Origin of the sequence: Apibacter muscae (assembly GCF_007845635.1) — a bacterium.
GTDB lineage: Bacteria > Bacteroidota > Bacteroidia > Flavobacteriales > Weeksellaceae > Apibacter > Apibacter muscae.
Window position 1 is genome coordinate 1 of sequence record NZ_SELG01000035.1, and the last position, 57,671, is coordinate 57,671.

Consider the following 57,671-nt stretch of genomic DNA (forward strand, 5'->3'; position numbering starts at 1 on the left):
ATGTGAATATGATGGTGTATGCGGTAGAGATAATCCTGGTCCTGATCCTAGGGATCCTAAGTATAAAAATTCTTTTTTAGAAAGGAAATAAAAATTTTAAAATTTATTTAAATATGAATTGGGTATACTTTTTATTTTTATTTAATATTATTTTTATTTCTGCTCAGGAGGGGATAGAAAACATTTTAAAATCTCAATTAGAAGATGGAAATAGTGTTCCATTAGGAGACGAATATGAATCTCATGAATATTCTGAAAAAGATTTAGATGCTACCATTCCTATAATTGAAAATATTTTAAAAACACAAGGCTATAAAACTCTAACATCATCAGAATTCAAAGAAAAAATTAAATCAAAATTCAACAGGATAATAGATGAAAAATCTGAAAAAAGATATTTATATGTAGATTTATATGATAAATGTAGTAGAGATATAATTTATACCAGAAATCCTATCTATAATGGTTTTTTTATAATAAAGAATAAAAATTTTATAACAAGTTTATATGCAATCCCAGAATTAATAGATTATCAAAAAGAATATCCTGAAATAGCTAAAGTAGAAAATAAAATATTAATAAAGACTGATTCTTATTGGACAGATAATTTAGAAGTTCCTCATTGGAGAGATACTAAGAATTTATCGTCACAAAGGAGGTTTATAAAAAAATTATTAATTGCAAGGAATAAATATTTATTTAATGAAGATCAAAATCAATTTGCTTGGTTAATTACTAACGATGCACAATTTATGCGTAGTTTAGTAACTACCTTTGGCTATACCGAGGATAAAAAACTTTATAAATGGTTTTTTGATAATACTCCGTTTGATGAGAAGAATCTGGATGAATTTGGTGAGTTAATTTGGACTAAATATTGTAATAATTCTATTTCAATTCATAATAATTTTTTTAATGTTATTGATAATCTTCTTTCTGTTGATAAGGAAAAATATCTTAATTATTTATTAAAATACTTACAATATGTTTTGGATTATGATGTGAAAAATCCTAATGCTTTGATTAAGCAGATAAGTCTTGCTCAAAAATGTGAATTGATTGGTAGAATAATTAGTTTCGGGGAAAAATTTAGGTATGCGGAAAATATTAATATTGAAGATCCTTATAAATTCATGGGATGGACTTTTATGATGGATTATAAAGAGCTCTATAAAAAAGAGTTTGAAAGAAATAATTATTATAATTTACCTGAATTTAAGGAAAGATATAAAATGGCTGAGGATTATTGGGTTAGTGAGGTTCTTCCTTTTAATGAATAGTTGCTCTATTGATTTACATTTTTTGAGTGATTTGGGGGGAAAGTAGTCATAAAAAAGATTGTTATTGTAATAAGCCTTTAACAATCGATTTTTTTAAGGATATGCTTTTTCAATTATGGTCTTCTGAAATTAAAAATTTCTCTATTGAGGATGTTGAAAATAATCTTTGGGCGAGACAAGCTGGATTGGATGATAAATCTCTGGCTAGATCTGTAAATGAATTTAACTTGGCTTTTACCAAATATGGTATTAATTCTTGTATGCAAAAAATTGTTTTTTGGCTGAAACTATTGTTAAAACTGTTTTCTTTACTACCGCTAGGAATTATTGAGTAATAATGCTTCTAGTAATGATCGATTTAAAGGTAGAGGCATTCTCCAGTTAACTTGATCTGCATATCTAAATACTCTATAATAAAATCTCTAAATTTAAATTAAACTAAAAAAAATGGATATAATATTAATAATGAAAATAATCACTTTATAGCAATTTATATTTTTTTAAGATTCATTCCTCAAAAATATTACTAACATTAAATTTAAATAATTACTCTTTTTTAATTTGATTCATTAAAAATAACTTTTATTTTATTATTATTAAGCCTTTTATTTATCCAACTCTCTATCTTTTCTTGATCAATAATAGAAAATTTCTGATTAGATGAAATCATTAATATACTTGATTTAAGTTCTTGGATTGAATCATCTTTAGAATATATGTTAGCATTTGTATACATGCAATTTTCTATTTGTGGATAAATTGGAGATAATTCAGAAAGTAGTTGTTTACCTATTAATGGCAGAGATTTAATACTATCAACTTTTTGTTTATATTTAGATATTTCTAAATTTAACCGTGCAATTTGTTGCATCAATCTTTCTTCTTCTGATTGTGCATTAGTAGCTTCTTTATCTAAATTTTGATCTATTGCTAAACCTTGTTCAATAACAATTTTAGCATCCGCTAATGAATAGGCTATAGCTTTATTAATAATAGCTTTCTTATCCGCCTCACTTAATAAAGATCCTCCATAAACTAAGTTTATTTCTCTTTTGTTTGGATTTATCTTTTTATTCAGTAAATAATTACCTTTATAGATCTCAATATTACGGGTATATTTATCCGCATTCGATCTAAATTTTTCATTTTGAGACATTTGATAACCTAAATAAATACTTGGCAAAATAATAATCAGAAGGATTAGCGACAATCCATGGTGAATTCTTTTCTTTCTTTTCTCACTTATCTGGCTATCTCTAATTGGAAATTTTAACATTTGAGAAATTAATACTGAGGCATAAGCAATACAAACCGTATTAATAGTAAATAAATACATGGCGCCGTAAAAAAAAGAAAATTGAAATGTTGCCAATCCATATCCAGCAGTACATAACGGAGGCATTAAAGCAGTTGCAATAGCTACCCCTGGTATAACATTCCCTTTCTGCTTACTGCTGATGGCGATAATGCCAGCAAAACCACCAAAAAGAGCAATCAATACATCATAAATAGTAGGATTCGTTCTTGCCAACAATTCAGAATGAGCTGTATGAACGGGTGTAATTGCAAAGTAAATGGTGGATGCAACAATACTTGCCAACACAGCAAAACAGAAGTTCTTTATAGATTGATTAAGAAGTTTAAAGTCGTGAATGGCTATGCTATATCCCATACCATTAATAGGTCCCATCAAAGGTGAGATTAACATAGCTCCTATAATTACAGCCGTTGAGTTGGTATTTAAACCTACTGAGGCAATTAAAATAGCACAAACCAATATCCAAAGGTTAGTACCCTTAAAGGATATTCCTTGCACAATAGAGTCGTGAATTTCATCAAAATCTTCCGTCTGCTTTTTTAAACTTATATAAATGATAGCTTTACGTAATAAATGATACATATTTAATATAATTTTATATTCAAATTTAATTATAATAAATATATTATTCTTAAATTATATTATTTTATTATTTTTCAGAACTCACCTATTATTATCTATTATCAGAAATAAATTTCTTTATATCTCTGTTAGCTCCATATACAACTAATATATCATCCTTCTCTAAAATAGTTTCTGGCTTTGGTATTCCTTGCACTTCAGATACTATTTTTGTTTTTCCGATAATACTTTTTCTTTCTATATTCTTTACTACAGTTAAAACCAAAATATTGAATTCTCTACGAAATCCTATTTCTTCAATAGATTTCCCTATAAAAATTTCAGGAACTAAAACTTCTACAATACTATAATTTTCATTTAATTCAAAAGAATCCACCATCCCTCTAAGGGTCAGTTTTTTTGCCCATCTTTCAGCTGTTTCTTCCTCCGGCCGTACAATTTCATGAACACCAATGGCTTGTAATACGTTTTCATGCAAAGGATTTAATGACCTACCAATTAAACGCTTCACATTTAAATTTTTAAATAGTGCAGTGACCATTATATTTGCGCCTTGATCTTCTCCTATACAAACAATGACAACATCCGTATTTTTTAGGGGTAAGGTTTCCACTGCTGCTGCATCTGTAACATTTAAACACACCACATGTGTAATTTTATCCTTTAACTCGTTTACCCTCTGCATTTTCATATCTACACCAATGACCTCATTGCCTTGTGAAACTAGTTTTTCCGCAAGAGAAGAACCAAAAACCCCCAAACCTACAATTATATATTTCATCTGATTTTTTTTATTTAATTAATCAATACGTCTTCCGATGGATAAGTATAATCGCATTTTTTTACTTGTTTAAAAAATGCAATAAGAAGGGTTAGTGCTGTAACTCTTCCTATAAACATAAGTACAATTAATACTATTTTGCTCCCCATGCTAAGTGAAGATGTAATCCCTAATGTTAAACCCACTGTGCTATAAGCTGAAACAGATTCAAAAATGATTTCATACAATTGCAAATCCTTATCAAAATAAGAAATGACTAACGAACCTATTCCCAAAAAAATTAAAGAAAGTGAAATAACAGCAAAGGCTCTTCTTATGGAAAGATCGTTAATTTCACGACCGTAAACCTCAATTTTTTTTTGTCCTTTTCCTAAACTTAGAAAATTTAGAACTGCAATGGCAAACGTGCTCGTTTTAATTCCTCCCCCTGTAGATGCTGGTGATGCACCTATCCACATAAGAATAATTATTACTATTATAGAAGAAAGATGCAATTGACTAAAATCAATAGTATTGAAACCTGCCGTTCTAGGAGTGGTAGCTGTGAACAAAGCAGTAATAAATTTCCCTATTCCCTTATGAGAAGCTAATATGTTACAATATTCATTCACATATATGAATGTAGTACCTAAAATAACTAAAAACAAAGTGGTTAGTATATTAATTTTACTCCCTAGCTTCATTACTCTAGGTTTGTACACATCTTTTCGTTTACTAAATGCAAGGAAGAAATTTTTTATAATTACATGGCTTAAATACTTCAATACATTGATAACAATTGGAAAACCTAATCCACCTAAAATAAATAGAAAAATTAAACTCAATTGAAATAAATAGTTATGAACGTACCCATTTTCCATAATTCCATAAGGTAGTGTAGAAAACCCAGCATTACAAAAGGCTGATATAGAATGAAATACTGAAAAATAAATTCGTTGTGAAAATGAAGGAATTAAGTTAGGATCTAAGCTAGCAAAAATAAAAATAGCTCCTACCATTTCAATACCCAATGTAATGATTAATATTCTTTTTAAAGTTTTGAAAATTTCATCGATTTTTTCAATGTTTGAAATGGTCCCCATAGCTAATTGATCTTCGTACGAGGCTCCTCCTTTAAAAAAATAACTAAAATAACTAGCAAAGGTTAAGATTCCTAATCCACCTGCTTGAATTAGACTAATAATAACAATTTGCCCAAATAAAGTAAAGTCTTTCCCTGTATCTAATACCACTAAGCCGGTTACACAAACAGCACTAGTTGTAGTAAATAATGCATTTATAATACTAATTCCTCTGGTAGTAGCAAAAGGAAGCATAAGTAAAATTGTGCCGATAAGAATTAATCCTAAAAAACTAAAAATAAATAAACGAGCTGGATTTAATCCAATATATTTAATTTCGGTTAACATGGTTTACTATTCGTAGAGCGACTAAGTACTATATACCCTAGAATGCCTCCAATAATAGAAGCTACAAAAATCCCAATCTTTGCTTGGACAACATATTCTGGATTGGTAAAGGCTAAAGAGGTTATAAATAAAGACATGGTAAATCCTATGGAAGCTAGAAGACCGATCCCCAATAAATTTTTAATATTCATTCCCTCGGGAAAAGGAGCTACTTTTAATTTTACTAATAAAAGAGTAAATCCTACCACCCCTAGTACCTTTCCTAAAAGTAAACCTAAAGCAACCCCAAGAGCTACGTGCGTACTAAAAAGCTCATCTATATTAATGTCTAAGGAAACCCCTGCATTGGCTAATGCGAATATAGGTATAATTATAAAAGTTACGAAAGGATGCATGGCATGCTCAAGTATTTGTAGAGGAGGAATTGCCTTATTGGTATCTATTTTTATTTTTTCTAAGATATGTAACTGATCATTGGTTAAAGTCGGTATTTTACTGTTAGGATCTTTAGACTTAAATTTATCTAAATATTTCCTAATTCGTTCAAAAAAAAGATTCTCTTTTATTTTAACATCTGCAGGAATCATAAAAGCAGCAATTACAGATGCAATGGTTGCATGTACCCCGGAAAGTAGGAAGGACGTCCATACGCCTAATATACCTAAAACGGCATAGAATAAAATACTTCTTACGCCCATTCTGTTTCCTAAATACATTAACAATACAAAAACAAAACCGATGGCTAAGTTATAATAGGAAATATCTGAAGTATAAAAAAAAGCAATTACCAGTACAGCTCCTAAATCATCCACAATAGCTAAAGCAGTAAGAAATATTTTGATCGTTAATGGAATTCTACTTCCTAGTAAGAATAATACGCCTAAGGCAAAAGCAATATCTGTCGCCATAGGAATTCCCCAACCGTGATGAACTTCTCCAGAATTATTAAATGCAATATAAATAAGTGCGGGAACCACCATACCTCCAATGGCTGCTGCAATTGGCAATAATGCTTTTCGCGGATTAGACAACTCTCCTCCTACAATTTCTCTTTTAAGTTCTAATCCTACTACAAAGAAAAATATTGCCATTAATCCATCATTGATCCAGTGATGGATACTATACTCAAAAAAAGAATTTCCGTTAAATACAAACCCAAATTTACGCTCTAAAAAGTGAAAGTATTCGTTAGACCATGGACCATTGGCTAAAAACATGGCTATAACCACACTTAAACCTAAAACTATTCCTCCAGATTTTTCTTCTAAAATAAATCTTTGAATAGGTTTTAAAACAATATCAATAGGTACTTTTTTTTCTTCTGGCATAAAATGTAAATTTTAGGGTTAATCAATGGCTTAATTCAATAAAGATTTTAATGTTGATCCTTATTGAATTTCAAAAATAAATATATTTTTCTATATAGATAAATTATGCTATTAACAAAGTTACAATTTGAGATAAAAAACAGATTTAAACATAAGAGAATGTTGTTATATTCATTCAATTACAATATTAACAATATCAAAATCCGAATCAAAGGCTACATTATATATTTTTAAATTAGGAAAGCAACCTTAATGGATATTAGATTTCAAAAAATTAGAGGTTTCTACCTATAGGGAGGTTTATATATTCATCACTATTTCTTAATCCGTTCTTTCAATTCTTTGATCTCATCTCTAATTTTAGCAGCAGTTAAAAAATCCAATTCTTTTGCGGCCTTTTCCATCTCCTTCTGCTTTTTACTGATGAGTTTATTTACATCCGTTTTAGAATAGTTTGCAGATTCTTCCGCAACTTTAAGCACCTCTGAATTTTCAGCATAAGTTTTTATCACCGGAGTTTCCATATTACCAATGGTTATACTGGTAATCTTTTTCTTTAATGGCTGTGGAGTTATATTATGTTCTATATTGTATTGATTCTGAATCTCTCTCCGCCTAGCAGTTTCTTCAATCGTTTTATTCATGCTATCTGTCATTTTATCCGCATACATAATCACCTTACCATGAATATTACGTGCCGCTCTCCCAGCCGTTTGGGTTAAAGAACGATGAGACCTAAGAAAACCCTCTTTATCCGCATCAAGAATGGCAACTAAAGAAACTTCCGGTAAATCTAGACCCTCTCTAAGCAAATTCACACCCACTAAAACATCAAATTTCCCAATTCTTAAATCTTGCATTATTTCAACCCTCTCAAGAGTATCAATATCTGAATGAATAAAGCGCGTGCGAATCCCAAACTTATTTAAATATTTGGTGAGTTCTTCTGCCATTCGCTTGGTTAGGGTTGTAACTAAAACTCTTTCATCCTCCTCTACCCTCTTTTGTATTTCAGCCATTAAATCGTCAATCTGATTTAATGAAGGTTTTACTTCTATAACTGGATCTAGTAATCCGGTAGGTCTTATAATTTGTTCTACATAAACACCTTCAGACTTTTGCAGTTCATAATCGGCAGGTGTTGCACTTACATAAACCACTTGATTTTGCATCCCTTCAAATTCTTCAAATTTTAAAGGTCGATTGTCCAAGGCAGCCGGCAATCTAAAGCCATATTCAACCAAGGTTTCTTTTCTACTTCTATCTCCACCATACATAGCATGTACTTGGGGGAGTGTTACATGGCTTTCATCTATAACCATTAAATAATCTTGGGGAAAATAATCCAGCAAACAAAAGGGCCTTGAACCAGGCATACGCCCATCTAAATAACGGGAATAGTTTTCAATCCCCGAGCAATAGCCCAATTCTTTAATCATTTCCAAATCAAACTCGGTACGCTCCTTTAATCTGTGAGCCTCTAAATGTTTCCCAATTTCGTTGTAATAATCTACCTGCTTTCCTAAATCAATCTGAATATTTCTTATAGCTCCGTTTAAAGTTTCTGGGGAAGTAACAAATAAATTGGCCGGATAAATATGAATGCTTTCTACTGAATCTATAACATTGTTAGAAGCATAATCCACATTTTCAATCCTTTCAATTTCATGACCAAAAAATTGTATCCGTATCCCGGTATCGGAATAAGCCGGGAATACATCAACTACATCACCTTTAACTCTAAAATTACCACGGGCAAAATTTATTTCAGATCTGGAATAAAGAGCATTAACCAAGAGTTTTAAAACTTGAGTTTTGGTAATCTTTTTACCCACCTGTAAAGAAAGCATATTATTTTTAAACTCTTGAGGGTTTCCTATACCATATAAACAGGAGACTGACGAAACTACCAATACATCTCTCCGACCCGATAGTAAGGCAGAGGTTGCACTTAATCGCAACTTCTCTAAATTTTCATTGATGGATAAATCTTTTTCAATGTATGTATTGGTGGTAGGCATGAATGCCTCCGGTTGATAATAATCGTAATAAGAAACAAAATATTCTACCGCATTGTCTGGAAAAAATTCTTTAAACTCCATATAAAGCTGTGCAGCTAAAGTCTTATTATGAGCCAATATAATTGTAGGGCGTTGGATTTTCTCCACTACATTGGCAATGGTAAATGTTTTACCAGAACCGGTTACTCCCAACAGTGTTTGGTATTTCTCCTGATTAAAAATCCCTTGAGCAAGGGTTTGTATAGCTTTGGGTTGATCTCCTGTTGGCTGGAAGGATGAATTAACTTTAAATTTCATTCGTGAATATAGATGTATAGAATATTAGCCTATACAATTTTAATGCTAGGTTTTCTTTTTGATAAAACTCATAATTTTAAGAAATTTGATATAAGAAAACTAAAAAAATTAACCTCTTCTTGCCAACTCATCCCTAAGTTTTGCAGCGGTTTCATAATCTTCACTTTCCAAAGATTTTTCCATTAATTCCTTAATTTCCAAATCTGACAAATGATGAAATGAATCTTCCTCCTCATAATTTTCTAACTGGTTATCGATGTCATCAATGACATTTCCGTAATTAACCTCATCACTGGACTGCTGCTTCATTTCCATATATACACCAGCCTTGTCCATAATTTCTTTATTGGTATATATAGGAGCATTAAATCTTACGGCTAGGGCTATGGCATCAGAAGTTCTAGAATCTATTTCCTTTTCTTCATCTGTTTCAGAATTTTGGAATAATATATTGGAATAGAAAACCCCATCTACCAATTTGTAAATAAATACAGCCTTTACGGTTATGTAGAAACTTCTGGCAAATGTTGCAAATAGATCGTGAGTAATCGGACGTGGAGGATCAATATTGGTTTCTAAAGCCAATGCTATGGATTGAGCTTCAAAACTTCCTATAATGATAGGGATTTTCCTCTTACCAAAATCTTCTTCCAAAATCAAAGCATAAGCTCCGGTTTGTGTTTGGCTGTAAGAAATCCCTCTAATGTTTAATCGTATTAATTCCATAAAATAATCCAATGCTTTCCTATAAATTTCTAGCTTGCAATTTACAAATTATTTTTATAAAGCATTTTCAACTTTTCACCCATTCATTCTTTCAATTTTAAGGAATATGAAACATTTAACCTTAAAAAGCAGTTACATTGATAATACTTATAAAAAATTTTATTCAATAATTGAATTATTTGAAAAAATTTTAATTTATTAAAATAAATATTTACTAATTTATTTTATTTACATATATTTATATCGATTTTTATATAATTATAAATTGTTTTAAATTATGAGTAAATCTAAACCTAACCCAGATAAAAATTCCGCTTTAAATTTATCTGATGCTTCCCGAGAAATTTCTAAGACTAAAAAAGTAAATCTGCTTGATGAATTTGATTCAAATGAAGTACCTCCTATAAAAAATATTATCCCTGGAGATATTTACTCCCTGCCTAACGGACTACTTACCGAAGAGCAATATGCGCAGTACAAAGGTTTGAATTCTTTAATTGCTACCTATGGTGGAGATCCGGAAAAAAATTTAGCGAATTCTCATATTGTCTTTAGTAAAATATTCATCGGCGGTGAAAGAGTTTTGGCAGACAGCCATTTTGAAGTTAAAATTGAACAAAAAGTGGCTGAACATGATACTTTTATAATTCGTTGTTTTTCCGATGCTATAGAAGATCCCAAGGCTTATCCTTTAGAAAAAGCCCGAAATTTCTTAGGAAAAAGAGCCACCATACAATTCATGCAGTTTGGTTCTGCGACTTTGGTTTATACCGGTATTATTACAGACATTGCTAACGTTCGTGAGAATGGAGAATCTCAATTAGTATTCACCGGTAAATCTCCCACTATTTTATTGGAAAACGGTTTAGATTGTCAAAGTTTTGAAAATCTGGATTTAAAAGAGATAGTCACCAAGGCTACCACCGAGTACCCTACGGATTTAGTTCAGTTAGATCTTCAACCCTTACTCACTGACAGACTTCTTTATACCGTACAATATCGAGAATCAGATTGGAATTTCATAAAACGGTTAGCTACTCGCTACGGAGAATGGCTCTACTATAACGGTCAACAGATTGTTTTAGGACCTTACAGAGGTAAAACTTGGGAACTGGTGGAAGAACAAGACGTTTACGATTGCACACTTAGAATGAAACTTATGCCACAAAAGTTTAGTTATACCGCTTACGATGCTAAACAAGCCGAAACCTATACCATAAACTCACAATCGGTACGACTCAGTAGGCGTTTAGTAAACCCATTTCAACAACATGCAATGGATGCTTCTGAGGGAATTTATTCCAAAGTTGCCTCTTCTTTGTACAACCATAGTTTGTTAGAAGGTGGACCAAGTGAATTGGAACGAGCCGTAAAGAAACAAAAACAAAGAAGACAGAATGTCTTTTATATGGAAGCTAAGACCAACAATCCTAACTTGAAGGTAGGTGACAATGTAAAGCTGAAAGCATGGATGCCGGGACATAGCATTTTTAAAAATGGAGAAGTTCCATTAGAAACTTATCGGATTATAGAAATTAAGCATTACCAAGACATAACAGAAGGATATTACAACCATATCGTTGCCATACCTAAGGACAACGAAGTTCCACCCTATATGGATGAAGATGCCTTTCCGGCTTGTGAAGAGCAATCTGCCATAGTTACCGATAACAATGACCCACAGGGCATGAGTAGAATACGGGTACAATTTCCTTGGCAGAGAGCCTTCAACGGACAAACTCCTTGGATCCGTTCCATCACCCCTTATGCAGGAGAAGGCAAAGGGATGCATGTGATACCGGAGATTGGTGAAGAAGTCATTGTTAGTTTTGAGAACGGCAACGCCGAAAAGCCGGTCAGCTTAGGAGCCATGTTTAACGGCAAAGGAAAATCCGGACACGGAGGGGCCGGGAATTATATCAAAGGTTTGCAAACTCCCACTGGAAATAAGATTCAGTTTAATGATAAGGAAGGGAGTGCCTTGCTAACGGATAACGGAGGTGCAAGCATGAAATTTGATGGTGCGGGAAATGCAACTACGATTGCCAATCTTATTCATTCAGTGAATGCAGGGTCTAATGCGAATACTTCCGTAGGAGATGATGCCAGTACTTTAAAAATGGATGCTTCCGGAAATATTACGCTGAAAGGGAATACCAATATCACACTAAAAGTAGGTGGAAATACGATAGTTATTGACGGAAGCGGAATTACCATGACTTCCAATAGTGGGAATATTCAAACAATATCTAATACTGGTTCAATTACAGCATTGGCTGCCAATAGTATTATGATGTCTTCCAATAAAACTATAATACAAGGAAATCGAGCCGCATTAAAAGGAAACCAAATTTTATTAGAAGGAGCTAGTAGCATTAAATGCGTTTCACCAGATACAGATATTTTTTAATTTATAATATTTATATTATGCCAAATCCGTTAGAATACATCGTAAGTAAGGCTCTAATCTATTGTACTGAAGGCACTGCTATTGATCAATTTCAACCCACAAGTAATACTCATTATAGAATTGATGGAATAGTTGGAGTAGAAAATGACTTAAAACTAGGGGTTAATTTACCTAGTGATTTTGCATTTTGCGAAGCTAAAGGAAGAAAAAAATGTGTTCCAGATATTTCTGGAAAATGGCAGGATACTTATGGTCCTCTTAAAGGAGAACATAAAGATACCCTTGTATTTAGATGTAGTCTTAAATGTAATAATGGGGGAATAATTAAATTTTCGACTTCAGGACAAAAAGGGGGAGGAAAACTTGATAAATGGGATAAACTCCCCTCTATTCCTAAAATGTCAGATTTTAATAAAAGTTCAGTTGTAGTTCCAAAAAATAATGAAGAAGAAAGTATGAAAAATTATGAAGACTTAATAAAACAACAGAGGAATTCTGAACGAAGTACAGGTGAAATTAGTTCTTTTTATGAAGAAAAAATTGCTGGTTCTATTGATAATTTTAATTCTTTTTTAGCTTCTGGAGATCAAGCTAAAATAAATAGATTAGAGTTTATAGAAGGATTTATACCTTTTTATGGTCTGATTGATGCATTTATGAAATCCAACAACAATTTTATGCAAGGGAATGGAGAGGATGGCTTAATTAATATGGCTAGTGCAATTCCTATAAGTAAGTTAGTAGGAAAAGTATCCAAGTTATCAAAATTAGATGAACTTGGAGAATTGATGGATAATCTTGGAGATGTTTATGATTTTGGATACGGTAAAGGACTTGATGCTATTCAAACTTATACTGATAATTTGAACATTGAAAACTCTGAGAATAATGAATTATTAAAACTTATAAATGATAAAACTTTAGATGCAAGTGTTTTAAAAAGTGATCCTAGTTTTTTTATTAGAAACGATTATGGCTCTAAAGGGGCATGTAAAGTTATGGCTAAGTATCTTGGTGCTCAGTCGGATGCTATGAAAGGAAAGAAAGTATTGGCTTGTTTTCCTGCAGGAACATTAATATCTACAGAAAAAGGACATAAAGTTATTCAAAATATAACCCCCGGAGATTTAGTTTGGGCAAAAAATGAGCTTAACAATGAAGTTTCTCTAAAGAAAGTATTGAAAACTTTCATAAGAGAAACCAATAAACTAATTGTACTAATATTAGAAGATGATAAAATAAAAACAACAGAAGAGCATCCTTTTTATACAAAAAAGGGTTGGAAAGAGGCGAATGAATTAAGTACAGAAGATTATTTATTAGCTCAGGATAATCAATGGCATCGTATAAAGAATAAACAATTTTTATATAGTTATGAAAAGGTATATAACTTTGAAGTAGAAGAATTTCATACCTATTTTGTAGGAATAGAAAAAGTTTTAGTTCATAATGCATGCGAAAAACCAGTGGAAGGTCCTTTACCTCAAAAATAAACTTAAATATGGAAAAGAATATAGAAAAAGAAAATTTAAATAAAATCTATTTTTATATGAGAGAAGGTTATGACGATTATGAATTTTACAATTTTAAAGGAGCTATCTCCAATTTTGAAAAGGCTATAAAATTAATACCTGAACCTAAAAATTCGCATGAATTTTCCAAGAGATTATTTACTTGTCTAGCAATGTCTCTTTTACCTTCAAAAGAATATGATAAAGCTATAGAAAATTATAAGTTGGCTTTAAATTGTGTTGAAGATAGAAAAGATCCTCAACTTCAATTTATGATTGGGAAATATCTTTATGAAAGTAATAAAAAAGATGATGCATTTTTTTATTTTTATAAAAGTTATGAATTAGCAGAAGAAAAATATTTTAAAAATCATGATAACAAATATTTACTTTTTTTTCTTAAATGTAAAAATAAAAATAACTTAAAAGAAGAACATATAAATAAAACTATCAATTACAAAGGCAAGACCTATACCCAAGAAGAATGGGAAGAATTTGAGAAAAAACAATTTAAGGATTATGCTCAAAAACATAATATTCCTTTAGATGATGGAAAACCTAAAAAATCCTTTGGATTCTTTTTGGATGAGAAAGATTGTAAATACTAACCTTTATTCTTTAATTAAGAGAGTTAGATTTATTAATGTAAAATACAAAAGCTTGTTAATAAACAAGCTTTTGTTATCCTACTCTGTAACGGTATTTATATTTTAATTATCTTCTTTACGGTTGTTTTTCCTTCTTGTTTTATTTTTATAAAGTATACTCCGGGTGCTAAGCTTTGGATATTCATCGTTGTGATTCCTTCTTGTTTATGTAATAATCGTCCGTTCGTATCTATGATTTCAATAGTTATTTTCTTCCCTTCTTTGGTGCCTTTTATATGGATATAGCTAGTGGCTGGATTGGGGGTAATGGTTACTTCTTGTTCATAGTTTTCTGGTTGATTTTCTAGAATATTTATTTTTTTTATTTCTATGGTTTGTTCTGTTTTTTGTTCTGTTCCGTCTGAATAGGTAGCAAATAGAGTGATGGTGTAGATTCCTTCTTTTTCTAGGGTTAGATTGAGTTCTGGGTCTGTGTAGGTTCTTTTTTCTGTGCCTATTTTTACTTCCCAGTAGTATGTTTCGGGTTGTTCTTGGAATTTGGGCGTGAAATGTAGGGGCTCGTGGGGTTCTGTTTTGGTTTTTGGGGCTTCTATGCTTTGGTTTTTATTGGTTTGTTGTTGGTTTTCTTGCTTTTTAAGTCTTAGTACGGCCATGTATTCTTCTCCGTCTAGGGTTTTAGTTCCGCCTATTAGTATTTTACTATCTGGCTGTACTTGTACAATTTGGGCATCTAGAGATGGATCTATGGTATAGATGCCTTGGTTGGCGAAATTGCTGTCTAGTTTGCCTTCTGGGGTTAATTGTAGGAGTTGATTTTCTCCTTGGGTGGTTTTAGCGTGTATTAGAACTTTGTCGTCAGGCAATATTTGGTAGGTAAATGTACTGATTTCTAATATCGAATTTAAGTCTACTTTTCCGTTGGTTCCATAGCTTAGATCTAGGTCTCCATCGGGTAAATATCTTTCTAGATAGGTTCCATCTTTAAGTATTATTTTTTTATCAGATTGTAATTTTATAGGTCTCGGTTTTAGGGGGGTAAAGGTATAGTCATAGGATCCGTCGGAGTTAAAACGCCTAATGCTTTTCTGAGTTTGCATTGGGTTTGGAGGTCCAACCATAATAAAATTCCCTTCTACTAATAATTGATCGCCTTGCAATGCTATACTTTGGATTTGATTAGCATCTGAGGAATATGTTAAAAAATCTTTATCAAAGGTAAAGGTATTATCTAAGGTTCCGTCCGGGTTATTTCTATATATATTCTGTTCTGCTGGTGCTCCTACCCCGTTAGAACTATATTTATTTCTCATAAATATATATTTTCCATCCGGTTGAATTGCTAATACATCCGAATGATTGCTACCTCTATCCATCGAAGAAGTACGATGTAATAGTATTCCATTATTAGTATAACTATTGATATCCTTTCCAACAGTTTTGATACTTCCATCCATAGAATTAATCTTTAAATAACCATTGAAATAATAATCAGCTCCTCCTGTGCCCGATACTGAATACTCATTCTTTATAGGATTAAATTCTGAATCAAAACTACCATTTTCTAACAACCTCCATATGGTTGATGAGCCTAGCAATAATTTATTATCTGGTTGAACTCCCATAGTGAAGATGCTTTGTTTTTCAGAAGGTATAGAATAAATCATTTTTCCGCCTTTACCAAAAGTTAAAATAGGGTTTCCTCTTTGATCAAATTTATACAGTGTTATTCCATAATTTTCTTCACCTGAAAAGCTGTACAATAGATAAGAACCTATGGTTAGTAAACTACCGTCTTTTAGTTCTAAAGTTCCTATGGCATTACTAGCAAAACCTGTTTTAGAATCTGTTATATAAAAAGCGCCATTATTTCCAAAATTAGCATCAAAAGTCCCATCAGGCTTTATTAATGCTAATGCTCCTTGATCATAATAAAATTTTTTAGGGGCTTGACTACTGTTACAATATGCTGTTACTACATAATTGTTTTCTGAAAGTTCTAAAATATTTTTATATACCAAAGTAGAAGACCCTATCGTTGGAGGATAAGAAGGATTAGTAAATCCGGAGTGAAGTACATTTTCATTAAGTTTATTTTTGCCGTCGTAAGAAATTTTACTAAAAATCATACTCGGTTCATAATTACTGTCATTACTCTGTACCTCTGTTAGAGCTAGAATAGTTCTATTATGGCCCATTTGTATTTTATGTAGACGTGCAGTTAATGGATAGACAATTGAACCATTTAAATATTTTATAATATAGCTACCATCTTTATTCTCCCCAAAAGTCGTTTCTAATATTCCCTCTGATGAATATTTTAATATATAAGCAATATGATTTTCTGATAATCCTTGCTTAGGAAAAACATTTGTTCCAAATATTAATCTCCCGTCAGATTCAACTATTATATCAACAACTAATCTTATATCATTATTTGAACTTACTATTCCCTCAACTTTTTTTGGTAATGGAATATTAATTACTCCTTGATTTCCAAAAGTAGTATCTAAATTCCCATTAGAAGTTAATCTTATAACTTTTCCAGAGTACAATGCTAGCAACAATTGATCTCCTTGAATAGCCATTCCTAAGGAATTATTGCTAAAATCTATTGAATCATTATCCTCTAAATCTACTTCTAAAGTTCCTTGGTTTCCAAAAGACCTATCATAACTTCCGTCAGCCAAAAAACAATGAATGGTAAGAAGATTAGGATTTATACTCTTTTTTATTCCTATTATTTTATGATCTGCTCTTTCAAAAATTCGATCTAGTGGTACTCGTATTCTTCCTTTTTTTCCAAAACTGAAATCTTGCGTATAATCTTCATTTATTCGTATAACTCCTGTAGTTCCTGAAATAAGTATTTTCCCATTGTGTAGTTGAACATAATCGGTGGCAAACTGTTTATCTCCTTTTAGTTGATGTAGGGCCATGCCTTGGGTACCATAATTGGTATCTACCTCATATTGTTGTGCTTGGAGTAAGCTATACAAAAATATACAAACGAACAGAGTAAATTTTTTTTTCATAAGTTAATTTTAATTGAGTTACAAAGGTATTAAAAATCTATTTTAAGCTATTAAAATACATTAAAATACAAAAGCTTGTTTTTCAACAAGCTTTTGTATTTCTATTCTGTAACCGTATTTATATTTTAATTATCTTCTTTACGGTTGTTTTTCCTTCTTGTTTTATTTTTATAAAGTATACTCCGGGTGCTAAGCTTTGGATATTCATGGTTGTGATTCCTTCTTGTTTTTGAAGTATTCGTCCGTTCGTATCAATGATTTCTATGATTATTTTCTTCCCTTCTTTGGTGCCTTTTATATGGATATAGCTAGTGGCTGGATTGGGGGTAATGGTTACTTCTTGTTCATAGTTTTCTAGTTGATTTTCTAGAATATTTATTTTTTTTATTTCTATGGTTTGTTCTGTTTTTTGTTCTGTTCCGTCTGAATAGGTGGCAAATAGGGTGATGGTGTAGATTCCTTCTTTTTCTAGGGTTAGGTTGAGTTCTGGGTCTGTGTAGGTTCTTTTTTCTGTGCCTATTTTTACTTCCCAGTAGTATGTTTCGGGTTGTTCTTGGAATTTGGGCGTGAAATGTAGGGGCTCGTGGGGTTCTGCTTTAGTTTTTGGGGCTTCTATGCTTTGGTTTTTCTTGGTTTGTTGTTGGTTTTCTTGCTTTTTAAGTCTTAATACGGCCATGTATTCTTCTCCGTCTAGGGTTTTAGTTCCACCTATTAGTATTTTATCGTCTGACTGTACTTGTACAATTTGGGCATCTAGGGATGGATCTATGATATAGATGCCTTGGTTGGCGAAATTGATATCTAGTTTGCCTTCTGGAGTTAATTGTAGGAGTTGATTTTCTCCTTGGGTGGTTTTGGCGTGTATTAGCACTTTGTCGTCAGGCAATATTTGATAGGTAAATGTACTGATTTCTAATATCGAATTTAAGTCTACTTTTCCGTGGGTTCCATAGCTTAGATCTGGATCTCCATCCGGTAAATATCTTTCTAGTTGGGTCATACTTTTGGACAATATTTTATGGTCTGACTGTACTTTTATAGTACCACCTTTAAAGGGGATAAATGTTTGGTCAATAGATCCATTGGAGTTAAAACGTCTAATATAATCTGGAATTAGCATGCTATTAAGAGATCCATCTGAAAAAAATTTTCCTTCTACTAACAATTGATCGCCTTGCAATGCTATACTCTGGATTTGATTTTCGTCTTGTGCATTTATTAAAAAATCTTTGTCAAAGGTAAAGGTATTATCTAAGGTCCCGTCCGGGTTATTTCTATATATATTCTGTTCTGCTACTAACAACCCTACCGCGCTAGGAAAATATTTTTTTCTTATAAATATATATTTTCCATCCGGTTGAATTGCTAATACATCCGAATGATTGCTACCTCTATCCATGGAAGGCGTGCTATTTAATAGTAATCCATTATTAGTATAACTATTGATATAAGTTCCAACAGTTTTAATACTTCCATCCATGGAATTAATTTTTAAAAAACCATTAGAATAAAAAATGTTTTGCCCTAGACTTAATGGTGAATACTCATTTTTTATAGGATTAAATCCTGAATCAAAGCTACCGTTTTCTAACAACCTCCATATGGTTGATGAGCCTAGCAATAATTTATTATCCGGTTGAACTCCCATAGTGAAGATGCTTTGCTTTTCAGAAGGTATAGGATAAATCATTTTTCCGCCTTTACCAAAAGTTAAAATAGGGTTTCCTCTTTGATCAAATTTATATAATGTTAATCCATATGTTTCCTCTCCATTGTATCCACCTATGGCAAGTATATTACCATCTTTAAGTTGTATGGTTCCAATAACATTACTTTCTGAAAGTGTTTCTTGAAAATTAGTTAAATTTATTTTACCCTGATTTCCAAAATCAGTATCTACTGTACCGTCTGATTTCAGAAGAGATAATGCGCCTTTGTACATAACTTGATTAGGAAAATTTAATTTTATCCCTCCCAAAGAACTTGCAGATATTAAAAATCCTCCACCTGAAAGCTCTAAAACACGATTATAGTTCATATAAACAGAGCCAATTTCTGGTTCTGTCAAACTACCGGTAGATCCATCTGTATTAGGATAAAAAATAGTATCTATATATTTTAATTTACCATCCGAAGAAGTTTTGGTAAAAATCATACTTGGAAAAGTTAAACCATCATCAAATTCATTTAACCCCAGTATTGAGCCGTCTTTACAAATTTGTATTTTTTGTAAATGAGCATTTATATTAGATCCTGGTACAACACTTACATATTTTATTACGGAAATGCCTTGACTACTCTCTCCAAAATTTGTATCTAATATTCCTTCTGAAGTATATTTTATGAGATAAGAAGCCGCTTGATTTAAATTATCATATCCAGATACTGTAGCTCCTATGATTATTTTCCCATCGGGTAAGACTAAAATATCTTCTATAGTTCGATAAACTATATCATAATCAGGTGTATATTTTACTTCTTGGGGTAATGGAATATTAATTGCTCCATTATTTCCAAAAGATTGGTCTATCTTCCCTTCGGAAGTAATCCTAACAACTTTCCCTCCGTTTAAGGCTAATATCAATTGATTCCCCTGCATGGAAGCTCCTATATAGTTAGCATCAATTTCTTTGGAAAAATTATAATCATTAGAAACGGATAAGATTCCTTGATTTCCAAAAGACGTATCATAACTTCCGTCAGCCAAAAAACAATGAATGGTTAGAAGATTGGGATTTGTACTCTTTTTTATTCCTATTATTTTATGATCTGCTCTTTCAAAAATTCGATCTAGTGGTACTCGTATTCTTCCATTTTTCCCAAAACTGAAATCTTGCGTATAATCTTCATTTATTCGTATAACTCCTGTAGTTCCTGATATAAGTATTTTTCCATTGTGTAATTGAACATAATCGGTGGCAAATTGTTTGTCTCCTTTTAGTTGGTGTAGGGCCATGCCTTGGGTACCATAATTGGTATCTACCTCATATTGTTGTGCTTGGAAGAAGCTAAACAAAAATATACATACGAACAGAGTAAATTTTTCTTTCATAAGTTAGTTTAAATTGAGTTGTAAAGATATTAATAATTTATATTAAGTTAAAAATATGATTCTTAAAATCTTATCGTTTTTTAAGTGTGCTTTAGATATTTGAATAGTTAGATATCAATTTCAAAATTACCTAAATGATCAATGGTATTCAATGATACTTTTTCTAGTTGATTTATAGATTGCTCCTGATAGTTTTTTGTTACCCGCACATAATTTTCTGTGTAGCCATACATCTTTCCATTTTTATTTTCATGTTCCCAAAGAGCCATTTTAACTTTTCCTAACTGAGATTCATAAAAAGCTTGCCGTTTTTTTTCTGAAAGTATTTTTAACATTTTATTCCTTTTTTTTCTTTCCGATATTGGAACAATGCCTTCCATTTCAATAGCTTCTGTATGATCTCTTTCGGAATAGGTAAAAACATGTAAGTAACTAACCGGTAAATTTTGAAGGAAAGTATAGGTTTCCATAAATTTTTGTTCTGTTTCCCCGGGGAAACCCACTATTACATCCACACCAATACAGGCATCTGGTAAAAGCTCTCTAATTTTATAAACCCGATCTTCATACAGGTTAGTGAGATATCTTCGTTTCATTTTTTTTAATATATCATCGCTTCCGGATTGCAAGGGAATATGAAAATGGGGAACAAATTTTTTAGATTTACTTACAAATTCAATGGTTTCATTTTTTAATAAATTGGGTTCTATGGATGAAATCCTAATTCTTTCAATCCCTGAAATTTTATCTAATCCTTGTACTAAATCTAAAAAAGTATGTTCATGTTTTTTATTGCCGTATTCTCCCTTTCCATAATCGCCTATATTTACTCCTGTTAAAACAATTTCTTTAATATTTTTATCGGAAATTTCTTGGGCTTGCGATAGAACATTTTCTAGGGTGGACGAACGAGAAATTCCACGGGCTAAGGGTATGGTACAATAGGTGCATTTGTAATCGCAACCGTCTTGTACTTTTAAAAATGCTCGGGTTCTATCTCCTATGGAATAAGAACCTATAAAGAAATCGGCTTGGTCAATTTCACAAGAATGTATTTGAGTTTCTGACTCCTTATGAATTTCTTGAAGATACTTATGAATATTAAATTTTTCTTTTGCTCCTAAAACCAAATCAACCCCTTCAATTTTTGCTATTTCCTCGGGCTTTAATTGCGCATAACAACCTATAATACAAACAAATGCTTTAGGGTTTATTTGCAAGGCTCTTTTTACAATGGTTTTACATTCTTTATCTGCATTTTCAGTTACCGAACAGGTATTAATTATATAAACGTCAGCAGCTTCTTCAAAAAATACTTTTTGAAAACCTTCCTTAAGTAATTGTCTTGCAATGGTTGAGGTTTCTGCAAAGTTTAATTTACACCCCAAAGTATAAAAGGCTACTGATTTATTTTTCTCTAACATGGTACAAATTTAATATTTTGCCATAAAAAAATCAGTAGCCTTATTTTTTTATTTGTTAATTTAATTATTTTCTACCCTTCTTCCATTTAAAGGCTGTATCGGTCTATTATTACTTTTGGGTAAATGTTTTGCGATATCTTCTATCTCATGTTCAGACATTAAAATAGGGTTTTTAAAAATAATCCAAGTGACATTTTCTGCACAAGGGGGTGTAGTTAATGATCCTATATAAGTATAAAAAGTTTTATCTTTAGGATATAATTTTTCAGGATTGAATGACACATGTACCTCTTGGTTTTGTTCTTTACCTAAATTTTTAAAAACCTTTAATCTTTCAAAATATGAGTTTTCATCCCCCTCTTTAACCATCACTCCAATCACCAGTACCTTACCATCCATTGACCTATGCACAAAATGTAATTCTAAAGGATAACGCACACCATCAATTGTATGCTCTGATTCTTCATGAGCATGAAACTGTGCCAAGGTAAAGTCTTGACCATTAAAATTAATCGAACTTCCTTCTTTAAAATCAAATTGCAGAGAATGTCCATTATCTTCTATCTTTTCAATCTCACCAGAACCGTATTGAAATTTCAATTTTGGTAATTTCTTGTTCTTTGTGGATTTATAAATATCTATGGGAGATTGATATTTTCCTTTTCCACATTGTTCATTCCCTTTAATCTCTCCCCAATGTTCCGGTGATTCAGATCCCTCGTATCCCCAGTGATGTTCTTGAGAGTTTGAAAATGAAAAGGAAAGTATTCCTACTAAAATAACTAATTTTTTCATATTTAATTTAATTTTTAATTGGCATTCAAATTTATGAAACCTATTAATTAAATATGATATTAATTTTCTAAATCTATAATGGATTTATAGGAATAAAATAATTAAACAAAAAAACAAGAATATTCCTATTCTTGTTTTTTTTTAAATATTAATGAAATAAATTAAAACATAAATCCTAAGGTGAAAAATATATCATGTCCATAGGGGGAATATTTATCTTGTATTAATTCATAATTTAACTGCAAAAGAAATGGCTTTAAATACAAACCACCACCTACTGAAAAGGCTGGTATAAAGTGATTTTTAGTTGTTTTAATATTACTATTAGAATACTCTTTCTTGTACCAATTATACATGACTTCAGGCTTAGCGCTTAAAACTATCCATTTTAAAGGAAAATAATTAGCAAAGAGGTTAATGCCTAGCATGTTTTCTATATACTTATAACTATCAAATTCAAAATCCGTAAATAAATCTTATTGATTGTTGGATTTTCCATATCAATAACCAATTCCCGCTCCCACAATAAAATTATCAGTGAATCTATATCCTACCTGCGGAGAAATTCCAAGAGACCAGTAATTATTAGATACACTAAAACTAAAATCTCCACCATAGACCATTTTTTAAGAATCAAATTTAGAAATGTTTTGTGATTTAAAATTTGATATAAATAATTTTATACATCAATATTTGCATAAACCGCATTCTTTTCAATAAATTCTCTTCTCGGAGGTACATCGTCCCCCATAAGCATTGAAAATATTCTATCAGCTTCCGACGCATTATTAATCGTCACTTGCCGAAGTGTTCTTTGCTGAGGATTCATTGTAGTATCCCAAAGCTGTTCAGCATTCATCTCTCCTAAACCTTTATATCTTTGTACTGTAAATCCTTTGCCTTGTGAATTTCCTATTTCAGCAGCAATTTCTTCCCTATGTTTATCGTCCCAAGCATAATACTCTTTATTTCCTTTTTTAAGTAAATATAGCGGAGGTGTTGCTATGTATATATACCCTTTCTCAATCATTTCTTTCATATAACGGAAAAAGAAAGTAAGTATTAAGGTTGTAATGTGTGATCCATCAACATCAGCATCTGTCATAATCACAACTTTATGATAACGTAGTTTGGTAAGATTGAGCTCCTTTGAATCTTCTTCAGTACCTACGGAAACTCCTAATGCTGTGTATATATTTTTTATTTCTTCGCTCTCAAATACTTTATACGTCATGGCTTTCTCCACATTAAGTATTTTACCTCTTAAGGGTAGTATGGCTTGAAAGTTTCTATCTCTACCTTGTTTGGCAGTACCTCCTGCGGAATCTCCCTCCACCAAAAACAGTTCGCTTTCTTCAGGTTTCCGTGATGAACAATCGGCTAGTTTTCCTGGTAAACCGCTTCCGCCTAAAGGGGTTTTTCTTTGTACTAATTCTCGTGCTTTTTTTGCCGCTTGCCTTGCTTTAGCCGCTAATAAAACTTTTTGAACGATTTGCTTAGCTTCATTGGGATGTTCTTCTAAATAGTTCGTTAGCATTTCGGATACTATTTTATCCACGGCTGAACTTACCTCTGAATTTCCTAACTTAGTTTTTGTTTGTCCTTCAAACTGTGGTTCCATAACTTTTACGGATATCACAGCAGTCAAACCCTCACGAAAATCATCTCCAGTTATTTCAACTTTTTCCTTGGCTAAATTAATATTTTCATCTGCATATTTTTTTAGCGTCCTTGTTAAAGCTCTTCTAAACCCTGTAAGGTGGGTACCTCCTTCATGGGTATTAATATTGTTTACATAAGAATGTATATTTTCTGTATAGGAAGTGTTGTAACGCATGGCTACTTCCACAGGTACTTCGTCTATCTCTCCTTCCATATGGATAATTTCTTCCATCAAAGGCTCTCTATTTCCATCTACGAATTCTACAAATTCCTCCAATCCTCTATCAGAGAAAAATGTTTCAGACTTTTCTGTTCCATCTTCTTCTAACTCTCTTTCATCTGTAAGAGTTATTGTAATTCCTTTATTTAAAAACGATAATTCCCTTAAACGGGTTGCCAAAGTATCATAATTAAAAATGGTTTGGCTAAAAATGGTAGAATCCGGTATAAAATTTACTTTGGTACCGGTATGTTCTGAAGTTCCTATTTCTTCTACGGAAGATTGTGCTACCCCCTTAGAATAGGTTTGTTGGTATTTTTTTCCGTTACGGTTTACAGTAGCTATAAGTTGTGTAGACAAAGCATTTACACAGGAAACTCCCACACCATGCAAACCTCCGGAAACTTTATAAGAATCTTTATCAAACTTACCTCCTGCTCCAATTTTAGTCATTACCAATTCCAAGGCTGATAATCCTGTTTGGGTATTTATATCCACGGGTATACCTCGCCCATTATCTTTAACTGTAATTGAATTATCCTTCCCTATAATTACATTTATTGTATTACAGTAACCAGCTAGTGCTTCATCAATAGAGTTATCTACCACTTCATATACTAAGTGATGTAAACCTCTTATCCCTACATCTCCTATATACATGGACGGACGCATACGAACGTGTTCAATACCTTCTAATGCTTGTATACTATCGGCTGTATATTTTTGTTCGCTCATTTTATATTATGTGAAAATTTTGTATTAAATAATTTTTAGGTATTTACAAAAATACGAATATTAAATGGATTTATTAAATCCGTAAACCTTTTATATGTGAAATTCATCAACGATTTATTTCATAAATTTAAGATAGGATAATGTGTCTTTTTTAGCAGAATTTTCTTCTTTTTTAGATTTATCTTTATCTTTATCTTTTTTTGTGTCTTTTTTCTTAAAAAGTTCTTTAAAGCTATTGAAAGATCTTTTATATATGATACTTCCTCCATATGCTTGATTATCGGCTCCTGAATTTGAAAGTAATGAAGTTTCCAAACCAAAGGTAGAGGGTTTAGAAAATCCACTAATGATTAGTGAACCGTCTGCATCTGTGGATACATCGTAATTAATTTTCGCACCATAAGTCCAAACATCAGCGGCGCTTTTTTGTTCTAAAGGCATATTTACAGATCCTATGATTGACAATCTTTTATTGAGATGCAAGGTGGGATCTAATGAGATTCTATCACTAGTATTATCTACTTTTGAACCTGCATTGTAAGATGCATTCAATGAGAAGGAATTATTTATGTTATTGATTACGGAGGTTAATTGTTTTAAAACTACATCGTAAGCAGAAGATGCGTAACTGCTTCCTCCCATATTACTAGCTATGAAATTTCCAAATAATACTATTCCTGCTACTTGATTAAATTTCTCTCCTTCGTTGTTGTTTAATTTCGTTTTTAATTGTTCGGCAATGGAAGAGGAAACATCTGCATTAATGTCAAAAGAAATTTCGGGTTTTGCTAAATTACCGGTTAGTAATGCTGTTACCGTTACATTGGAGGCTGGTACAGTTCCTATACCTAAGTAAGCACCTATATTACTTACAGATTTTGAATAGGTCGCTTTGATATCCATAATAGCAGCTGTCGGTGCTTGATTTTCCCATCGGATAGTACTTCCCGGGGTTATATTAAAGTCTTTATTCAAAAACATTTTATAGTAGTACTTACTATTCTCAGCAATCGTATAGGTTCCATCCATGGTAATAACCCCGGATTGATTCATTTTAAATTGCAAGTTTTCAGTATTTCCTCTAACTTCAATATTATCCCCAGTTTCGTCGCTAATAATTATTTTTACCACCGAATTACTATGTGCGGTTACCTCTGCATTAATGGAAAATCCAGTAGGAGGTTTTTGATTTGAAATGGGTGCATCTTCGTCTTTTTGTTCTGGTAAAAATTTTATATAGCTTATATCTGTAGCATTTGTGGTACTACTACTATTTATAGTCAACGAGCTACCGTTAAGGGCAGTTGCTTTTGCCGAGAGCTGAATTCCGGAAGCGGTAGATCCGGTTAATGAAAAATTTCCTGAGGCGTAAACAGTTCCAAAAAACAAGTCATTATCTGTAATGGTTGTATTTAAGACTAATAATCTATTCGTGGAAAATTCTAAATCCATGCCCCATTCAGAGAAATTTTTAGTCATTAATGGTCCAAATACATTCCCTATCGTTCCGTCTTTAGTATCTCTTAGCTCAATATTGTCTAGAAGAAATATTCCATCAGAAATCTGTAAATCTTGATCTTTGGTTAGCTCATAATCTACTCCTGTAAAATTTAACTTAAATCCTACTTTGGACATTGTTAGTATCCCTTGATATTTAGGATTAGTTATATCTCCTGTTATATGAACTTCGCCAGTAGCTGTTCCTCTAAATCTAGACAATATACTTTGTAAAAAACTGCCAATGGGTGCTACATTCATTTCATTGGCAATAAGGTTAATGTCTAATTGTGCTGGTAAACCTTTCTTATTTTGAATGTACCCATTAGCTAAAAAATGTTTTCCTTTAGAATCTTCTAATTGAGCATCTATTTCATACTTATTTTCTAAAGAATTATAAACAGCATCTACGTTTAAGTTGCCTAATGCTTCTTTATTAAATTTTAGACCTTTAATTTCAAAATCCACGATGGGTTTAAATTCTTTGGAAGTTTTAAGAATTTCCACGGTTCCGCTAGCTACACCTTCAAAGGTCATATCTTTAAGCAAATTGGCGGGAATTACTTTTTCTAAGAGAACATTATTTAGGTCTAAATCAAAATTATAGTTGTCGTTAGAAGAATATTCGCCTGAAAGCATTATTTCTGAATCTGTTGATCTTAAACCAATTTTTTGCAAACTCAACTTACCAGTAATAGTGTTGTATATTGCTATTGCTTCATTTGATTTAAATTCCGGATTTAAAGTCCATACTGTTTGAGGCATTTTAATATCTGATGGCTTAAATCCAAAAATAACATCATTTCCTTTTCTTGTTTGATATAAATTTAAATCAAAATTTGTTTTATTATCTTTGGTTTTTCCATAATTAAATTTAGTTGAAGCGAATAATGAATCATTCCTTTTAAAGCCAGAAAAATTTAAGTCGTTGATTGAATTATTTCCGATGCTTAAAGAGGATAAATTGCCCATAAACTGTTTGAGACTATCTGCCGTGTTTATAAATATATTGGGATTTTTTAGCTTTATATTATCATAGTAAACATATTCTGAAATCATTTGCACTTGCAATTGGTTCTTATCTCCAATATATCTTCCCGTTAATGTTGTTCCTGGGGAAATATTAGCTTTAATCATTAAAAGATCAAACAAATCTTTTTGTACATCAAGAATAAATGAAAATTCTTTTCCTTTAAAAGCTTTTTTAGGTTTATAGTTTACCAATAAACTCCCCACCCCTTCTTGCAACATGGCTGGAACTTCATTGAGCTTATAATTTCCATAAATATTAGCTGTAAGCATATTTGGAGAGAAAATATCTAAATTTCTTAATCCATTGTCCATAGACGTTTGAATATTTATATCGTTGTAAGGAATTGAAATACTATCCTTAGTAATTGTTATGGAAGTAATGTTAATTTTCCCCAATACATCGTCTATAGTACTAAATTTAACATCTGCATTTACATCTCCTCTAAATATGGTATTTTTATCAACCACATTAGTAAAATAAGATATATCTAATTTATTGATTTCTGCATCAAAAGTGGTCTTTATGGTTTTCTGCGAGAAATCCAGATTCCCTTCAAAGTTAAAGTCTACATGCTGATCGTTCGTATTTATATTACCTTTAAAAATTTTGTTATTGATTTTACCAACCACTGAAATTCCATGGATTTCTCTGTTATTCATCTGTAAATTAGACAAATACGCGTCAAATTTAGTATCCAAGTGATTCATATCAAAACCTTTACCATCAAAACTTATTTTAGACGTTATAGGACCTAAAGCAGAGGTCTTGGTAAATGGTGCTAAATTCAAATGATGGGTATTTAAAGTTCCTTTATATATAGGAACATTTCCTGAATAATTGTATAATTGAACATCTGCAATTACCTCACCTATAGAACTTACAACTGTTCCTTTTGCTAAAATTTCCTGTTTATCTAAAGAAAAATCGCCTTTGTAATTAGCAATACCGACGTTGGAAAATACTTCCGGAATTTTTACTGATAAAAATTTCGGCAACCATTTCGTTAAAGATGTATAAGATGTTTGCAAATGAGCTTTTTCTGTTAATAATGAAATGGATTTTTCCTTGTCGGAAGAAGCCATATCTTTAATAAATAAATAAGGAGCAGAATATATGGTATTCTCAGATGAAATTATAGGGTTAATCAACTTAAGATTATTTAACGTTCCTTCCGCTTTGGAAGAAGCAACCATTATAGAATTTGAATCCCAGTCTTTAACAAAATAGCGTATGTCTTTTCCGGAAATTTTACTTCCCGGTTTTAAATCTAAATCCCAATTGACATGGTCTGAAAAATTAGTCATTCCATTCTCTTTCGTATAAGAGAAAATTAATTTCCCTAAAAGAAAAGAGGTATCTGTTTGAAAAAATAAATCTTCAAAAGCTAATTTTGTATCGGAATAATGTACTTTCCCTTTTATTTTACTAACATCATAACTTTCATTACGTCTAATTCCTTTAAATCTTAATTCATCAACCGTTACTTGTACATCTGAATTAAATACCGATACGGATGGAGCTTTTAGATATAAATGGCTCGCATCTAACCAATATTGATCATTAGTAGGTAAATTTTGATTTACTATGGATAATTTACCATCAATAAGGTTTACTTTAAGCCTTAATTTAAAGTCTTTGTTGGAAGGCTCGTCTGATTTAAACTTTGTTATAAATTTATTAAAATTATCTGTATTTTCTCCCTTATAGGTAATAACCTGTACTACAGGTTCATTTAAAGTTATCTGATCAATTTCAATATCATTAACCTTTTTAATAAGTATATTTTTTAATAATGAGATTGTATTGGCATATGCCTTTAATTCTTTAATTTGTATAAATTCTTTTTGATGATGGTCTTTTACCATGGCATCATGCAAAATTATATTCCCTAAATAATCAACTTCTATACGTTGAACAGAAATTTCTGTTTTAAATTTATCATTTAAAAAACTTAAAGCTTTTTGTGCTATTTTTTCTTTGACAGAAGGTATATTTAGTATAATTAATAGAGAGATTGCTATTACAAAAAAGAATCCTAAGGAGTACAAAGCTCCTTTCAGTATTTTAGTGAATATATTTTTTATTTTTAACTTTGCCATAAATGAAAACACCCATTATTTTAGGAATTGAATCGTCTTGCGATGATACTTCAGCTGCAATCATACGAGGGAGAAAAATACTTTCAAATGTTGTGTCCACTCAAAAAGTACATCAAAACTATGGCGGAGTAGTTCCAGAACTTGCCTCCCGCGCTCACCTTCAAAATATTGTACCTGTAATAGATCAAGCAATTCAATTAGCAAATATAACTAAAAAAGATATAAATGCGATTGCTTTTACAAGAGGTCCTGGCTTGCTGGGTTCCTTATTAGTGGGCACTAGTTTTGCTAAATCTTTGGCAATGGCTTTAAATATACCTCTTCTTGAAGTGAATCATATGCAAGGTCATATCTTCGCCCATTTTATTGAAGAGGATAATTTAGATTCTCCTAACTTCCCATTTTTGTGTTTAACAGTTAGTGGTGGACATACACAAATTGTGAAAGTAAACGACTATTTCTCATTCGAAGTTTTGGGTGAAACTTTGGACGACGCTGCTGGTGAGGCTTTTGATAAGATTGGTAAACTCATGGGTTTAAACTACCCTGCCGGGGCAATGATTGATCAATTGGCGCAATTGGGAGATCCAGAAAAGTTTAAGTTTCCCATTCCTAAATTGGAGGATTTAAATTTTTCGTTCAGTGGAATAAAAACTTCCGTAATGTATTTTTTGAAAAAAAATCAGAATAATCCATCATTTATATCAGAGAATTTAGAAGATCTATGTGCCTCGGTACAAAATACAATTATTAAAGCCTTGCTTATAAAAGTAGAAAAAGCTGTGGAAATAACAGGGATTAAAAATATAGCAATTGCAGGAGGAGTATCTGCCAATTCTGAATTAAGAAAAAGATTTAAAAACTTAGAAATTACTCATAATTGTAAAACTTATATACCCAAACTAGAGTATACTTCAGACAATGCTGCCATGATAGCTGTTGTGGGAAGTTTAAAATATGAGAGAAGTTTATTTACAAATCTAAATGTTTCTGCATCTGCTAGATACAATTTATAATTAAAAATTTATGAGTAATAAAATTATTGCATGCTTATTTTCTATTCTTACACTTTTCATTTTAACTTCATGCAATAAAAAAACTAAGATTTTTGAAGAAAATTTTAGTAATAACTTCAACCGATGGGATACTTTAACTTCTGTTTATATCTCAAATGAGATAAAAAACAATCAGCTCGTTATGAGCAATCAATTAGATAATATTTTAAATAGTTCATTAATTCGTTTAGATTTTTTAAAAACGGAAGAAAAATATTCCATTTCAAGCAACTTGATTTTTGATAAATTTTATGGAAACCATGGCTTAGGCGGACTAATTTTATTTTCTGACAGTAAAGACAATCCAAAAAATTTTATTTTTTTTGGTGTTAATTCACAAAATGAAATTGTAATTTCAGAAGAAAATGCTTCACCCAACCTTTCCAAAGTTTATTATAAGCAAAAAAATCAAGCTTATAAACAAGGCGAAACCAATTTATTTAAATTAAAATATTTAGGTAATCATTGGCAATTTTTAGTGAATAATAAACCCATTGTTACAATTCAAAATCAGTTAAAAAATAATTATTACATGGGTTTTGGAGTTATTAATTGCCAATTAACTTCCAATCATATCATTATTGAATCTGAATAAATTTTATTCAATAGTAAATTTTTAATATTCCTAAAGTTATATTTTATTTCAAATTTTTCCGCTACTTTTTATATAAAAGAAATACCAATGTATCCATTGGTATTTCCTAGCATAGTATAAATTTTACTTAAAAAATTAAATTACAATTATCTTAATCTTTAATTAGATTATTTCTTATTGGAAGCATAGTAGTATTCTAATGCTTTTGGCATAATTCTATTTAAGTCTTCAATTCTGTTTTTCGGATCCGGATGGGTAGATAAGAACTCCGGGGTTGAACTTCCTCCTGTAGCCTCAACCATTCTTTCCCAAAAAATTGGAGCTTGTCTTGGATCATAGCCTGCCATAGCCATTATATATAATCCCATTTCATCAGCATCGGATTCCTGTTTACGACCATATTTAAGTAAAGTTACACCACTGGCTACGGGGTAAAGTTCACCAATCACTCCATTTAACAACTGATTATTGGTCACTCCCCCTAACAATTGTCCGCCTAATTGTGAAACATATGTTTGAGAAATCTTCTCAGCGCCATGACCTGCCAACGCATGTGCAATTTCATGTCCAAGCACAACAGCTAATCCTGTATCATCCTTACAAACAGGTAAAATTCCAGAATAAACGGCTACTTTACCACCAGGCATACACCAAGCATTAATATTTTTAGGATCCTCAATTAATACAAATTGCCACTCATACCCTTCCAAGGCAGAAGATTTCCCAATCGAAGCATAATATGCTTCCGCTGCGGCCTTAATTCTATTTCCAACCTCACTTACTTCCTTTGCGTCTTTAGTACCCTTAATAATCTTGCTTGAGGTTAATACTTGACTATATTGTTGAAATGAAGAAGGTAAAATCTGGGAATTAGACACAAAACTTAATGATTTTCTGCCCGTTAGTGGATTGGTTGCACAAGAGGCAAGTGTTAAAGCAATCCATGTACTTACTAATATTTTTTTAACTTTCATATTTAATAATTAATCTCAATTATATAGTAAATTTATTAATTAAGTTCTTAAATTTGCAAAATTATATAAAATAAAATTTTAGAACATATGTCTTATTTATTTACTTCCGAGTCTGTCTCAGAAGGACATCCAGATAAAATAGCTGATCAAATTTCTGATTCTATTTTAGACAATTTTTTGGCTTTTGATTCTGAGTCTAAAGTTGCTTGTGAAACTTTAGTTACTACAGGACAAGTGGTATTGGCTGGAGAAATAAAATCTAATACTTATATAGACGTTCAAAAGATAACTAGAGATATTATAAAAAAAATTGGTTATACCAAAAGCGAATATAAATTTGAAGCAGATTCTTGTGGTATTTTATCTGCTTTACATGAACAATCGCAAGATATAAACAGAGGGGTTGACAAAGAAAAGAAGGAAGACCAAGGAGCTGGAGATCAAGGAATGATGTTTGGTTATGCGACCAATGAAACCAAAAACTATATGCCATTAGCTTTAGATATTTCTCACAATATACTAAAGGTTCTAGCTAAAGTTCGTAAGGATGGAAGTGAGATGACTTATTTGCGCCCAGACGCTAAATCTCAAGTAACTATTGAGTACGATGATCATAACAAGCCTATACGTATAGATACCATAGTCTTATCTACACAGCACGATATGTTTGATGAAGATGAAAAAGTGGTTTTAAACCAAATAGAAAAAGATGTTAAAAATATTATCATTCCTAAAGTAAAAGCTCTTGCATCCAAAGAGATTCAAGACTTATTTGACGATAATATTATTTACCATATTAATCCGACTGGTAAATTTGAAATTGGAGGTCCCCATGGAGATACAGGTTTAACAGGCAGAAAAATTATTGTGGATACTTATGGCGGAAAAGGCGCACATGGTGGTGGAGCTTTTTCAGGAAAAGATCCTTCTAAAGTAGATCGCTCTGCGGCTTACGCAACCAGACATATTGCTAAAAATTTGGTAGCTGCCGGAGTTGCGGATGAAGTTTTAGTGCAAGTATCCTACGCTATTGGAGTTACAGAGCCTTGTGGAGTATATATCAATACATTTGGAACTTCTAAAGTTGAATTAACTGACGGTGAAATCGCTTTAAAAGTTGAGAAAATTTTCGATTTAAGACCTTATTCCATTGAAAAACGTTTAAAGTTGAGAAATCCTATATATGCTGAAACTGCGGCTTACGGACATATGGGAAGAGAAAATGAAACAGTAATTAAACGTTTTGAAAGAAGTGGTGAAAATGGCAAAATTGAAGTTAAAGAAATTGAAGTGGAATTGTTTACATGGGAAAAACTTAATTATGTGAACGAAATAAAATCTTCTTTTAACATTAACTAAACATTTTATTCAAAATGCCTAAAATCTTAGCCATTGATTTTGGCGAAAAAAGAACGGGTTTGGCTGAAACCGATGATCTTCAAATCATTGCAAGTGGACTGGCAGGAATTCTTACTAAAGATTTAATCCCTTTCTTAAGTAAATATATGAAGGATAATTCCGTGCAAAAAATAATAATAGGTCTTCCTACTCGTTTGGATGGTACCATGTCTATTATTGAAAACTCTATTCAAGAATGCATTAAGAAAATAAATTGTTTATTCCCTAGCATTCCTATTGAACGTATAGATGAAAGATTTACCTCTAAAATAGCCGCTCATGCCATCAGTTTAAGCGGAAAAAATAAAAAGCAAAGAGAAAACAAACATTTGTTGGACGAAGTAAGTGCTACTTTAATTCTTCAAACTTATTTAGATAAAAATATTAAGTTATGATTTTACCTATATATGCCTATGGTGAGCCTATATTACGAAAAAAAACTACGGATATTGATAAAGATTTTCCTGAATTAGATAATCTTATTACTAATATGTTTGAAACTATGTATAAAGCCAATGGGATTGGCTTAGCAGCTCCACAAATCGGCTTAAATAAAAGACTTTTTATAATCGATGCTGCTCCACTTGCAGAAGATGAAGAATATTCTGACCTTAAGAATGAACTTTTAAATTGTAAAAAAGTATTTATTAATCCTAAAATAATTCATACAGAAGGAGAACCTTGGAAATTTAATGAAGGTTGTTTAAGTATTCCTGATATAAGGGAAGATATTGCACGGCCAGAAAAAATTACCATAGAATACTACGATGAAAATTGGGAATTTCATACAGAGACATTTGGGGATATAAGAGCACGAATTATTCAACATGAATACGACCATATAGAAGGTATTTTATTTACAGACCTTTTATCTCCATTAAAAAAGAAATTATTAAAAAGCAAATTAACACAAATTAGTAAAGGAAAAATTAAGGTGGATTACAGAATTAAATTTCCATCCAACTAAAATATTTATTTAAAACTAAAATTATAACCCAAACATATGGATCTTACTAAAGTTATATCTATTACTGGAAAACCTGGTTTATTTGAACTTTTATCGCAAACCCGAGGGGGATTTATCGTTAAAGATTTAGATGCTCAAAAAAAATCATCTATCAATGCAAATAGCCAAGTAAGTTTAATACAAAACATTTCAATTTATACCCAAGAATCTGAAGTTTCTTTAATTTCAGTGTTTATCTCTATTGCGCAAAAACACAATTTTCAAGAACTGAAGTTTGAGAAAAATAATTCTGAAGCCTTACATACTTTAATGAAAGAAGTACAACCAGATTACGCTCAAGATAGAGTTTACAATTCTGACTTAAAAAAACTTTTTTCATGGTATAATATTTTGATAAAAAATAAAATTTTAACAGAAGAAGGTGTTAAAACTTATTTAGCAAATATGGCACAGGTGGAGTCTGAAAATAACCAAGAGGTTTCAGAAAACAACCAAGCCCCGCTAGATATAGAGGTTACTGAGAAAAATGCCTCTAAAAAAGCTGAGAAAAAAGAATCTAAGCCTAAAACAAAATCAGAAGAAAAAAGTAAAACTTCAAAGAAGAAGATTGATCAATAAAAGCATAAAACATAAAAAATCATAAGTTTATTAAGGTATCAAAAATTTTTGATACCTTTTTCATTTAATTTTTAATTGAATATGAGTACTAGAGAAAAACAATTGGAATCTTTTAATAAACTCTTAGATATTATGGATCAATTAAGAGTAGAATGTCCTTGGGACAAAAAACAAACCTTCCAAAGTCTAAGTGTTCTAACTTTGGAGGAAACTTATGAGTTGCTAGAAGCTATAGAAAATAAAGACTACAAGGAGATAAAAGAAGAATTGGGAGATCTTATGCTTCATCTTGTATTCTACTCTAAAATTGCCTCAGAGAGTGATAAATTTGATATTGTCGATGTACTAAATTCTATATGTGATAAACTTATTTATAGACATCCACATATTTATGGTTCAGTAAATGTAAAGGATGAAAATGATGTGAAACAAAATTGGGAAAAATTAAAATTAAAAGAAGGAAGAAATTCCGTTCTTGAAGGAGTACCCTCCTCCCTACCTTCAATGATCAAAGCATACCGAATCTTAGATAAGGTAAAAGGAATAGGTTTTGATTTCAAAAATGAATCTGAGGATATAAATAAAATTAAAGAAGAAATAGAAGAATTTGAGAATGAGAATAACTTAGAAAACAAAGAGCAAGAATTTGGAGATATTTTATTTTCACTTATAAATTTTGCACATAGACAAAATATAAACCCTGAGAATGCATTGGAAAAAACGAATAGAAAATTTATAACAAGATTCCAGACTATGGAATATTTAATTAAGAATAAAAATTTAGAAATAGAAAATCTATCTTTGAATGAATTGAAATATTTTTGGGATGAAGCAAAATCCATTCATAATAAATAAAATCCTACATTTTTACTAAAAAAATTTGTAATATAGAAAAATGCTATTATCTTTGCACCACTAAAAAATAATAGTTCAGTTATTAATTTAACGACTATATAATGATCCGGTAGTTCAGTTGGTTAGAATACCTGCCTGTCACGCAGGTGGTCGCGGGTTCGAGTCCCGTCCGGATCGCTAAATTTATACATATTACTACCTTGATCCGGTAGTTCAGTTGGTTAGAATACCTGCCTGTCACGCAGGTGGTCGCGGGTTCGAGTCCCGTCCGGATCGCTTTAAAAAATTGATAATGATACATTATCAATTTTTTTTACACATGTATGAGTTTTTATCCTTCTGCTATTCCATTGTAAAATAAATCATTAATCTACTTTAATATAAATTAATACATTGCTTAAAGTTTATTAATACTATTATCTTGTTTACTAAATTTACATTTAAGATGGTCTAACTTTTGCTTTTAAGAATTATTTTTAATCATAGAATATTATTACTTTATCATACTTTTTAGATAACAAATAGCTTATATTGCAAATTTTATCCATAATATATGAAGGATGCAAATAAGTAAATCATTGGAACTATTGATTAAAAATTGTTAGTCTTCTATTGATATTTTAAATTATTAATATATATTTTGAAATATGGATATTATTTCTTCTTCAAAAGTATAAATATAGATTTTCAAAAAGTAAAAATAGATTTCGTTAAAATTTATGTTTCTTAATTAAATTTTATTGAAAATTTAAAAATATTTTAAATTCTAAAGATGTTCAATAACATAAAATGAAAAAAATTATCGCATATCCTCTTTCAATTATTTATTATTTATTGTTTGGTTCTACACTATTAATCTTTCATATCATTCAATGGCTCTGTTTAAATCTTTTTGGTTATGGTGCACATAAAAAAAGTGTAGATATTATGTGTTTTTTTCTGGTTGCAAATACTTATGTTTTAGGAACGAGATATAAAGTTTTAGGTTTAGATAAAATACCTTCCAACGAGCCTTTAATTATAGCGGCCAATCATCAAAGCTTATACGATACAACTAGTATTGGATGGTTTTTCAGAAAGTTTCATCCAAAATTTATTAGTAAGATTGAACTTGGCAAAGGTATACCTAGTATTTCATATAATTTAACTCATGGCGACTCCGTTTTAATCGATAGAAAAGATCCTAAACAATCGTTATCGGCAATAAAAACTATGGCTGAATATATTGAAGAACACAATAGAGCAGCTGTAATATTCCCAGAAGGTACTAGAAGTAAAACTGGGAAACCTGGCACTTTTGCAAAAGCAGGTTTTAAGATACTATGTAAGAATTCACCCTCCGCATACGTAGTACCTGTGACTATTAACAATTCATGGAAAATGACGCTTTGGGGAGCATTTCCTATGGGTATTGGAAACTGTATAGAATTATTAGTTCATGAACCCATAAAAGTAAGCAGTACATCTTTGGATGAATTATTTATAGAAACCGAAAATCAAATTGTTAAACACATTAACAAGGATCATATAGTTTAAATTTAATTTCATTAATTTTTTTTGTAACCGCTATCTTTCAAATATAAATTTAATTGTTTTAGTTCATTATTTTTTTGTTAAAATACAACCATATAAACTACTTAAAGTAATAATATTAGTATATTCGCGAGGCATAATTTAGGGAATATGAAATTAAGTTTTAAAAAACTAAACAATCTTGTAGGATTATTAGTATTTATCATTGCTGCAATAACTTATTTATTAACCATAGAGCCTAATTTTAGTTTTTGGGACTGTGGCGAATACATTTCTTCTGCTGTAAAGCTTGAAGTTACTCACTCTCCAGGAGCCATATTTTTTCAATTATTAGGAGCTGTTTGGGCCATCTTAGCCATGGGAGACGGTACCAAGTATTCCTTGGTTATCAATGCCATGTCTGCAATTATGAGTGCTTTAACCATCCTATTCCTTTTTTGGACAATTACACATTTAACAAGAAAACTTTTATTTTCTAAAATAGAACTCGATGATTTAACTGCTTATCAAAAAGCTACTTTAATACTTAGTGGTGCAGTAGGTGCGCTAAGTTTTACTTTTACAGATACTTTTTGGTTTTCTGCTGTAGAAGGTGAAGTGTATGCGGCTGCATCTTGCTTTACGGCTTTATTACTTTGGTTAATGTGTAAATGGGAAAATGATGACAGTTCAAGATCCGATCGATGGATTGTTTTAATTTCTTTAATCATTGGTTTATCTGTTGGCGTACACTTAATGGTAATTTTAATCGTACCTACCCTAGGCTACATTTACTATATAAAAAAATACACATTTACTTGGAAAAGCTTTATAATAGCTAGTGCGGTCATTGGATTTGTATTCATATTGGTATTTAAAGTTATATTCCCTTACACCATGTCCTTTTTTGGTAAATCGGAAATTTTCTTTGTAAACAAACTACAAATGCCATTTAACACGGGTTCAATTTTTGCATTTATTGTTATTGTCTTAGTTTTCTATTTCGGTTTAAAATATACACATAAACATAAACTAAGTTTAGTACATACCATAATACTTTCAATTTTATTTATGTTAATAGGTTTTTCAAGCTGGTTAGCCTTACCCATTAGAGCTCAGGCTAATACACCCATTAACCTAAATGATCCTGACAATGCAATTGGAATGCTAGATTATTACAACCGTGCGCAGTATGGAGATTGGCCCGTATTTTACGGTGCAAATTATACCGCTTACTTAGATCCTAACGGAATCATTGGTACAGAAGATAACGGTCCTATTTATGAAAAAAATGAAGAAGAAGGAAGGTATATTGAAACTGGTAGACGTTTTAACTATAAATTTAACCCTGAACACATAAGCCTCTTACCTAGAATGTATAGCCCAGATGCTGGAGCTATGGAAAATTATGGGTTAATGGAAGGTTACCCAAAATTTTCTTTAAATCCCTCATATTATCAAAATCCAGAGGCACAAAAAATTTATGAGGATTTAAATTCTAAACTAGAAAATGGAAGCATTAGAATAAGAGATTACCAAGTTGCTAAACAAAATGATTTGTTGAAAGTACAGAAACCTACACTGGGTCAAAATTTAGATTTCATGATGACCTACCAAATGGGATATATGTTTATTCGTTACTTGTTATGGAATTTCGTAGGAAAGCAAAATGATATACAAGGAAATTACGAAAGCACTAAAGGAAACTGGATTAGCGGAATTAATTTTATTGATAAAATGCATTTGGGAGATCAGAGCAAACTTCCTGCTACCTATATAAACAAAGCAACGAATAAATATTATTTTCTTCCTCTAATACTTGGGCTTATTGGATTCTTCTTTCAACTAAACCGAGATCCGAGAAGAAATTTTGCTTTAATTGCTATATTCCTACTTTCAAGTGTTGGTATTATTTTATACACAAGCATTAAAGCTTTTGAACCCAGAGAAAGAGATTATGCTTTAGTAACTAGCTTTTTTACATTTGCCATATGGATAGGATTAGGCGTATCTGCCATCATGCATCAATTCAAAAAAAATAATCAGAAAAAAATCGGCTTAGTCTTAGGAATATTAACTCTTGGAGTTCCTCTTTTAATGGGTTTTCAAAACTGGGACGATCACGATAGAAGCAGAAGATATACTGCCTATGATTTTTCTAAGAGTTATCTAGAAGGATTGGATAAAAATAATCCTATACTTTTTGTGTATGGTGACAATGATACTTACCCACTATGGGCTTTGCAAGAAACGGAAGAATTTAGACCTGATGCCAAGGTTATTAATTATACTTTACTAGGAACTGCATGGTACATAGATCAAACACACAGAAAAACATATACCGCTCCTTCTCTCCCACATTCTTTATCTCATGAAGAATATAGAGACGGTGTTAATGATCAAATAATGTTGCTTAATAAAAATTTCTGGAGCCAACTTTTCCAGCAAATTCCTGCCAAGGATCTTCCTGAAGAATTTATAAAGTTTAAAAAGTTTGCAACTCAAGATAGCCTTTCCGCTAAAGAAGCAATAAATTTTTTAAAAAATAAAGATGATCAAAAAAGCCTAAAAAATTTACTTGCGACTGTCTATGATGATAGAGATCTTAATAAAGATGATATTGGACTACTTCCAGTAAATAAATTCTATATACCTGTAAATAAAGAAAATGCTTTAAAATATGGAATTGTAAAACCTGAAGATGCTGATTTAATAGTAAATGACATAGTTTTAACCATAGGAAGATCTTCCTTAGGTAAAGATGGACTAGCCATGCTAGATTTATTAGCCAATTATAACTGGGATCGATCTATTTACTTTAGTTCCGGAGGAACTTACTCTCCATCCAATCTAATGTATGCGAACAATTATTTAGAATATCAAGGCTTAGTATCAAAGCTATCACCTATATATACTCCTAATGATGAATTAGGGAACTTAGGTAGAGTGAATCCTAACACTCTGTATCAATTAGTAAAAAATTATAAGTTTGGAAATTTAAAAGATCCCAAAGCTTATTTTGATGAAACTTGTAGAAGTAATATCATTAATTACCGTATATCTTTAGGTAGAACTGCTAAAGAATTAGCTAATATTGGTGAAAATAAAAAATCTAATGAAATACTTGAACTAATAAATACTGAAATTCCTTTAAGTATGTATCCCGCAACTCCTTCATACAACTCTATAATTACTTCTTACCTACAAATTGGTAAAGAAGAAGAAGGATTAAAACTTGCTGATATTTATAAAAATCAATTACTTGACGAATTGAACTATTATTTATCACTATCCCCTAAATCACAGACCTTTGTTATTGATGACATGGATAATCTTTCTAATTCCTATACCTATTTAATTAGCGAAATTGCCAATACTTATTTAAAAATGAACCAAAAAGAAAAGGCAGTTAAATACATAGACAATTCAATGAAACCTTTAGATAAAAGATTACAAGAATTTAAAACATTAGGGAAAAATAGTAAAAATAATTACTCCGCTTCCTTTAATAATTTGAAGTTTTCTTATGGGCAAATGTTTCAATTATTACATTCAATAGATTCAGTTTATGGAAAACAAAAAGCAGAAGAAATATTGAATGTTTACGAGGAATTAAAATAATATTTTATAATATTGCAAAAAATTCAGGCTGCGTAGTTCAACTGGATAGAATATCAGATTTCGGCTCTGAGGGTTGGGGGTTCGAATCCCTCCGCGGTCACAATTGCTTAATAATTAAAAAAAAACAACACTTTAAAATCAGGCTATGTTTTTATAAGTCAGTCACTTATAAAAATATATCTAAAATGGAAAAACTAATTAAATTATCCTCTTTTAGAACAAACTTTAGAACAAATAAAATCTTTGTTCTAATGAATACCAGATTTGTTCCAAGAACACAGCCTAATAAACAGGGAGAGCATCGTATGTATCTTCATATTTCTTCACAAGGAAAGCAATAAGTAAAACTTATATTTATTTTTAGTAAAAAATTAACCTTCCCTCTCACTTTTTTATAGGATTATTGAGGAAAGAATGCAAGAAATTCAACCAATAAAAAAAGCTAGGAGTTTAAACTCCTAGCTTTTAGTAGAATTTGTATTATTTATATATTAACCAAATGGGGTAGCTGTATACATTTCATCTACAATTGCTGAAGGAGGTATTACTAAGTCAGGTTTAGATTGTAAATATCTGCAATTATAAAACATACGATACAAAGTAACCCCTCTCGATGTATCTAAATTAGGCACATAGGTTAATGTCATTGCACCATTAAACATACCCCTAAAATATAAACCCTTAGATGTGTCTAAAAGTGGTATAGTTTTTAAAGATATACAATTATTAAACATATAGGAAAAATTAATAGCTTTTGAAGAATCATATAAAGGAATTTCTGATAAAGATGAACAGTTTTCAAACATATTACCAAAATCAATTATATTTTTGGTATTAAATTTTGGTGCTTTTATTAATAATACAGCTCCAAAAAACATGCTTTTTGCTGTTGTTAATTGCTCGCCATCAGAAACATCAGGTAAATATTGCATACTTAATCCTTTAGCAGTAATTACAACGGCTGTTTTACTATCATTAACCCATCTAAAATAACCGGTATCAATCCAAGCTTCCTGTATGGTAGGTAAGTGATTTTCTGAACCATTTTCTAAACCATTTTCAGAACCATTTTCAGAACCATTCCCAGATTCATTTCCTGAACCGTTTTCTGAACCTTTTTTAGGATATAATTTAGCTATAAAGGCTTTATCACCTTCGGAAAGTTCATAATTGGCTAATAGTTTTAGTGTTTGGGAGCGTATATAGTAGGGCCATGCCATTATGGAGGATTCATCCAGTTCTTTGGTTTCTAAAAGTTGTAAGGAGTTTTCTGAGGTTAAGGGATCGAAGACATATTGTCTTATTTCCGCCCAGTCCATAGTATAGCCTTCAAAGAAGTCTTCCCAATAGGTTTGGAGTTTTTCGGGATTTCTCCAATATCCGTTCTCTGTCCATTGTTGATGTCGTTGTTCATAGTCTAATCCTAGGATTTGTCCAAATACTCGTAGTACGTCTCCTTTGAATTGTTGTTCATCTTGGTATTGTAAACCTCCGAATACGGCGGTGGGTTGATTGGGATCGGATATTTTTTTTGCGTCGTTTCCGGTATAAGACCAGGTTAACCAGTCATTTCCATTCCAATCAAAAGCGATTCGTACGTCTGCTTTTTGTCCGGATTCTACATAGTGGAATTGAATTCCTGCGTATTGCTCCCATTCGCTGGCTATGTCTTTTATTTTTTGTATTATGATGGGGTCTGTAGGAGTGTTGATAAATTTGATGTATATGCCTGCGTCTTGATTCCATCTTTTGGAGCCGTCGGAGACCCCTAAGCTTTGTACTCCGATTGGAGTTTGGGTTCCATACCAACGTATTTGATGGGAAGTGGGTTGAACTTCGCCTGTGGTAATGCCATCAGTTAGGTCATCGCTACAGCTACTAAATAATAATAGCAAGCAACTAAAGATAAATAAAATTTTTTTCATTTTTTATGTTTTATATTTTGTAAATATAAAACATAAAAAATATATTAATATAAAAAAGTGATATTTTATATTATTTATTTTTACTTTATGTTTGAACAATTAAATGTATAAATATTATTTATTGAATAAATCAAAAAAAAGAGTTCCTAGAAACTCTTTTTCATTTTAATAATTCAAATATCTACTTAAATGGATTTTCAGCCAAAGCTTTGGGGTCTAATCTAATTCGCTTAATTCCTGATTCTGCATACATAGCCGGAACATCTTCAGCTACACCTTCAATCAATAAAGTATCCTTAGCTGGGAAATGATATACTTTATTGCTGTAAGAAAATTGGTTATTATTAATGTAAAAGTCTACTACTAGAAAAGCATCCACCGGCTGATCTGTTGTATTTACCACCATGCATGTATAATAAACATCGTATTTTAATTCTCCATTGGTGTTGATAGGCTCATTTTTAGATGCAATTAAAGTTGCTTGGTACTGAGGAAATTGATTGGCTGACAGACCTTTAGGAATATCATCATCTGAAGAACAAGAGATAGTTATTCCAGTGATTAATAGAACAATCGATAATAAAAAAATGTTTTTCATGTTAAATTTTTTTTCAAATATATAAATTTTTTATACCTAATTAACATAAGTAATACTTTTTCAAATAGATATAAATTAAATTAAATGGTTTAATTCATCAACTATACATAATTTAAGATATCATGAAAAGACTTATTGACCAACAAAATAAAAAGAAAATTGAACCAAGATTGGCTCAATTTTCTTTCAATTTCATATTAAATTATGTTATTATTATTTAGATAGTATACACACTTTAGTTCCATTTTTATCCTCGTTCAGGTCTATCTGAATAAAATCTCCTTCGTGGATTGAAGTATTAATAATTTCTTCCGCAATGACGTCCTCAATATATTTTTGGATTGCTCTTTTCAAAGGTCTAGCTCCAAAATTTTTATCCCAACCTTTTTCTATGATAAATTCTTTTGCCTCTTGGCTTAATTCAATTTTATATCCTAATTTTTCAATTCTTTCATAGACTTTTCCAAGTTCAATATCAATAATTTTAGATATATCTTCCTTATCTAAATTATTAAATATAACAACATCATCAATTCTATTTAAAAATTCAGGGGCAAAAGTTCTTTTTAGTGCATTTTCTAAAGTTGATTTAGCCCTAACTTCTGAATTTGATTTTTTTGCTGAAGTACCAAATCCTACCCCATCACCGAACTCTTTTAGTTCACGAGTGCCTATATTTGAGGTTAGAATAACGATCGTATTTCTAAAATCTATTTTTCGTCCTAAACTATCAGTAACATGACCATCATCCAAAATTTGCAAAAGAATATTAAAAACATCTGGGTGTGCCTTTTCAATTTCATCAAGTAAAATAACGGCATATGGTTTTCTCCTAACGGCTTCAGTAAGCTGTCCACCTTCTTCATATCCTATATATCCCGGAGGAGCACCTACTAACCTGGAAACCGCAAATTTTTCCATATACTCACTCATATCAATTCTAATTAAAGCATCTGTAGAATCAAATAATTCCTTAGCCATTACTTTAGCCAATTGAGTTTTACCAACACCTGTTGAACCTAAAAAAATAAATGTACCTATGGGACGGTTAGGATCTTTTAAACCAGCTCTATTTCTCTGTATAGCCTTAACTACTTTATCTACTGCCTCGTCCTGCCCTATAATCTTACCTTTCATTAAATCTTTCATCTGAGCCAGTTTTTTTAGCTCTCCTTCTGCTACGCGTTGTACAGGAATTCCGCTCATCATTGAAACCACTTCCGCAACATTATCTTCGGTTACAATTTCTCTTTTTTCTTTAGATGCATTTTCCCAATTTCTTTGTGCCTGAGCCAATTTAGCCTCTGTTTCTTTTTCTAAATCTCTTAACCTAGCAGCCTCTTCATACCTTTGCTGTTTAATAGCTGTGGTTTTATTTTCTCTGGCATCTTCAAGCTCTTTTTCATAATTTAAAATTTCCTGAGGAACTTTTATATTTTTAATATGTACTCTAGAACCCGCTTCATCAAGCGCATCAATAGCTTTATCTGGAAGATATCTATCTGTAATATATCGCACAGTTAAAGCAACACAGGCTTTTATAGCTTCATCGGTATAAACTACGTTATGGTGTTCTTCGTATTTATTCTTAATTTGTTTAAGAATTTCCTCTGTTTCTTCTGGTGAAGTTTGTTCAACAATTACTTTTTGAAAACGTCTTTCTAAAGCACCGTCTTTCTCAATATATTGTCTATATTCATCTAAAGTAGTAGCACCTATACATTGAATTTCTCCTCTAGCCAAAGCGGGCTTAAACATATTTGAAGCATCCAATGAACCGGTTGCTCCTCCTGCTCCAACAATGGTATGTATCTCGTCAATGAAAAGAATAATATCTGAATTTTTTTCCAATTCATTCATTATAGCTTTCATTCTCTCTTCAAATTGTCCTCTATATTTAGTACCTGCTACTAAACTAGCTACATCTAGCGTAACAACTCTTTTTTTATAAAGTACTCTTGAAACTTTTTTCTGAACAATTCTCAAAGCCAATCCTTCTGCTATTGCTGATTTACCTACTCCAGGTTCACCGATTAACAATGGATTATTTTTCTTTCTTCTACTTAGAATTTGAGAAACTCTTTCAATCTCTTTCTCTCTTCCAATTACAGGATCTAACCTTCCTTCTTCGGCAGCAAGTGTTAAATCTCTACCAAAATTATCTAAAACTGGTGTCCTACTTTTTGATGTATTAGGGGCCGATTTAGGTGCTTCATAACTTCTATCCTCTCCTTCCTTTTCATCTTCAGAAAATTCATTTACTACTTGAGCAGGAAAATCGTCTTGAAATTGAAGTTTATATTCATCTCTAATTGTTTTAACATCAACATCATATTTAGAAAAAATATGTGTTACCGGATCTGATTCCATACGCAAAATGCATATCAATAAATGAATGGTTTCAATTTCTTGACTTTTAAAAAGTTTTGCTTCTAAAAAACTAGTCTTCAAAACTCTTTCTGCTGCTTTAGTAAAGGGTATTTGATTTCTATCTACTTTAGAATTTGGATTTACTACATTTAATCCTTCAATTTGATGTCTTAATTCTCTTAAATCTATATTTAAACTTCTAAGAACTGTTAAAGCTTTACTATTGCCTTCCCTTAACATTCCTAAAATAAGATGTTCTGTTCCTAAATGATCACTACCCAAACGCAATACTTCTTCATTGCTGAAGCTTATTACATCTTTAACTTGTTGTGAAAAATTTTCGTTCATGTACAATTTTTATAAATTTTAATGGATATAATAAAATCTAAAATCCATATAAAACTTTAATTTCATTTATCATGCCAGCCTAATTTAGCCATATTTAGAGAGCTTATTTATGACTAAACATCCTTTAAATGACATAATGTCGTACGTGCTAATTATTTACTTTATTTTTACGTTTATATGAAAGCATAGTATTTTTTAATAGCATGGCACGTGTCATTGGTCCTACTCCTCCTGGTACAGGAGTGATCCAAGAAGCTTTTTGTGATACACTTTCAAAATCTACGTCTCCGGCAAGATAAAAACCTCGATCTTTAGAAGAATCTTCTATACGAGTAATTCCTACATCAATAATTACAGCGCCATCTTTAATCATCTCAGCTTTTAAAAAGTGTGGAGAGCCTAAAGCTGTAATTACTATATCAGCTTTTTTAGTATATTCCTCTAAATTTTCAGATTTGGAGTGTAACAAAGTTACTGTAGCATCTCCAGGATTTCCTTTTCTACTCATTAAGATACTCATAGGTCTTCCTACGATATGGCTTCTGCCAATTACTACAACATCTTTACCTACAGTTGAAATTTTGTATCTTTCTAACATTACCATAATTCCAAAAGGGGTAGCAGGGAGAAAAGTTTCCATATCTAAAGCCATTTTTCCGAAATTTTCAGGATGAAAACCATCCACATCTTTATCCGGATTTATAGCCATGATTATTTTTTCTTCATTTATATGTTTTGGAAGGGGTAATTGAACAATAAATCCATCTAAAGAATCATCCTTATTCAATTTATCGATTTCATTAAGAAGCTCCTTTTCTGATGTTTGATCTGATAATTTAACTAAAGTTGATTTAAATCCAACAGCTTCACAATCTTTAATTTTATTATCCACATATGTCATGCTAGCACCATTATTGCCTACTAATACTGCTGCTAGATGTGGAGGTCTTAGTCCATTATCTTTATATCCTTCAACCTCTTGTTTTATTTCAACTTTTATTTGCTTTGATAATTTAAGTCCGTCTAAAATATTAGCCATTGATTTAATTTGTTTAGTACACAAATATAACAATTCTAATTGTCTGTAATTTTAGTTTAGCTAAGATTTAAATAAAAAAAACTGTCAATAAATTGACAGTTCTTTAAATAACTTATAAAATTAAATGATCAATTTAATTTCTGCTTTAGTCCCTTATCTATAGCATCTAAAAAATCTTCTGTATTTAGATAATCCTCTTTAGTCATATTCTTCCCTTTAACTAATAAAGCTAAATCTTTGGTCATTTTACCACTCTCCACGGTTTCTATACAAACTTTTTCTAAAGCTTCTGCAAAAGAAACTAACTCTGGGGTATTATCTAATTTACCTCTATGCATTAATCCTCTAGTCCAAGCAAATATGGATGCAATTGGATTTGTTGAGGTTTCTTTACCTTCTTGATGTAATCTAAAATGACGAGTAACTGTACCATGAGCAGCCTCTGATTCCACAGTTTTTCCATCCGGTGTAACTAGAACAGAGGTCATCAACCCTAGAGAACCAAACCCCTGAGCTACGGTATCTGATTGTACATCCCCATCATAATTTTTACAAGCCCATACAAATCCACCGTTCCATTTCATGGCAGAAGCCACCATATCGTCGATTAAACGATGTTCATACGTAATACCTATTTTTTCAAACTCTGTTTTATAAGTATTTTCATAAATTTCTTGAAAAATATCCTTGAATCTGCCATCATAAGCTTTTAAGATTGTATTCTTCGTAGATAAATATAAAGGCCATTTTTTGGTTAATGCCATTTGAAACGAAGAATGTGCAAATCCTTTTATAGATTCATCCGTGTTATACATGGATAATGCAACACCATCCCCTTTAAAATCATATACTTCCCAAGATTCAGATTCTGAACCATCATTGGGAGTAAAAGTCATCGTTAATTTTCCAGCACCTTTGGTAATAATATCAGTTGCCTTATATTGATCTCCAAAAGCATGTCTTCCTATAACAATGGGTTGTGTCCAACCTTGTACATAACGTGGAACATTTTTCATTATAATAGGCTCTCTAAATACTGTACCTCCTACAATATTTCTAATAGTACCATTGGGAGATTTCCACATTTTTTTTAGATTAAACTCTTTCACACGAGCTTCATCCGGTGTAATGGTTGCACACTTGATAGCTACATTGTACTTTTTTGTTGCTTCTGCCGAATCAACTGTAACTTGATCGTTGGTTTTGTCTCTATTCTCAATACTCAGATCAAAATATTTTATATCAATATCTAAATATGGTAATATTAATTTGTCTTTGATAAATTTCCAAATAATTCTTGTCATTTCATCCCCATCCATTTCTACAACAGGGTTGATTACTTTTATTTTTCTCATGATTTTAATGATTTCTTTTTGATTTTATTCAAATATAATAAAATTTGCAATAAAAACATACTATTTACATTACTCAAATAATTTTTTTTTACAATTTTAAATAGAGTTTGTTAATAAATGCAATCTTTAAAGTTTTTATATATTTGTTCATCGTTAAAACTATTTAACCTATGGCTAAAATTTTAATTGTTGAAGATGAAGAATCAATTCGAAGAGTTTTAAAAAACATTCTTATTGATGAAAATAAAAAATTTGAAATTGATGAAGCGGATGATGGAGTTAAAGCCAAAGAATTTATAGATAAAAATGATTACGATCTTGTAATTTGTGATATAAAAATGCCTAAAATGGACGGGGAGGAATTGCTTAATCTAGTGATGGCTGACAAACCAAACCTTCCTTTTATTATGATATCTGGGCATGGTACTATTGATATTGCTGTTGATTGTATAAAAAAAGGTGCTTTCGATTACATTTCTAAACCTCCTGATTTAGGAAGATTATTAAGCGCGGTAAGAAATGCCCTAGACAAGAAGCTTTTAATTCATGAGAACCAAAAACTTTCCAATCAAAATAAAATCTTAAAGAAAAAAATCAGTAAGAAATATGAGATGATTGGAGATTCTAAGAGTTTAGAAGAGATAAAAAATATCATTGATAAAGTTGCTCCTACCGATGTTAGAGTATTTATTTCTGGTCCTAATGGCACTGGAAAAGAATTGGTCGCACATTCTATACATGAGAAAAGTGAAAGATCCAATAAACCTATGATTGAGGTGAATTGTGCTGCAATTCCTTCCGAGCTTATCGAGAGTGAATTATTTGGTCATATGAAAGGTTCATTTACGGGTGCAATAAAAGACAAACCTGGAAAGTTTGAGCTAGCAGACCAAGGAACTTTATTTCTTGATGAAATTGGAGATATGAGTTTATCTGCTCAAGCCAAAGTATTACGTGCTTTGCAGGAAGGTAAAGTTAGTCGTGTAGGTAGCGATAAAGAAACTTCGGTTGATGTTCGAGTGTTGGCAGCAACAAATAAAAATTTAAAAGAAGAGATTAAAGAGGGTAGATTTAGAGAAGATTTATATCATAGAATTTCTGTTATTGAATTAAAAGTGCCTGCTCTTAAAGAAAGAAAAGAGGACATTCCTCTACTTATTTCTCATTTCTCTAAACTAATTGCGGAAGAACATGGCTCAAAAATTAAGGAATTTACTCAAGAAGCAATTCAATTATTACAAAGTTTTGAATGGACTGGTAACATAAGAGAATTAAGAAATGTGGTTGAAAGATTAATAATCTTAGGTAATGATCCTATTACCATAGAAAATATAAATAGCTTTTGTTAAACATTAAACACTTAAAAACTATATTTAAAGCATTACATATTTAGATAAATGAAAAACGGTATTATTATTTTAGATTTCGGCTCTCAGTACAACCAATTGATTGGACGTCGAATCCGTGAATTTGGTGTGTACTCAGAAATACTCCCATACTATACTCCCATTGAAGATATCTTAATCCATGAACCTAAAGGAATTATCCTATCTGGTGGTCCTTCTTCTGTTAATGCTGAAGATGCACATCTTATAGAAAGAAAAATCTACGAATTAGGAATTCCTATTTTAGGTATTTGTTACGGTATGCAATTAACTTCTAAATTATTAGGAGGAGAAGTTACTGAAGGTAAAAAAGGAGAGTATGGAAAATCTGAATTTAATATTATAAAAGATAACGCAATTATTAAAGATGTTCCTAAAAACAGCACCGTTTGGATGAGTCATTTCGATGAGGTTTCAACTTTGCCGGATGGATTTGAATTAATAGGAAAATCTACAAATTCAATTGCCTGTATAGCAAACGATGAGAAAAAAATCTATGCCGTACAATTTCATCCAGAGGTTTCCCACACTGAACACGGTTCTTCTTTAATTAAAAATTTCGTTTTTGAAATTTGTAATTGTGAAAAAAATTGGGAGTTGACCGATTTTATCCAGACAGAAATTAAAAGAATACAAAAAGTTGTAGGAAATAAGAAGGTTATTTTAGGACTTTCTGGTGGTGTTGATTCTTCCGTTGCAGCCGTTTTAATAAATAAAGCCATTGGTAATCAGTTGACTTGTATATTCGTAGATACGGGTTTACTTCGTAAAGATGAAGGAGATAAAGTAATGGAGATTTACGGCGAGCATTTTAATATGAATATTAAACGTGTGAACGCACAGGAAAGATTCTTTTTTAAACTTAAGGATATTGAAGATCCTGAAAGAAAAAGAAAGATAATAGGTAACGAATTTGTCTATGTTTTTGACGAAGAAGCTAGAAAAATTGAGAATGTTGACTTTTTAGCACAAGGTACTATATACCCAGATGTTATTGAATCTCAATCAGTCAAAGGACCATCAGCAGTAATAAAATCTCATCATAATGTGGGTGGACTTCCTAAAGAAATGAATCTTCAGCTGTTAGAACCTTTGCGTGAGCTTTTTAAAGATGAAGTTAGAAAAATTGGTGTTGAATTGGGAATTCCAGAAAAATTAGTATATAGACATCCATTCCCCGGTCCTGGATTAGGAATAAGGGTTTTAGGTGCGGTCGATGAGGAAAAAGTGAGTATCTTACAAGAAGCAGATAGTATTTTTATTGAGGAATTATATAAAAATAATTTATACGACAAAGTAAGTCAAGCTTTTGTTGTCTTATTACCCGTAAAATCTGTTGGAGTAATGGGCGATGAGCGCACATATGAATATACGGCAGTTATACGTTCTGCTAATACGATAGATTTTATGACAGCCACATGGTCTAAATTTTCCTATGAATTTTTAGAATTAGTATCCAACCGTATCATTAATGAGGTGAAAGGTATTAATAGAGTAGCATATGATATTTCTTCTAAACCCCCTGCTACAATTGAATGGGAATAAATTAATCAACAATATTAAAATCCTAAATTAAAAATTTAGGATTTTTTTTATATATTAGAAATACCTAAGATTTCTTTAATATGACCAATCAAATGCAAGTTGCTATTCTATATCAAGCCCATGAACCACCTTGTATACATGGTATTCAAAAACCGATGAAAAAAGGAGGATATTCTGATAGTGGAGCTGATATAGCTTACGCTTTAAAACTTTCCCAAATATCCGTTGTAACACCTATTCAAAATCCTGATCTATATTTAGATACCGATTAGGTATTTCCTGATACAGAACAAGGAATTAATGAAGCTATTGAAAAAGGAGCTAATATATTATGGTTAAATACTGTTTTGTATAAGGATCATCCTATTGTTAAATACTTACACAGAGTAAATTTGGTTGGTCAAATACCTGAAAATGTTGAAAAATACGACGATAAATTTCAAACCAATGCATTACTAAAATTAAATAATCTTCCTGTTCCCCATTCAATTTTAATTTCTAGTAATGATATAAATTACTCAAATTTAAAAAAATTAAATTTTCCTATAGTTATTAAGCCTATAAGAGGTAGAGGTAGCCAAGGGGTTACCAAAGTAAATAATTTTGAAGAACTTTTGATTAATTTGAAGTTAATATTTGATAAAAAGGTTTATGGAACCTCTGTATACTTAGAAGAATACCTATCTGGAAACGAGCTAACCATAACCGTAATGCCACCGGGAAATTATCCTTTAAAAAATGAGATTAAAACGTTTTCTGACTTTTGGTGCTTACCACCCGTAAATAGATTTAATCATGAAAATGGAATAGCGCCTTATAACGGTACTGTAGCAGTGGTAAATAATAGTAAAGTTCTAAATAATGAAGATCGCTCAAATAAATCAATTCAACAATTAATGAATAGGTGTGAAAAAGCTGCTAAATTGGTTCAAGCCAAAGCTCCCATAAGAATCGATTGTAGAGCTAACGATGAGGGAAATTATTATTTATTTGATTTAAATATGAAACCTAATATGACTGGTGCATCTAGGCCTCATAGATTCGATCAAGATAGTCTTTCTGCATTAGCTGCAAGACAAATCGGTTGGTCCTACTCTGAACTGTTAATTAATATGTTAGGGCAAAATTGGAAGTTGTAATCAGTAAAAGCTAAATATTATCAAATTTTGAATCTTATTATTAATTTAAGTTTTACTTCTATATACAAATTTGAGTAGAAAAACTCTTATAAACAAAAAATCTCCTTTAGAATTAAAGGAGATCTTTTTAAAAATAATTCTATATTTAAAATGAAACGTTAATTCCTAACATTTTATAAAATTCTTTTAAAATACTAACATTGCCTGGCCATGCTGGTGAGGTTGCTAAATTCCCGTCTACAACAGTTTCTGAAGGCCCTACCTTCTTATAATTTCCTCCGGATAATTCCACATCAGGAGCAACTGCTTCGTAACAAGTAAGGGTTCTGCCTTTTATAACCTGCGCTGCTGTTAGTACTTGTATACCATGACAAATTGCAGCTACAGGCTTATTCACTTTAAAAAAATACTGAGTAATTTCAATAATTTTAGGATTCAAACGAATGTACTCAGGAGCTCTTCCACCGGTAATAAATAAACCATCGTAGGAATGAACATCAACCTCATCAAAAGATTTATTTATTGTAAAATTATGACCTCTAAGTTCTTGATAGGTTTGAAATCCTACAAAATCATGAATGGCAGTGGCAATAGTTTCCCCTGATTTTTTCCCTGGGCATATTACATCCACTTCAATTCCTAAAGATAAAAGTGCTTGATAAGGAACCATTAATTCGTAATCTTCTACAAAATCTCCTGCAAAAATTAAAACTTTTTTACTCATTACAATAATTTTTAACTGTTACTCTTACTAAGTTAGTGAATTTTATCTGGTAATATATTTTTGTAATTAAATTATAATAAAAAAAGCCTGAATAAATTTATTCAGGCTTCTAAAAATTTATTTAAAATCAAAGTTGAGGACCGGCAGAAACTAGTTTCTTTCCATCTTCAGTATCTGTATATTGTTCAAAATTCTTAATGTATTTAGATGCTAAATCTTTAGCCTTAACTTCCCAATCTGAAACATTGGAATAGCTGGTTCTAGGATCCAAAATATCTGACACTTGTTCTAATTGAGTAGGAAATACCAAATTTAAATATGGAATTTTGTCTTGTGGAGCATTTTCAATGGAACCGTCTATTATTGCATCAATAATTGCTCTAGTATCTTTTAAAGAAATTCTTTTTCCTGTCCCATTCCATCCTGTATTAACTAAGTATGCTTTGGCTCCATGCTTTTTCATTTTTGAAACTAAGGTTTTAGAATACATGGTAGGGTGCAAAGATAGAAAGGCTTCCCCAAATGCTGGAGAAAAAGACGGCTGAGGTTCTGTAATCCCTCTTTCTGTTCCTGCAAGTTTAGAAGTATAACCACATAAGAAATGATATTGCGCTTGTTCTTCATCTAAGATTGAAACTGGTGGCAATACACCAAATGCATCCGCAGATAAATATATAATTTTCTTAGCATGCCCGGCTTTAGAAGGCAATACAATTTTGTTAATAAAATAGATAGGGTAAGATACTCGAGTATTTTCGGTTATTGATTTATCAGTATAATCTACCGATCCATCTGGTTTAACCACTACATTTTCTAACAAGGCATCTCTTCTTATCGCTCTCCAAATGTCTGGCTCCTTTTCTTCTGTCAAATCAATAACTTTGGCATAACAACCACCTTCATAGTTAAAGACACCATTATCATCCCAACCATGTTCGTCATCACCAATTAAATATCTCTTAGGATCTGCGGAAAGTGTAGTCTTTCCTGTGCCTGATAAACCAAAATAAACAGCAACATCTCCGTCTTCGCCCACGTTTGCTGAACAATGCATTGAAGCCATTCCTCTTAAAGGCAAATAATAATTCATCATAGAAAACATACCTTTCTTCATCTCTCCCCCATACCAAGTTCCACCAATAATCTGTACTTTTTCTGTAAGATTAAACATTACAAAATTTTCTGAATTTAAACCTTGTTCTTTCCAATGGGGGTTAGTTACTTTAGAACCATTCATTACTATAAAATCTGGTTCTCCGTAATTTTCTAATTCGTATAAAGAAGGACGTATAAACATGTTTGTAACGAAATGTGCTTGCCATGCTACTTCCATTACAAAACGAACCTTCATTCGGGTATCATTATTTGTACCACAAAAAGTATCAACTACATATAATTTTTTATTGGAAAGTTGATCGGAAACAATTTTTTTTAAACCTTTATATATCTCGTTGGTTGTGGGCCTATTTATATTTCCGTCCCACCAAATGGTATCTTCAGTTATTTCATCCTTTACAATATACCGATCTTTAGGTGACCTACCCGTAAATACTCCCGTTTTAACAGAAATAGCTCCTGTTGAGGTAACCTCACCTTTTTCAAATCCTTGATTCATTGGATCTATTTCTGCTTGAAATAATTGTTCATAAGTAGGATTATGTATAATTTCTTTTATACCTTTTATACCGTGCTTTTCTAATGATTTAATTAAATGTCCCATAATCTTTGGCTTAAACTCTTATTAATTTTGATTCGTTTCTATCACGAATTTACAATTAATACTTTGTTTAATTATCTCAATATCTTATGATAATACTCAGTTATAACTAATTATTAACCAATATATATCATACGTTTTCAATGAAATCTATCTTTTCTTTGAATAATAATAAATTCTTTTCATTGATAAGACTGCCAGTATAAAATAAAACAACGCAACTCCCCAAAGATTAAACCAAATAGGTTTTATTTCTGATAATGTTGCACCGTATTGGTTTATAGCTATAAATCCTCTAGAACCTAAGGTAGAGGGTGAAAAAATGGAAATTATTTCAATCCATTTGGGGAAAGATTCTTTGGGCCAAGACAATCCGCATAAAAATAATGCCGGAATGGAACTTAAAGTAATAACCATAACAGCATCTTCCCTCTTTTTAAACAAATTCGTCAAAAATATACCCAAAAAACAAACTGCGAGAAAAAAAGGCAAAAGAAATAGTATTGCTTCCCAAGGATTGCCTCTATGAGGCAAATCAAATATGGGTACAACTAATCCCATTTGCAAAATGATTATTAGAGTAGAAATAAGTGCATAAGCGCCTGAGCGACCTAAAACAATAAACAAGCTACCTAATGGTTTTGAAATAAAAGGATAAGTTTTCTCAAAATTCCCTTTTTCTCTTTGTGTTCCGCCCAATACTCCTATGGTTGTTAATTGCACTAATTGCAAAGCAATTATAAAAACTACAGGCATTAAAAATGTGGCATATCCGGAATTTATATTGAATAATGATATGGATATTGGCTGTACAGACCTTCTTACAGCAGTAGCTTCAGTCTGGGTTAAGCCGGAAGACATAAGTTTACTTACTTCTACCTGCGCGCTTAAAGTGCCCACGGCTGTAACAACTGCCTTTTTCATCTGCTTATAATAAAGCATATAAGAAGCGTCGTAATAGGCTGAAATAGTTGCTACTTGACCTTGTTGTATTTTTGAGGAAAAATTACTAGGAATAAATAGTATACCATCTATTTTTCCTTGATTATATAATTCTTTTGCTTGATCTATACTAGTAGAGTTATGAGTGACTTCCACTTGTTGTGAAGCATCTAACATTCGTATAACTTTATGGCTAAGCTGGCTTTGGTTCTGATCAACCACAGCTATAGGCACTTTGGTAATAATCTCGTTAGAATATACATAGGTATAGACAAATCCTACAATCAGGGGCGTTATTATATAGGTTGTGTAGGCAGCTGAATCTGAAAAAATTAATTTTAATTCTGTTGTAAAACTATTCCCGATAGTTGCTAAGTATTCAAAAATTTTTTTAAGCATGGTATCCGCCTTTTTTTAGCAATATTCTATATTTATAAATGGATAAAAAGCCAATAATTATAAATATACCAAATGCTAAGTAATAGTTTAGTTCCAAATGGTTGAATGATATGCCTCTTATAGCATAATCTACGATTAATCTTAAATAGGAAGTGAATGGGAAGATATAATTTATATATTGTACTACTATAGGCATTCCCATAGCAGGAAATGTATAGCCCGTAAAAGAAAAAGATAGGGCTGCAAAACCTCCGCCAAAAGTTAATGCCGATCTTAGATCTTTTGAAATGCTAACAAAAAATATTGACATGAACTGACATACTACTATGAAACACAAAAAAAATAAGTTTATAGCAAAAAAACTGCCTTGCAATGGAATTTTTATATAATAAAATAGAAGTGAGTTCATAAAAAAACCGATAATTGTAAAAACAAGGGTATATGGCAAAATTTTCCCCCAATACACTACCCATATATTTTGACAACCTTGTTCTAATAGTTGGTTTCCATTATTATATTTTAAAACATTTCCTAAAACATATATGCTAACCACCATAATAACTATTTGTAATGCCATGGGCATTAAAGCTATATTTAAATAGTAAGAATAATTCGTATAGGGATTAAAAAGAATATGCTCATCAATTTTTATGGGTACAGTATTAGCCATTGCTTGAGAGGGCATTTGACCTTTTTTATTTAAAGTTTGCAAATGAACGCCAGCTGAAAAAGTAGATGCAACTGTTTGAAAAGCACTATTGATCAAACTA

42 protein-coding genes and 3 tRNA genes (1 of these 45 running past the window's edge) are annotated in these 57,671 nt (G+C 31.3%); 22 read left to right on the top strand and 23 right to left on the bottom strand.

The genetic code is table 11. The annotated features are described in order from the left end of the window. The first annotated feature begins 113 nt into the window (after nt 1-113). Nucleotides 114-1,280 (top strand): hypothetical protein, encoded by a 1,167-nt coding sequence (locus ETU08_RS07705; RefSeq protein ID WP_146262454.1) that lies wholly within the window; start codon nt 114-116, stop codon nt 1,278-1,280. 101 nt (nt 1,281-1,381) lie between these two features. Then, a complete protein-coding gene (locus ETU08_RS07710) occupies nt 1,382-1,615 on the top strand; it encodes a hypothetical protein (protein WP_146262455.1) in 234 nt (77 codons plus the stop codon). A gap of 221 nt (nt 1,616-1,836) precedes the next feature. Here the strand turns inward: ETU08_RS07710 and ETU08_RS07715 are convergent, their stop codons facing one another. The 6 genes from ETU08_RS07715 to ETU08_RS07740 form a co-directional block, all read right to left on the bottom strand. After that, entirely contained in the window at nt 1,837-3,180 is a 1,344-nt protein-coding gene (locus ETU08_RS07715; RefSeq protein WP_146262456.1) for a TIGR00341 family protein, read from the bottom strand. A 91-nt stretch (nt 3,181-3,271) separates the two neighbouring features. After that, nucleotides 3,272-3,961, bottom strand: coding sequence for a potassium channel family protein (locus ETU08_RS07720; protein WP_146262457.1), 690 nt, complete (start codon nt 3,959-3,961; stop codon nt 3,272-3,274). 14 nt (nt 3,962-3,975) lie between these two features. Continuing rightward, nucleotides 3,976-5,370 carry a TrkH family potassium uptake protein gene (locus ETU08_RS07725; RefSeq protein ID WP_146262458.1) on the bottom strand — a complete coding sequence of 465 codons (1,395 nt, stop codon included), beginning with the start codon at nt 5,368-5,370 and terminating at the stop codon, nt 3,976-3,978. Continuing rightward, nucleotides 5,364-6,698 carry a Na+/H+ antiporter NhaA gene (gene nhaA / locus ETU08_RS07730; RefSeq protein WP_146262459.1) on the bottom strand — a complete coding sequence of 445 codons (1,335 nt, stop codon included), beginning with the start codon at nt 6,696-6,698 and terminating at the stop codon, nt 5,364-5,366. Before nhaA ends, ETU08_RS07725 begins: the two co-directional genes overlap by 7 nt. A gap of 314 nt (nt 6,699-7,012) precedes the next feature. After that, nucleotides 7,013-9,016: an excinuclease ABC subunit UvrB gene (gene uvrB / locus ETU08_RS07735; protein WP_146262460.1), complete on the bottom strand. Its 2,004-nt coding sequence runs from the start codon at nt 9,014-9,016 to the stop codon at nt 7,013-7,015. 108 nt (nt 9,017-9,124) lie between these two features. Beyond that, nucleotides 9,125-9,742 carry a bifunctional nuclease family protein gene (locus tag ETU08_RS07740; RefSeq protein WP_146262461.1) on the bottom strand — a complete coding sequence of 206 codons (618 nt, stop codon included), beginning with the start codon at nt 9,740-9,742 and terminating at the stop codon, nt 9,125-9,127. Between the two features lie 277 nt (nt 9,743-10,019). Here ETU08_RS07740 and ETU08_RS07745 point away from each other — a divergent pair, with 277 nt between their 5' ends. The 3 genes from ETU08_RS07745 to ETU08_RS07755 are packed head-to-tail and all read left to right on the top strand — an operon-like array spanning nt 10,020 to nt 14,271. Next, nucleotides 10,020-12,152, top strand: a complete 2,133-nt coding sequence (locus tag ETU08_RS07745; RefSeq protein WP_146262462.1) for a type VI secretion system Vgr family protein — start codon at nt 10,020-10,022, stop codon at nt 12,150-12,152. Nucleotides 12,153-12,169: 17 nt separating this feature from the next. Continuing rightward, nucleotides 12,170-13,645 (top strand): polymorphic toxin-type HINT domain-containing protein, encoded by a 1,476-nt coding sequence (locus ETU08_RS07750; protein ID WP_185145295.1) that lies wholly within the window; start codon nt 12,170-12,172, stop codon nt 13,643-13,645. A gap of 8 nt (nt 13,646-13,653) precedes the next feature. Then, nucleotides 13,654-14,271, top strand: coding sequence for a tetratricopeptide repeat protein (locus ETU08_RS07755; RefSeq protein ID WP_146262464.1), 618 nt, complete (start codon nt 13,654-13,656; stop codon nt 14,269-14,271). A 95-nt stretch (nt 14,272-14,366) separates the two neighbouring features. Here the strand turns inward: ETU08_RS07755 and ETU08_RS07760 are convergent, their stop codons facing one another. The 7 genes from ETU08_RS07760 to ETU08_RS07790 form a co-directional block, all read right to left on the bottom strand. After that, a complete protein-coding gene (locus ETU08_RS07760; RefSeq protein ID WP_146262465.1) occupies nt 14,367-17,303 on the bottom strand; it encodes a T9SS type A sorting domain-containing protein in 2,937 nt (978 codons plus the stop codon). A 118-nt stretch (nt 17,304-17,421) separates the two neighbouring features. Further along, nucleotides 17,422-20,355: a T9SS type A sorting domain-containing protein gene (locus ETU08_RS07765; RefSeq protein ID WP_146262466.1), complete on the bottom strand. Its 2,934-nt coding sequence runs from the start codon at nt 20,353-20,355 to the stop codon at nt 17,422-17,424. Nucleotides 20,356-20,462: 107 nt separating this feature from the next. Beyond that, nucleotides 20,463-21,779 (bottom strand): tRNA (N(6)-L-threonylcarbamoyladenosine(37)-C(2))-methylthiotransferase MtaB, encoded by a 1,317-nt coding sequence (gene mtaB, locus ETU08_RS07770; protein ID WP_146262467.1) that lies wholly within the window; start codon nt 21,777-21,779, stop codon nt 20,463-20,465. A gap of 60 nt (nt 21,780-21,839) precedes the next feature. Beyond that, nucleotides 21,840-22,574: a carbonic anhydrase gene (locus tag ETU08_RS07775; RefSeq protein WP_146262468.1), complete on the bottom strand. Its 735-nt coding sequence runs from the start codon at nt 22,572-22,574 to the stop codon at nt 21,840-21,842. Between the two features lie 161 nt (nt 22,575-22,735). Continuing rightward, the gene (locus ETU08_RS07780) at nt 22,736-23,002 is read right to left on the bottom strand and encodes a hypothetical protein (RefSeq protein ID WP_146262469.1); all 267 of its coding nucleotides are present in this window, start codon (nt 23,000-23,002) and stop codon (nt 22,736-22,738) included. 251 nt (nt 23,003-23,253) lie between these two features. Then, nucleotides 23,254-25,191 carry a DNA topoisomerase (ATP-hydrolyzing) subunit B gene (gyrB, locus tag ETU08_RS07785; protein WP_146262470.1) on the bottom strand — a complete coding sequence of 646 codons (1,938 nt, stop codon included), beginning with the start codon at nt 25,189-25,191 and terminating at the stop codon, nt 23,254-23,256. 114 nt (nt 25,192-25,305) lie between these two features. After that, nucleotides 25,306-29,820: a translocation/assembly module TamB domain-containing protein gene (locus ETU08_RS07790; RefSeq protein ID WP_146262471.1), complete on the bottom strand. Its 4,515-nt coding sequence runs from the start codon at nt 29,818-29,820 to the stop codon at nt 25,306-25,308. Between the two features lie 2 nt (nt 29,821-29,822). On the opposite strand from ETU08_RS07790, the gene tsaD reads away from it, so the two are divergent. Then, on the top strand, nt 29,823-30,836 hold the full coding sequence (gene tsaD, locus ETU08_RS07795) for a tRNA (adenosine(37)-N6)-threonylcarbamoyltransferase complex transferase subunit TsaD (protein ID WP_146262472.1): 1,014 nt from the start codon (nt 29,823-29,825) through the stop codon (nt 30,834-30,836). A 10-nt stretch (nt 30,837-30,846) separates the two neighbouring features. Then, complete coding sequence (locus tag ETU08_RS07800; protein ID WP_146262473.1) at nt 30,847-31,470, top strand: hypothetical protein; 624 nt, start codon at nt 30,847-30,849, stop codon at nt 31,468-31,470. 167 nt (nt 31,471-31,637) lie between these two features. Here ETU08_RS07800 and ETU08_RS07805 read toward each other — a convergent pair whose 3' ends face one another. Continuing rightward, nucleotides 31,638-32,444 (bottom strand): M48 family metallopeptidase, encoded by an 807-nt coding sequence (locus tag ETU08_RS07805; protein ID WP_146262474.1) that lies wholly within the window; start codon nt 32,442-32,444, stop codon nt 31,638-31,640. A gap of 87 nt (nt 32,445-32,531) precedes the next feature. On the opposite strand from ETU08_RS07805, the gene metK reads away from it, so the two are divergent. From metK to ETU08_RS11895, 11 genes are all read left to right on the top strand, one after another. Beyond that, nucleotides 32,532-33,803 carry a methionine adenosyltransferase gene (gene metK, locus ETU08_RS07810; protein ID WP_146262475.1) on the top strand — a complete coding sequence of 424 codons (1,272 nt, stop codon included), beginning with the start codon at nt 32,532-32,534 and terminating at the stop codon, nt 33,801-33,803. A 14-nt stretch (nt 33,804-33,817) separates the two neighbouring features. Continuing rightward, nucleotides 33,818-34,237: a Holliday junction resolvase RuvX gene (gene ruvX / locus ETU08_RS07815; protein WP_146262476.1), complete on the top strand. Its 420-nt coding sequence runs from the start codon at nt 33,818-33,820 to the stop codon at nt 34,235-34,237. Continuing rightward, entirely contained in the window at nt 34,234-34,809 is a 576-nt protein-coding gene (gene def, locus ETU08_RS07820) for a peptide deformylase (RefSeq protein ID WP_146262477.1), read from the top strand. The genes ruvX and def overlap by 4 nt, the downstream gene beginning before the upstream one ends. 36 nt (nt 34,810-34,845) lie before the next feature. Continuing rightward, nucleotides 34,846-35,427 carry a DUF5606 family protein gene (locus tag ETU08_RS07825; protein WP_185145296.1) on the top strand — a complete coding sequence of 194 codons (582 nt, stop codon included), beginning with the start codon at nt 34,846-34,848 and terminating at the stop codon, nt 35,425-35,427. Nucleotides 35,428-35,508: 81 nt separating this feature from the next. Continuing rightward, complete coding sequence (gene mazG, locus ETU08_RS07830; protein WP_146262478.1) at nt 35,509-36,282, top strand: nucleoside triphosphate pyrophosphohydrolase; 774 nt, start codon at nt 35,509-35,511, stop codon at nt 36,280-36,282. Nucleotides 36,283-36,385: 103 nt separating this feature from the next. Further along, a tRNA-Asp gene (locus ETU08_RS07835) sits at nt 36,386-36,459 on the top strand. Between the two features lie 25 nt (nt 36,460-36,484). Further along, nucleotides 36,485-36,558: transfer RNA gene (locus tag ETU08_RS07840), tRNA-Asp, on the top strand. A gap of 513 nt (nt 36,559-37,071) precedes the next feature. Next, nucleotides 37,072-37,818, top strand: a complete 747-nt coding sequence (locus ETU08_RS07845; protein ID WP_146262479.1) for a lysophospholipid acyltransferase family protein — start codon at nt 37,072-37,074, stop codon at nt 37,816-37,818. Between the two features lie 147 nt (nt 37,819-37,965). Further along, nucleotides 37,966-41,415 carry a glycosyltransferase family 117 protein gene (locus ETU08_RS07850; protein WP_146262480.1) on the top strand — a complete coding sequence of 1,150 codons (3,450 nt, stop codon included), beginning with the start codon at nt 37,966-37,968 and terminating at the stop codon, nt 41,413-41,415. Nucleotides 41,416-41,441: 26 nt separating this feature from the next. Continuing rightward, nucleotides 41,442-41,515 (top strand) — tRNA-Arg (locus ETU08_RS07855). A gap of 85 nt (nt 41,516-41,600) precedes the next feature. Beyond that, nucleotides 41,601-41,756, top strand: coding sequence for a hypothetical protein (locus tag ETU08_RS11895; protein ID WP_185145297.1), 156 nt, complete (start codon nt 41,601-41,603; stop codon nt 41,754-41,756). A gap of 150 nt (nt 41,757-41,906) precedes the next feature. Here ETU08_RS11895 and ETU08_RS07860 read toward each other — a convergent pair whose 3' ends face one another. From ETU08_RS07860 to ETU08_RS07880, 5 genes are all read right to left on the bottom strand, one after another. Further along, nucleotides 41,907-43,340 (bottom strand): BspA family leucine-rich repeat surface protein, encoded by a 1,434-nt coding sequence (locus ETU08_RS07860; protein ID WP_146262481.1) that lies wholly within the window; start codon nt 43,338-43,340, stop codon nt 41,907-41,909. A gap of 181 nt (nt 43,341-43,521) precedes the next feature. Continuing rightward, nucleotides 43,522-43,938: a hypothetical protein gene (locus tag ETU08_RS07865; protein WP_146262482.1), complete on the bottom strand. Its 417-nt coding sequence runs from the start codon at nt 43,936-43,938 to the stop codon at nt 43,522-43,524. Between the two features lie 213 nt (nt 43,939-44,151). Then, nucleotides 44,152-46,656 carry an ATP-dependent Clp protease ATP-binding subunit gene (locus ETU08_RS07870; protein WP_146262483.1) on the bottom strand — a complete coding sequence of 835 codons (2,505 nt, stop codon included), beginning with the start codon at nt 46,654-46,656 and terminating at the stop codon, nt 44,152-44,154. Between the two features lie 148 nt (nt 46,657-46,804). Then, a complete protein-coding gene (gene folD / locus ETU08_RS07875) occupies nt 46,805-47,695 on the bottom strand; it encodes a bifunctional methylenetetrahydrofolate dehydrogenase/methenyltetrahydrofolate cyclohydrolase FolD (RefSeq protein WP_146262484.1) in 891 nt (296 codons plus the stop codon). A 128-nt stretch (nt 47,696-47,823) separates the two neighbouring features. After that, nucleotides 47,824-49,050, bottom strand: coding sequence for an isocitrate dehydrogenase (NADP(+)) (locus ETU08_RS07880; RefSeq protein WP_146262485.1), 1,227 nt, complete (start codon nt 49,048-49,050; stop codon nt 47,824-47,826). Between the two features lie 170 nt (nt 49,051-49,220). Here ETU08_RS07880 and ETU08_RS07885 point away from each other — a divergent pair, with 170 nt between their 5' ends. The 4 genes from ETU08_RS07885 (at nt 49,221) to ETU08_RS07895 (ending at nt 53,119) form a co-directional block, all read left to right on the top strand. Continuing rightward, nucleotides 49,221-50,399, top strand: a complete 1,179-nt coding sequence (locus tag ETU08_RS07885; protein WP_146262486.1) for a sigma-54-dependent transcriptional regulator — start codon at nt 49,221-49,223, stop codon at nt 50,397-50,399. Between the two features lie 48 nt (nt 50,400-50,447). Beyond that, a complete protein-coding gene (gene guaA / locus ETU08_RS07890; RefSeq protein WP_146262487.1) occupies nt 50,448-51,980 on the top strand; it encodes a glutamine-hydrolyzing GMP synthase in 1,533 nt (510 codons plus the stop codon). A gap of 80 nt (nt 51,981-52,060) precedes the next feature. After that, nucleotides 52,061-52,252 carry a hypothetical protein gene (locus tag ETU08_RS12050; protein WP_260391073.1) on the top strand — a complete coding sequence of 64 codons (192 nt, stop codon included), beginning with the start codon at nt 52,061-52,063 and terminating at the stop codon, nt 52,250-52,252. Between the two features lie 75 nt (nt 52,253-52,327). Continuing rightward, nucleotides 52,328-53,119 (top strand): ATP-grasp domain-containing protein, encoded by a 792-nt coding sequence (locus ETU08_RS07895; RefSeq protein WP_260391074.1) that lies wholly within the window; start codon nt 52,328-52,330, stop codon nt 53,117-53,119. Between the two features lie 145 nt (nt 53,120-53,264). Here the strand turns inward: ETU08_RS07895 and ETU08_RS07900 are convergent, their stop codons facing one another. From ETU08_RS07900 to ETU08_RS07915, 4 genes are all read right to left on the bottom strand, one after another. Beyond that, nucleotides 53,265-53,843: a DJ-1/PfpI family protein gene (locus tag ETU08_RS07900; protein WP_146262488.1), complete on the bottom strand. Its 579-nt coding sequence runs from the start codon at nt 53,841-53,843 to the stop codon at nt 53,265-53,267. A 127-nt stretch (nt 53,844-53,970) separates the two neighbouring features. Then, nucleotides 53,971-55,563 (bottom strand): phosphoenolpyruvate carboxykinase (ATP), encoded by a 1,593-nt coding sequence (gene pckA, locus ETU08_RS07905; RefSeq protein WP_146262489.1) that lies wholly within the window; start codon nt 55,561-55,563, stop codon nt 53,971-53,973. Between the two features lie 147 nt (nt 55,564-55,710). Next, a complete protein-coding gene (locus tag ETU08_RS07910) occupies nt 55,711-56,901 on the bottom strand; it encodes an ABC transporter permease (RefSeq protein WP_146262490.1) in 1,191 nt (396 codons plus the stop codon). Then, a protein-coding gene (locus ETU08_RS07915; protein ID WP_146262539.1) for an ABC transporter permease crosses the window boundary here: on the bottom strand, nt 56,894-57,671 show its 3' portion. The gene runs 389 nt beyond the window's last position; the window shows 778 of its 1,167 coding nt (coding positions 390-1,167); its start codon lies off the right edge, out of view; it ends in the stop codon at nt 56,894-56,896. Before ETU08_RS07915 ends, ETU08_RS07910 begins: the two co-directional genes overlap by 8 nt.

Excerpts from the sequence above, each read along its gene's own strand:
- ETU08_RS07705 (WP_146262454.1), top strand. The coding sequence starts at position 114 with ATGAATTGGGTATACTTTTTATTTTTATTTAATATTATTTTTATTTCT.
- ETU08_RS07710 (WP_146262455.1), top strand. The coding sequence starts at position 1,382 with ATGCTTTTTCAATTATGGTCTTCTGAAATTAAAAATTTCTCTATTGAG.
- ETU08_RS07715 (WP_146262456.1), bottom strand. The coding sequence starts at position 3,180 with ATGTATCATTTATTACGTAAAGCTATCATTTATATAAGTTTAAAAAAG.
- ETU08_RS07720 (WP_146262457.1), bottom strand. The coding sequence starts at position 3,961 with ATGAAATATATAATTGTAGGTTTGGGGGTTTTTGGTTCTTCTCTTGCG.
- ETU08_RS07725 (WP_146262458.1), bottom strand. The coding sequence starts at position 5,370 with ATGTTAACCGAAATTAAATATATTGGATTAAATCCAGCTCGTTTATTT.
- nhaA (WP_146262459.1), bottom strand. The coding sequence starts at position 6,698 with ATGCCAGAAGAAAAAAAAGTACCTATTGATATTGTTTTAAAACCTATT.
- uvrB (WP_146262460.1), bottom strand. The coding sequence starts at position 9,016 with ATGAAATTTAAAGTTAATTCATCCTTCCAGCCAACAGGAGATCAACCC.
- ETU08_RS07740 (WP_146262461.1), bottom strand. The coding sequence starts at position 9,742 with ATGGAATTAATACGATTAAACATTAGAGGGATTTCTTACAGCCAAACA.
- ETU08_RS07745 (WP_146262462.1), top strand. The coding sequence starts at position 10,020 with ATGAGTAAATCTAAACCTAACCCAGATAAAAATTCCGCTTTAAATTTA.
- ETU08_RS07750 (WP_185145295.1), top strand. The coding sequence starts at position 12,170 with ATGCCAAATCCGTTAGAATACATCGTAAGTAAGGCTCTAATCTATTGT.
- ETU08_RS07755 (WP_146262464.1), top strand. The coding sequence starts at position 13,654 with ATGGAAAAGAATATAGAAAAAGAAAATTTAAATAAAATCTATTTTTAT.
- ETU08_RS07760 (WP_146262465.1), bottom strand. The coding sequence starts at position 17,303 with ATGAAAAAAAAATTTACTCTGTTCGTTTGTATATTTTTGTATAGCTTA.
- ETU08_RS07765 (WP_146262466.1), bottom strand. The coding sequence starts at position 20,355 with ATGAAAGAAAAATTTACTCTGTTCGTATGTATATTTTTGTTTAGCTTC.
- mtaB (WP_146262467.1), bottom strand. The coding sequence starts at position 21,779 with ATGTTAGAGAAAAATAAATCAGTAGCCTTTTATACTTTGGGGTGTAAA.
- ETU08_RS07775 (WP_146262468.1), bottom strand. The coding sequence starts at position 22,574 with ATGAAAAAATTAGTTATTTTAGTAGGAATACTTTCCTTTTCATTTTCA.
- ETU08_RS07780 (WP_146262469.1), bottom strand. The coding sequence starts at position 23,002 with ATGCTAGGCATTAACCTCTTTGCTAATTATTTTCCTTTAAAATGGATA.
- gyrB (WP_146262470.1), bottom strand. The coding sequence starts at position 25,191 with ATGAGCGAACAAAAATATACAGCCGATAGTATACAAGCATTAGAAGGT.
- ETU08_RS07790 (WP_146262471.1), bottom strand. The coding sequence starts at position 29,820 with ATGGCAAAGTTAAAAATAAAAAATATATTCACTAAAATACTGAAAGGA.
- tsaD (WP_146262472.1), top strand. The coding sequence starts at position 29,823 with ATGAAAACACCCATTATTTTAGGAATTGAATCGTCTTGCGATGATACT.
- ETU08_RS07800 (WP_146262473.1), top strand. The coding sequence starts at position 30,847 with ATGAGTAATAAAATTATTGCATGCTTATTTTCTATTCTTACACTTTTC.
- ETU08_RS07805 (WP_146262474.1), bottom strand. The coding sequence starts at position 32,444 with ATGAAAGTTAAAAAAATATTAGTAAGTACATGGATTGCTTTAACACTT.
- metK (WP_146262475.1), top strand. The coding sequence starts at position 32,532 with ATGTCTTATTTATTTACTTCCGAGTCTGTCTCAGAAGGACATCCAGAT.
- ruvX (WP_146262476.1), top strand. The coding sequence starts at position 33,818 with ATGCCTAAAATCTTAGCCATTGATTTTGGCGAAAAAAGAACGGGTTTG.
- def (WP_146262477.1), top strand. The coding sequence starts at position 34,234 with ATGATTTTACCTATATATGCCTATGGTGAGCCTATATTACGAAAAAAA.
- ETU08_RS07825 (WP_185145296.1), top strand. The coding sequence starts at position 34,846 with ATGGATCTTACTAAAGTTATATCTATTACTGGAAAACCTGGTTTATTT.
- mazG (WP_146262478.1), top strand. The coding sequence starts at position 35,509 with ATGAGTACTAGAGAAAAACAATTGGAATCTTTTAATAAACTCTTAGAT.
- ETU08_RS07845 (WP_146262479.1), top strand. The coding sequence starts at position 37,072 with ATGAAAAAAATTATCGCATATCCTCTTTCAATTATTTATTATTTATTG.
- ETU08_RS07850 (WP_146262480.1), top strand. The coding sequence starts at position 37,966 with ATGAAATTAAGTTTTAAAAAACTAAACAATCTTGTAGGATTATTAGTA.
- ETU08_RS11895 (WP_185145297.1), top strand. The coding sequence starts at position 41,601 with ATGGAAAAACTAATTAAATTATCCTCTTTTAGAACAAACTTTAGAACA.
- ETU08_RS07860 (WP_146262481.1), bottom strand. The coding sequence starts at position 43,340 with ATGAAAAAAATTTTATTTATCTTTAGTTGCTTGCTATTATTATTTAGT.
- ETU08_RS07865 (WP_146262482.1), bottom strand. The coding sequence starts at position 43,938 with ATGAAAAACATTTTTTTATTATCGATTGTTCTATTAATCACTGGAATA.
- ETU08_RS07870 (WP_146262483.1), bottom strand. The coding sequence starts at position 46,656 with ATGAACGAAAATTTTTCACAACAAGTTAAAGATGTAATAAGCTTCAGC.
- folD (WP_146262484.1), bottom strand. The coding sequence starts at position 47,695 with ATGGCTAATATTTTAGACGGACTTAAATTATCAAAGCAAATAAAAGTT.
- ETU08_RS07880 (WP_146262485.1), bottom strand. The coding sequence starts at position 49,050 with ATGAGAAAAATAAAAGTAATCAACCCTGTTGTAGAAATGGATGGGGAT.
- ETU08_RS07885 (WP_146262486.1), top strand. The coding sequence starts at position 49,221 with ATGGCTAAAATTTTAATTGTTGAAGATGAAGAATCAATTCGAAGAGTT.
- guaA (WP_146262487.1), top strand. The coding sequence starts at position 50,448 with ATGAAAAACGGTATTATTATTTTAGATTTCGGCTCTCAGTACAACCAA.
- ETU08_RS12050 (WP_260391073.1), top strand. The coding sequence starts at position 52,061 with ATGACCAATCAAATGCAAGTTGCTATTCTATATCAAGCCCATGAACCA.
- ETU08_RS07900 (WP_146262488.1), bottom strand. The coding sequence starts at position 53,843 with ATGAGTAAAAAAGTTTTAATTTTTGCAGGAGATTTTGTAGAAGATTAC.
- pckA (WP_146262489.1), bottom strand. The coding sequence starts at position 55,563 with ATGGGACATTTAATTAAATCATTAGAAAAGCACGGTATAAAAGGTATA.
- ETU08_RS07910 (WP_146262490.1), bottom strand. The coding sequence starts at position 56,901 with ATGCTTAAAAAAATTTTTGAATACTTAGCAACTATCGGGAATAGTTTT.